Annotated in this window: 40 protein-coding genes and 1 tRNA gene; 17 read left to right on the top strand and 24 right to left on the bottom strand. The window is 53.5% G+C overall.

Features of this window, described 5'->3' with window-relative positions; genetic code table 11:
* The 3 genes from VFE46_12800 to VFE46_12790 all read right to left on the bottom strand — a co-directional run.
* The coding region (locus VFE46_12800; GenBank protein HZZ28873.1) for a hypothetical protein at positions 1–354 on the bottom strand (354 nt) is incomplete at its 3' end.
* The gene (locus tag VFE46_12795) at positions 351–764 is read right to left on the bottom strand and encodes a BlaI/MecI/CopY family transcriptional regulator (protein HZZ28872.1); all 414 of its coding nucleotides are present in this window, start codon (positions 762–764) and stop codon (positions 351–353) included. The genes VFE46_12795 and VFE46_12800, both read right to left, overlap by 4 nt.
* 343 nt (positions 765–1,107) lie before the next feature.
* Positions 1,108–4,134, bottom strand: coding sequence for an SUMF1/EgtB/PvdO family nonheme iron enzyme (locus VFE46_12790; GenBank protein HZZ28871.1), 3,027 nt, complete (start codon positions 4,132–4,134; stop codon positions 1,108–1,110).
* 229 nt (positions 4,135–4,363) lie between these two features.
* Between VFE46_12790 and VFE46_12785 the strand changes: the two genes are divergently transcribed.
* Complete coding sequence (locus tag VFE46_12785; protein ID HZZ28870.1) at positions 4,364–4,498, top strand: H-X9-DG-CTERM domain-containing protein; 135 nt, start codon at positions 4,364–4,366, stop codon at positions 4,496–4,498.
* 192 nt (positions 4,499–4,690) lie between these two features.
* Here VFE46_12785 and VFE46_12780 read toward each other — a convergent pair whose 3' ends face one another.
* Positions 4,691–5,065 carry a hypothetical protein gene (locus VFE46_12780; GenBank protein ID HZZ28869.1) on the bottom strand — a complete coding sequence of 125 codons (375 nt, stop codon included), beginning with the start codon at positions 5,063–5,065 and terminating at the stop codon, positions 4,691–4,693.
* A 1,199-nt stretch (positions 5,066–6,264) separates the two neighbouring features.
* Here VFE46_12780 and VFE46_12775 point away from each other — a divergent pair.
* The gene (locus VFE46_12775; protein ID HZZ28868.1) at positions 6,265–7,350 is read left to right on the top strand and encodes a DUF4145 domain-containing protein; all 1,086 of its coding nucleotides are present in this window, start codon (positions 6,265–6,267) and stop codon (positions 7,348–7,350) included.
* 67 nt (positions 7,351–7,417) lie between these two features.
* On the top strand, positions 7,418–8,149 hold the full coding sequence (locus tag VFE46_12770; GenBank protein ID HZZ28867.1) for a hypothetical protein: 732 nt from the start codon (positions 7,418–7,420) through the stop codon (positions 8,147–8,149).
* A 6-nt stretch (positions 8,150–8,155) separates the two neighbouring features.
* Here the strand turns inward: VFE46_12770 and VFE46_12765 are convergent, their stop codons facing one another.
* Together VFE46_12765 and VFE46_12760 are read right to left on the bottom strand one after the other, a co-directional pair.
* Entirely contained in the window at positions 8,156–8,980 is an 825-nt protein-coding gene (locus VFE46_12765) for a glycoside hydrolase family 2 TIM barrel-domain containing protein (GenBank protein HZZ28866.1), read from the bottom strand.
* A 132-nt stretch (positions 8,981–9,112) separates the two neighbouring features.
* On the bottom strand, positions 9,113–10,555 hold the full coding sequence (locus VFE46_12760) for an inorganic phosphate transporter (GenBank protein ID HZZ28865.1): 1,443 nt from the start codon (positions 10,553–10,555) through the stop codon (positions 9,113–9,115).
* Between the two features lie 389 nt (positions 10,556–10,944).
* On the opposite strand from VFE46_12760, the gene VFE46_12755 reads away from it, so the two are divergent.
* The gene (locus VFE46_12755) at positions 10,945–12,312 is read left to right on the top strand and encodes a dockerin type I domain-containing protein (protein ID HZZ28864.1); all 1,368 of its coding nucleotides are present in this window, start codon (positions 10,945–10,947) and stop codon (positions 12,310–12,312) included.
* 36 nt (positions 12,313–12,348) lie between these two features.
* Here the strand turns inward: VFE46_12755 and VFE46_12750 are convergent, their stop codons facing one another.
* On the bottom strand, positions 12,349–13,245 hold the full coding sequence (locus tag VFE46_12750) for a polyphosphate kinase 2 family protein (protein ID HZZ28863.1): 897 nt from the start codon (positions 13,243–13,245) through the stop codon (positions 12,349–12,351).
* A gap of 177 nt (positions 13,246–13,422) precedes the next feature.
* Here VFE46_12750 and VFE46_12745 point away from each other — a divergent pair, with 177 nt between their 5' ends.
* The 3 genes from VFE46_12745 to VFE46_12735 are packed head-to-tail and all read left to right on the top strand — an operon-like array spanning position 13,423 to position 17,536.
* A complete protein-coding gene (locus VFE46_12745; protein ID HZZ28862.1) occupies positions 13,423–15,060 on the top strand; it encodes a DUF1549 domain-containing protein in 1,638 nt (545 codons plus the stop codon).
* Positions 15,061–15,071: 11 nt separating this feature from the next.
* Entirely contained in the window at positions 15,072–16,004 is a 933-nt protein-coding gene (locus tag VFE46_12740; protein ID HZZ28861.1) for a hypothetical protein, read from the top strand.
* Between the two features lie 53 nt (positions 16,005–16,057).
* On the top strand, positions 16,058–17,536 hold the full coding sequence (locus tag VFE46_12735) for a DUF1501 domain-containing protein (GenBank protein HZZ28860.1): 1,479 nt from the start codon (positions 16,058–16,060) through the stop codon (positions 17,534–17,536).
* Between the two features lie 185 nt (positions 17,537–17,721).
* Here the strand turns inward: VFE46_12735 and mscL are convergent, their stop codons facing one another.
* Both mscL and VFE46_12725 read right to left on the bottom strand, forming a co-directional pair.
* Entirely contained in the window at positions 17,722–18,198 is a 477-nt protein-coding gene (gene mscL / locus VFE46_12730) for a large conductance mechanosensitive channel protein MscL (GenBank protein ID HZZ28859.1), read from the bottom strand.
* A gap of 175 nt (positions 18,199–18,373) precedes the next feature.
* Positions 18,374–19,501, bottom strand: a complete 1,128-nt coding sequence (locus VFE46_12725; protein ID HZZ28858.1) for a lactonase family protein — start codon at positions 19,499–19,501, stop codon at positions 18,374–18,376.
* Positions 19,502–19,802: 301 nt separating this feature from the next.
* On the opposite strand from VFE46_12725, the gene VFE46_12720 reads away from it, so the two are divergent.
* The 7 genes from VFE46_12720 (at position 19,803) to VFE46_12690 (ending at position 26,229) form a co-directional block, all read left to right on the top strand.
* The gene (locus VFE46_12720; protein HZZ28857.1) at positions 19,803–19,928 is read left to right on the top strand and encodes a hypothetical protein; all 126 of its coding nucleotides are present in this window, start codon (positions 19,803–19,805) and stop codon (positions 19,926–19,928) included.
* Between the two features lie 514 nt (positions 19,929–20,442).
* Positions 20,443–20,895: a hypothetical protein gene (locus tag VFE46_12715; protein HZZ28856.1), complete on the top strand. Its 453-nt coding sequence runs from the start codon at positions 20,443–20,445 to the stop codon at positions 20,893–20,895.
* A gap of 147 nt (positions 20,896–21,042) precedes the next feature.
* The gene (locus VFE46_12710; protein HZZ28855.1) at positions 21,043–22,035 is read left to right on the top strand and encodes a C-terminal binding protein; all 993 of its coding nucleotides are present in this window, start codon (positions 21,043–21,045) and stop codon (positions 22,033–22,035) included.
* Between the two features lie 922 nt (positions 22,036–22,957).
* Complete coding sequence (locus VFE46_12705; protein HZZ28854.1) at positions 22,958–24,031, top strand: hypothetical protein; 1,074 nt, start codon at positions 22,958–22,960, stop codon at positions 24,029–24,031.
* Between the two features lie 183 nt (positions 24,032–24,214).
* Positions 24,215–24,805, top strand: a complete 591-nt coding sequence (locus tag VFE46_12700; protein ID HZZ28853.1) for a hypothetical protein — start codon at positions 24,215–24,217, stop codon at positions 24,803–24,805.
* Between the two features lie 18 nt (positions 24,806–24,823).
* Positions 24,824–25,630: a hypothetical protein gene (locus VFE46_12695; GenBank protein HZZ28852.1), complete on the top strand. Its 807-nt coding sequence runs from the start codon at positions 24,824–24,826 to the stop codon at positions 25,628–25,630.
* A gap of 514 nt (positions 25,631–26,144) precedes the next feature.
* Positions 26,145–26,229: transfer RNA gene (locus tag VFE46_12690), tRNA-Leu, on the top strand.
* 1,373 nt (positions 26,230–27,602) lie between these two features.
* On the opposite strand, the gene VFE46_12685 is transcribed toward VFE46_12690, so the two are convergent.
* From VFE46_12685 to VFE46_12645, 9 genes are all read right to left on the bottom strand, one after another.
* On the bottom strand, positions 27,603–27,785 hold the full coding sequence (locus tag VFE46_12685) for a helix-turn-helix domain-containing protein (protein HZZ28851.1): 183 nt from the start codon (positions 27,783–27,785) through the stop codon (positions 27,603–27,605).
* A 231-nt stretch (positions 27,786–28,016) separates the two neighbouring features.
* A complete protein-coding gene (locus tag VFE46_12680; protein ID HZZ28850.1) occupies positions 28,017–28,445 on the bottom strand; it encodes a hypothetical protein in 429 nt (142 codons plus the stop codon).
* A 76-nt stretch (positions 28,446–28,521) separates the two neighbouring features.
* Positions 28,522–29,319, bottom strand: coding sequence for a hypothetical protein (locus tag VFE46_12675; GenBank protein ID HZZ28849.1), 798 nt, complete (start codon positions 29,317–29,319; stop codon positions 28,522–28,524).
* A complete protein-coding gene (locus VFE46_12670) occupies positions 29,291–29,737 on the bottom strand; it encodes a hypothetical protein (protein HZZ28848.1) in 447 nt (148 codons plus the stop codon). The genes VFE46_12675 and VFE46_12670 overlap by 29 nt, the downstream gene beginning before the upstream one ends.
* A gap of 83 nt (positions 29,738–29,820) precedes the next feature.
* On the bottom strand, positions 29,821–30,084 hold the full coding sequence (locus VFE46_12665) for a hypothetical protein (GenBank protein ID HZZ28847.1): 264 nt from the start codon (positions 30,082–30,084) through the stop codon (positions 29,821–29,823).
* A gap of 224 nt (positions 30,085–30,308) precedes the next feature.
* The gene (locus VFE46_12660; GenBank protein HZZ28846.1) at positions 30,309–30,803 is read right to left on the bottom strand and encodes a hypothetical protein; all 495 of its coding nucleotides are present in this window, start codon (positions 30,801–30,803) and stop codon (positions 30,309–30,311) included.
* Positions 30,804–31,556: 753 nt separating this feature from the next.
* The gene (locus tag VFE46_12655; protein ID HZZ28845.1) at positions 31,557–33,770 is read right to left on the bottom strand and encodes a phage/plasmid primase, P4 family; all 2,214 of its coding nucleotides are present in this window, start codon (positions 33,768–33,770) and stop codon (positions 31,557–31,559) included.
* A gap of 115 nt (positions 33,771–33,885) precedes the next feature.
* A complete protein-coding gene (locus VFE46_12650; protein HZZ28844.1) occupies positions 33,886–34,104 on the bottom strand; it encodes a hypothetical protein in 219 nt (72 codons plus the stop codon).
* 618 nt (positions 34,105–34,722) lie between these two features.
* Positions 34,723–35,151 carry a hypothetical protein gene (locus VFE46_12645; protein ID HZZ28843.1) on the bottom strand — a complete coding sequence of 143 codons (429 nt, stop codon included), beginning with the start codon at positions 35,149–35,151 and terminating at the stop codon, positions 34,723–34,725.
* Between the two features lie 155 nt (positions 35,152–35,306).
* Between VFE46_12645 and VFE46_12640 the strand changes: the two genes are divergently transcribed.
* Complete coding sequence (locus VFE46_12640; protein HZZ28842.1) at positions 35,307–35,903, top strand: recombinase family protein; 597 nt, start codon at positions 35,307–35,309, stop codon at positions 35,901–35,903.
* 132 nt (positions 35,904–36,035) lie between these two features.
* Here VFE46_12640 and VFE46_12635 read toward each other — a convergent pair whose 3' ends face one another.
* The 3 genes from VFE46_12635 to VFE46_12625 all read right to left on the bottom strand — a co-directional run bounded on the left by VFE46_12635 (position 36,036) and on the right by VFE46_12625 (position 36,922).
* The gene (locus tag VFE46_12635) at positions 36,036–36,182 is read right to left on the bottom strand and encodes a hypothetical protein (GenBank protein ID HZZ28841.1); all 147 of its coding nucleotides are present in this window, start codon (positions 36,180–36,182) and stop codon (positions 36,036–36,038) included.
* A gap of 228 nt (positions 36,183–36,410) precedes the next feature.
* Positions 36,411–36,656, bottom strand: coding sequence for a hypothetical protein (locus tag VFE46_12630; protein ID HZZ28840.1), 246 nt, complete (start codon positions 36,654–36,656; stop codon positions 36,411–36,413).
* Between the two features lie 17 nt (positions 36,657–36,673).
* Entirely contained in the window at positions 36,674–36,922 is a 249-nt protein-coding gene (locus tag VFE46_12625) for a hypothetical protein (GenBank protein ID HZZ28839.1), read from the bottom strand.
* A gap of 738 nt (positions 36,923–37,660) precedes the next feature.
* Here VFE46_12625 and VFE46_12620 point away from each other — a divergent pair.
* Positions 37,661–37,915 carry a hypothetical protein gene (locus VFE46_12620; GenBank protein HZZ28838.1) on the top strand — a complete coding sequence of 85 codons (255 nt, stop codon included), beginning with the start codon at positions 37,661–37,663 and terminating at the stop codon, positions 37,913–37,915.
* Here VFE46_12620 and VFE46_12615 read toward each other — a convergent pair.
* Together VFE46_12615 and VFE46_12610 are read right to left on the bottom strand one after the other, a co-directional pair.
* Entirely contained in the window at positions 37,900–38,433 is a 534-nt protein-coding gene (locus VFE46_12615) for a hypothetical protein (GenBank protein ID HZZ28837.1), read from the bottom strand. The two genes, VFE46_12620 and VFE46_12615, sit on opposite strands and share 16 nt — an antisense overlap.
* Positions 38,430–39,632 (bottom strand): ImmA/IrrE family metallo-endopeptidase, encoded by a 1,203-nt coding sequence (locus VFE46_12610; protein ID HZZ28836.1) that lies wholly within the window; start codon positions 39,630–39,632, stop codon positions 38,430–38,432. Before VFE46_12610 ends, VFE46_12615 begins: the two co-directional genes overlap by 4 nt.
* A gap of 66 nt (positions 39,633–39,698) precedes the next feature.
* On the opposite strand from VFE46_12610, the gene VFE46_12605 reads away from it, so the two are divergent.
* Positions 39,699–40,583, top strand: a complete 885-nt coding sequence (locus VFE46_12605; GenBank protein ID HZZ28835.1) for an IS1 family transposase — start codon at positions 39,699–39,701, stop codon at positions 40,581–40,583.
* Here VFE46_12605 and VFE46_12600 read toward each other — a convergent pair.
* Positions 40,562–41,242: a hypothetical protein gene (locus VFE46_12600; GenBank protein HZZ28834.1), complete on the bottom strand. Its 681-nt coding sequence runs from the start codon at positions 41,240–41,242 to the stop codon at positions 40,562–40,564. The genes VFE46_12605 and VFE46_12600 overlap by 22 nt on opposite strands.
* Positions 41,243–41,484 lie beyond the last annotated feature (242 nt).

Raw genomic sequence — 41,484 nt, 5'->3', positions numbered from 1 at the left:
AGCGCGACCAACGGTCGCGGCTTTATAAGAGGAAAGATCACCACCGGTCGCGGCTTGATGCTGCTGACCATTGACCCCTGACCCCTGACCACTTTCTACGATCGACCCCTGACCACTCTCTTGCCCCGCCGGCAGCAGCGGCAAACGGATGGGGCTGGTCCAAACGAACAGCAGCAGCAGCTTCACGTAAGCCAGCCGCCAAATCCAGGAGCGCAAGCGCGAAGATCGCTGTCGCAACAGCAGCGTCAGCAGCCAGGCAATGGCAATCACCAGTGCCGCTTGCCAACAAATTCGCCACATCCACGCGCCCCAGCCAGGGCCGGCTGCGTATAGCGATGCTAGCCACGCGCTCATGTCGATTTCTCCTGATTGCCGTTGGTTGCGGTCCACTGCACTTCGCGCAGCAATTGCTTCAGGCGTTGAACTTCGCTCGGCGTAAGCTCGTCGGGCTTTTCCACCAAGTACGCCACAAACGGCGACAGCGAGCCCCCCAGCGTCCGCTCCACGAACCGCTGCACCAGGCCGCGATCGAGCTCGGGCTTGCTCAAGCGGGCCGAGTAATGAAATTTTCCCTCCACCTTTTTTCGCGTGAGAAAGCCTTTGCGCAAGAGCCGGCCGACCATCGTGGCCACGGTGGTGCGGGCTTTGCCCGTATCGGCGGCGACTTGGCGGGCGACATCGCCCACCGTAACCGGCTGATGCTCTTGCACGATTTGCAGAATTTCCAATTCCGCCTGACCCAACTTGCCCGGCATCCGTGACATAATTTCTCTCCTACACGCTAATTGCAAATTACTAATTATCGCTAATCGCTAATTTCTCGCTTTTAACTGCTAGCTCCTAATCACTCGCCTCTGCTCTACCCTCTAATCCCTAATCCCTTTGCCTCACTGACTACCTTTGTAGACACAATGTAGCAAAGTCTACAATTGTCGTCAAGAAGTTTGTCGAAGATTTTTTCCTGACCGAGATTTAGCCCCGGGCTTTGCCCGTGGGCACAAGGACGGCCACGCCGTCCGGAATCCGGGAATGCCGAATGTCGCCGTTTAGCCGCCACCGCCCTAGCGGAGCGCACCACCCGTCCCTGCATTGCACACTTTGAAGCGCTTATTGCTCGCAAACGACGCGGAAGCCGATGTCGTAGGTGCAGCGCGACGGATCATGGTTGTCGCGGAACGCACAGCGGCAGTGAAACGCGTCGTTATTCCAAGTGCCACCCCGGAGGACGCGTTCGGAACCTTGCGGCCAACCCTGGGGGTCGTCGGCTTTGGAACTGGAATAATCTTCCGAATACCAATCGGAACACCATTGTTCGACATTGCCAAGCATGTCGTACAGGCCGAAGGCGTTGGGGCGAAAGCTGCCGACCGGAGCCGTGAAAACAAATCCATCGCGGCTGGCGATGGCAGAAAAGCCGGGAAACTTCTCTTTGGACGAGCTGTCGGCGACGTTTTCATATTTTGACAGCGTTTCCGGGTCATCGCCGAAGTAATAGTGGGTGGTGGTGCCGGCGCGCGCAGCATACTCCCATTCGGCCTCGGTCGGGAGGCGATATTTTCGGCCCTCTTTTTTGCTTAGCCACTGGCAAAAAGCGTGCGCGTCGTTCCAGCTAACATTTACGACGGGATGATTGTTGGTTTGTTCAAAACCTGTGTTCCAGGGAACAAAGCGCGTGGCGCGCAGCAGCGGTCCGGCTTTATCTTTGGGATCGTACCCCCAGCCCCCTTTGTCGTCTTTTTCGCATTCGCATTTGTAGGCGGAATCGGAATGTTTCATGCTGTGGTAGAAATCAAGGAATTGGCCGAGAGTGACTGCATACGTACCTAAGTAAAACGGCTTGGTAATTCGCACGCGATGTTGTGGCCGATCGTCGAGCATCCATTCTGGTTGCGCATACGGGAACGCCTGACGAAGTTGCTCCGTCGTCTCACCGGTCCCCATCATGAATTCGCCGGCGGGAATCAGCGTGAGCTTCAAGCCGATACTATTGGTGATTGTTGGGCCAGGTTGGATGGGAGTGGCTGGCGGCGAATTGCTTTCCGGCGATGTTGCGGAGCGCGACAATGCGATTTGCGAAGTGGTAGTTGCTGCTGGCTTCGAAGATGGCGCCAGTGCATTGTTCGAGGGCGATGCAGGTAGGGGGCGGGTCCGGGCTAAGACAAACATGCCGGCGACATCTTGGCCCTTAATCTCGACCGGTCTTTGTGAGGTCGTGTGTAAATCGCGCTGAGCAGCCAGTGAAACTGTGTCGCACAAGTAGTCGTACAATTCGCTGCTGAGGATAATATGATCGCCGTTCAGATCGGCGGCCCCCTCTAAACCCTTAGTCAAGTAATAAGTGAAAAGCCCGTGTTTTTGCGCGGGGAATTCCTTCGAAGTTTCGTTATACATGCAACTGGCGAGCGTTATGAGTCCTTCGCCGTGCAAGGCCGGTCCCGCGCCTTCAATGGATGGGGCAAAGGCCTGATTGTTGTTGCTACGTTCGCCCGATCCGGCATGGCAGCAATCGAGAATTAAAAGTTTTTGGGTGGCGTGGCAATCGCGCAATGCGTCGCGCAGTTCGTTAATGCGCACCGCAGTGAGCTTGGGATTATCGTGCGACCAATCCAGCGGCATGACATACCCGGAACCATCTTCACCGATCATTCCGTGGCCGGCGAAGAACAACAAAGCCGTGTCGCCGACCTTGCAATTGGCAAACCAATCCTTCATTTGGTCAGTGAGGTGGTTCCGCTCTGGCTGTAGTGGCCGATCCACGTCGTCGGTCATAAGCAGAATATGCTGCTCCGGATAACCGCAGTACTTGGTCAAATCGTCCTTGAGGAGCCTGGCGTCGGCCACGCTGTAATTGAGTCGGGGAACCGTTCGGTCATCGTATGCGTTGCAGCCGATGACGACGGCCCATTTTTGTCCTTCGTCGAATTGCTTCGGATCCTCGACAAGGGTGATTTGGCGCGTGCCACCAGTGGGGACGGGTTCGTCGAAGGCGAATGCTAGTCGCGAATCGGCGCCCTGTCGTGCATCCTGCGTGGGCGGGCGGCGACTGTCCATTGAGTTGTGAAATAGTCCGTAAATGAGCGCGATGACCAGTCCGATTGTGATTACCGCACCGATTGTGCGAAGTCTTATTCGCGGCGGCTCGATCCTTCTCAGGAAGCTTTTCCCACTATCCGGCGTGGCATGCACCCAACTGCGGACAATTTGTATCACCTGGGAATCGCTGAGCGCGGTGCCGTTTTTCGGCGCGGCAATGAGGGTGTTTCCAAACGCCGCGCCGTCGAACCAGCGACGATCACGCCTGGCAGCGGAAGCGTGCGCCGTTTCGGCCGCTTGCAATTGCTCATACAAGCCCAGAAGCGGTAGTTTGTGGACAGGGTCGGTGGAGAAGATCCATTTCCACGGCGTGGTTTCGTCGTAGACCGCCAAAAACAAATACGGCTTGCCTTGCAACGCCGGCTGTGGCTCGCGGCACCAATCGCAGAACAGCAAACTTTTCGGGTTGCGAAGGTACAGGCCGAGCGATTTCCGCGGCGCTCCGGGAAGCTGAACTGGCCACACTTGGCCACGCCTGACATCTTCGGCAAACACTTCGCGATCGTGCTTAAGAAAAGCACGTTCGCGAGCGAATTCAATATCAGTTGCGGGAAATGGGCTGTTGAATGGATCGACACCGGCCTGCGCGGCGGCGATGATGCGATCGGCAAGCATGCGCCAACGAGCTAAAAACGCGGCGCCAGCGGACGCAACCGAAAGGTCTGGCCCGGCCGATTGACGCAGGGCCATGAAGATACCTTTAAGCGAAGTTTCCAACGACACGTTGCCAGGCCTAAGTGCTTCACGATTAAGCGCTGCGTAGCTTGCGAAACCGGCGCAGCCGGCAGGTAGTTTCTCACCGGCGAGTTGTCGCTGTACGAACTCAGCGGCCAAGACGTCATCTAGTGTGGGATCGGCAGAGACGACGATCGCTACGATTGGTTCGGTTCCTTGAGGAAACGCCGACGGGCCTTCGCGGAAGGCAAGTTCGGCGAAAGCACGACGCGCGTTTGCCGCATCGGGCTGTGAGCAAATCAGTAATTCACCCAGGTTCGACCGGCCGATTTCCGGTGCAGATATATGTCGAAGAACCAGTTGCATCAGAAATCCCTACGCGTTGCAGGAATCAGTTGGTATCGACCGAACGGATAGGAATACTTGGAATCATTCCGCCGATGTAACTCCCCTTCAGTTTAGGTGGATCGCCGGAAGAGTGCAAACCAGGATCTTCTCCGTCGTCTTGGAATATGACTACGATCAGATATCTACCCAACAGCCGTACTTTTGAATTGAATGGGGTCGAGGATAATCCCCGAGGCCCAAGAATCCATTGACTTCATTACATCCTGGTGGAGTATTCGGGCTAATGTTAGATGGATCGGTGCATTTTATTTCCGAGACCATCGACTTCTTGACTTTACGATGCTTGGCGACTCGTGACGATGGGGAAGCGACTAGCCTCTAGCTGTCAGCATTGGATACGAGCGTTTCTCAGCGTCCAAACGCACTTTTTGCGACTTCGAGCATAGAGGTGATCTTAGGAAATCAATCTCGCAAAAAGTAAAGGAGTTTGTCATGAAAACTTTACCACTCCTAACTGTTTTCTCGGCGTTAATAGTTGTCATCGGAACATTTGCGGGGCATGGACGGCCCTCATTCACTTGCGGATTACCTTTAGTGCGCCGACGTGCGGGTAAATTGGAATTGCAGTATCGCCGTCGAAGCCAGCAAATACTTCATCGCTTACGGCCGAGATATCGTTGTCCGCCAACAGGTCAGTTATTGGCGAAGGGTCGACAAACGAATCCGCCGCGATCGTGCGACTTATGCTTCCCACTTCGGCATTGGGGACAAGTTCAATCCATTGCGCGGTACGAGCACCTGATGTTATTGTGGGGGAAAGTGCTGCTGCCTTTGAAGAGTCTGCAAACAATTCGTCGAGGCCTCGCGCGATAGACGGGGTTGAATTTTTGGTCGAATTTGAAGTGGTTTGATTCAATACAACCGCCATTCCGGCAGCGGCAGTGCTCACGACGAGCGTCAAATCCGTCCCATTGTACTAGGGCGTGACGGCCAAACCACTGGCGAGGCCGGTGGCATGAATCGTATCAAATTGTCGGTACGCGATGCATAGGTCATCACCGGGAAGCTGTCACCTGGGGCGGCGTATAACCGGGTGCAAACTGCACGTCCAATGTGCCGGCCAACGAGGCGGTAGCGGCGATCGCGACAAGGCCAAATTGGCTTATCACAGTGCCCCCAATATCAACATGAGTCGTGCCGGCGGAGCTTTGGGAAAACGCGTCGATGAATTGCACTGAACTTCCGGCCGCGGCGGAAACGATTCCCGCATTCGGCACGGCAAGATTGGCGATCTGTAAGATGGCACGATTGACTGCGGCGAGCGTTCCCTCATTTAGCAATTGACGCCGCGGTGAAACGAAACAGGCGAAACCCTCTTATTTCATCAGCGAAGAGGATCAGCCTAAAATAATTGACGATGTAAGAGCCATTTGATTTGAATTGCTGGAGCTTAGTAAAACGCTAATGCCATTGCCGGATGATCCAGATAAAATCGTTTAACAGCGATTATCATCGAGTGGTTCAATAGAGTTTGCGCCTCGGTGCCCTATTGGCGCTGGCTTTGCTGGAATTGGCTGGCGGCGGCTTGGGGGGGTGCTGACCTGACCATTGCGCTAGATTGGCTTCGGAATTGCGCTAATTTGGCTTACGGCTGCGCCAGTTTGGATGGAAATAGGGGATAGATTAGCGCAGGACCCAACAGCACGCTGGCGTCGAAGATCAGCGGAAAGCGTATTTAAGAATCTCGCTCTCTAGGAGTTCCAACTATGGCGATCACCAGTCTATCCGTGGACATCAGAACCGAGATCAAAGCACTCGACGATGATCTGCGGACGTTGGCGAAGAGTCGGCGCACGGCTTTTGCTGTGTTTGCTGGTTGGCTACAGAGTCGCATATTTTGTCTTCACAAGACTTCGAATATAATGGCCGTTTCTCTTGGTCATCCACGGTCTTGTTAAACGTAAAACGGTAGTTTTCCGGAAATGAACACTCCATTCAGCTGCCAAAACGCGGAAAGAAGTAGTCGAGTTTTTCTTCCTGAGCCGGTCGGGTGAGAGTACAACTGTGCTGTCACGTGATTGACCGCAAATGTCAGTTAATTCCAGGACGGGTAGCTTCGCATCCTTCCTTCATCGCACTTCATTTGCAATGTCAGCGTCTGAATCCAAACCATTAGTGAAAGCCGCTACCGAGCCAACTACTGATGCCGAAGCGCGCTTGAAGCGTTTATCGAAAGAGTTTGATGACATCAAAAAGTCCTTGGCGCAATTGAAGCAGATCTCGCGGCCGGATCCAGCGATGGCGCTGGTTCGCGCTCGAAAGATCCTGGAATATGTGGCCAGCGATTTGTTCCGCCGCCATATTCCAGAGCCACGCGGTACCCGGCCATTGGAAAATGTGATCGATCGATTGATGAAAGATGGCGTGATTGATCTGCACATCAAAGCCTACATGGATCAGGTTCGCGGATTGGGAAATGCCGCCGTTCATGGCGAAACTTCGCGGGAGTTTTCCGAGGCCGACGTGATCCGAGCGCTTGATGCATTGTTGGCAGTTTTAGATTGGTACTTCAAGAAGGAGCAAATCGGCGATTTGGCTCACCTCGACAGTGAGGTTAGCGCGAGCGAGTCGTCGATTATGCAGTATCGCACTCAGGTATACCATGCACGACAAGTTAGAGACAAAACCAGGCGCCGGCGCCATGTGGGCGGAATAATAAGCGTCACGGTGCTGGCCATTGTGCTATTTGCGCTGGATGCCTGGGCCGGTATCGGTCCACCTTGGCCCCCGGCGCTACAAGCTTTTATTCTTTCGTTATTAACCATGCTAGGCGGTTGGTTTGCTATTGATCGAGGCGTGCAGTCCGATTTAGTTCCGCGGCGAATCCCGCGATGGCTAATCATTTGCCTGACGGCTAGTTTGATTATGTATGCCATCATGATGGCTCTATTCACGATTCCCGCACCAAGTTGGCCAAATTTGGAATCGCGTGGATTGTGGCTTCAAGAGCCGATCGCCAAGCACTTAGACAATTCGCCGGGAGTTACGATCGAGGATCTTCTCGCTGGGGCTGAATATAACCCCAATGCGATTTGGGTCCCATGGACGGTTGGGTTGGTCCGTGGCATTCTGTTATTGTTATGGCTCTTGTTGGCGACAGGCTTCGCGGCACTGGTCGATTGTTTTTGGTGGCAGTTTCAGGAGAATCGATATGACTCATCTTTGCCGGCCTAGAAACTTGCCACGCAATCATGTCGGCGCACAAATGGTCCTCGTACTGGGCGGCTTGACCGCGCATTTTGTGTTGCTCAGCATCACTCCCTTGCAGGCTGCCGGTTCGGCCCCCTTCACGTTCGACCAACTGAAACAGCTTGCAGCTAAAAGCCTAAAGTCGGGCTGGGTTATTCCTGTGGGCGGAAAAAATCAGATCCAGCGCGACGTGCTAGAAGTATTGGACGCGGGCGCATTAGACATGATGGATTCCGATACACAAGATCTCTACGTCCATGCTTTTTACGATGAAGTCGCGATCGAGCTGCGCCGCCAAAAGCTTTTTAGTCGGCAGTCATCGCGGCAAACTTTGGAACCCTATTTATCGAAGATGGAAGACGTGGTTGCGCAAAAGCTGGCTGTCATTGAAAATCAAAAACTATCTGACAGTGCCCGCGCAGATCAACTCGATAAGCTCGATGGGCAAATGCAACACATTTATGAAGATGGACTGCGAGCAGTTGCCAAATCGCTGGGACTAAAAGACTTTGAGTTCATTTCCGAAGGGGCAGCCGCGCCACGCGATGTGAAGCTGCATGCCTCGCAGGGTGCCACCATCGAGATGGTACGTCTTACCACCGCCAAATTGCTGAAAGAGGCGGGCAAGCCGGAAAACGACTTTCCCTGGACCAGCTATCAACCAGATGATACCGCCTCGATGCTGGGCACGTATTACTGTCGTATCAAGTTAGGCGATAAGCAAGCTACAGTCACGAAAAAAGTCACCGAGAAAACAGATCGACTTGATTTTGCTGATCCGTAACGGATTCTAACCTTGCGTTCCACAGGGCAATTGCCCACAAATAATTGCGCGATGCAAACTGCGCATAGGATAGTTCCTCGAATTCGTTTTGCAGATCTTCCGGATACAGGTGCGTGCCGCTGGCGTTCGGTATAGGAAAGACAACGTTGTTCGTGTACTGGAAGGGACTGGCGCCGGCGCCGTATTCCGTAATTGCCAAGGGCAGCGTCGGATTGGCATTGTGCATGCTATCCAACTGCGACCCATCTGATGTGGGACACCACCGTACCAGCCATTGTAAAGGTGGGTACCCAACAAATCGGCCGCTTTGTCGATGGCGTTAGTGCTCGATCCATCATTGCTATCCACGGTCGTATATCGGGTGGGGTCCAAACTATGAACAAAGCTGCTCAGATTGGAAATCAAAGTGCCCTTGGCGCTGGAATTTCCAATTTCGTTGAACATGCTGTAGGCAATAATCGACGGATGGTTGAAATTCTGCTTAACGTTTTCCGTCAGTTGATCTTCGTAGTTTTCCACAAACGCGGAAGTTAAAGAGGTGGAGGTAATCGTCCCTTGCAGGTCGCCATCGACCTGCAAAATCAAACCCGCCTTGTCAGCATCGTTGTAAAACTCTTGGCTGTATTCGTAGTGGACCGTGCGTACAAACGTCGCCCAAAGTTCCATTACTAGGTCCACTTGCTGCTGAATATCCGCGGCGGTTTGCGCCCAACCTTCCGGCGCACTTAGTTGACCGGGCAAGCCACTGTCTTGATGCAGATTCACTCCCACGAGCGAGTAACGCTGACCGTTCAGTTCGAAAGCGGCTTGGTCCTGATTGGCCGAGTTCAATGCCGCCCAATCCTAACAATGCAAGCGACGCTGGTTCGGGCACAGGGATATAAGTTACACCGACATTGCTGTACGTTGCCGCACCGCCGCTGCTGGTGTTTTCCAGAAAGCCAATCACATTGAACGCGTGTTTCAACCATGTGGACCTGGAACGATGGCCGATAATGCAACGGCCAGTGCCGGACTGGCGCCGGGAATTAGATATCCACCTAGCGTAAATAGGCTGGCCGACAACAGAATTGCGGCTGGCAGAGTAAGCACCCAGGCAAGGCCAATTCGTTTCACGGTGGTCATTTGCACGCCGGAACGATTGGCGCACATAGTTCCAGCTACACCAGAAGAAAGTACGTGCGTCGTGCTAACTGGCATATGAAAGATGTCGGCCAAGCCAATGGTGGCTGCGGCGACAATTTCTGCAGTTGCTCCCTGAGCATAGGTCAGAGGCGCTTTGCCAATTTTTTCGGCGATGGTAACGACAATCCGTCGGTAGCCAATGGTTGTGCCAACACCTAGTGCCAACGCTACCCCAAGAATTACCCAAAAAGGCACATATTCAACAGTCTGCACAAGTTGCTTGAAAGGGACCCGTACAGCCTTATTTGCCTCGGGCGAAAGGGTCGATTTGCCAAGCCTTTGTTGAATGCGAAGAATCGCCTGGCGCACCATCCATCGATCCGCCGGCGGCACGTCCGCGAGAGCAACTTTACCGTCCAGTGCTGCGCAAATCATTTGTAAATCCGGCATCAATGAGGCGGCCGCGCTACCCGGTTCCTTTTCGAAAATATGTTCCATCGACATCGCGGCAGTTCGTAAATCGGCAGCTTGCTCCGCGCTGTGCATGTTCAGTGAACAATAGGCGGGCAAAAAACCAATCAGTGCTAGCAAAATCAATCCAATGCCCTTTTGCCCATCATTCGAACCATGCGCAAAGCTCACGCCGCCGCAGGTTCCTAGTAGCACATACCGAATCCAACGCGGCGGATGGTCGCCTTCGTCGGGCGAACGGTAGAGGCTCGGATCCCTGAACAGCCGCTTCATGAGAAGAAGCAAGCCGGCTGCGGCAACAAATCCGATAATCGGAGAAATGAGTAATGACATTCCCACTTCGGTCGCCTTACTCCAGTTCACGCCAGAAAGGTTGTGGCGGGTAATCAAACTGTTTGCCAGACCAACGCCTAAGATCGATCCAATCAGCGTGTGCGAGCTTGATACCGGCAAGCCATACCACCAGGTTCCCAAATTCCAGATCATGCCCGCCAACAATAACGAAAGCACCATCACGATTGAACGCACCGACGAGCTTTGAATCAACAAATCGACAGGGAGCAAATTGACAATGGCAAATGCAACCGCCGTTCCACCTAAAAGCACGCCGAGGAAATTACACACGCCTGAAAAAATCACCGCCGGCGTTGGCCGTAAAGTGCGGGTGTAGATGACCGTGGTGACGGCGTTGGCGGTATCATGGAAACCATTGATGAACTCGAATCCAAATGCAATCAACAGCGCAACCGCGAAGTATATTTGCTGTTGCAGCGAAAGCTGCGTGAAGACTTCCCAGAACGAAGAGCCCACAGCTCAAACTCCATGCATGGCGCGCACAACGACACGGCAGTGTTCAAATCAGGACGGTTAGCCGCTCGATCATAACGGCAAAAAATGATTTCGACCAGTATGCACTCTCTCGAAGCGATGACAGATTATTAAATCCCTCGCTCGCCAAGGGTTGCGCGCCGGAAAATCCTCCCAGCTTTGTGCAATCCGAAGCCCATTACACCCACAACAAAGCTGAGCAAACCCCCTAAAGTAAACAGCGACAGCACGTCGCTGGCGTGGTATGCTGAGTGGTTGTGAAGTACATCCGTTAAAGCACTCCACGCACCATGGTTGCAGCACTTCAAAAGAGTCGCGGTTGGCAGGGCTGTGGATCGTTTTTTAGGCCCTGACCATCTTTCTCCCGTTGTATGAAATCTCAGCACTTGGCAATTGCCCTGGCGGCATTTCTGGCTGTTGGTATGGCGGCAACTGGCCACGCCCAGACGCTGCGCATCGTGACATATAACCTGGATGCGGATACAGGCGGGGCGACAGGACATATGGGAGGAACCGATGCCGGACCCGGTTTGATCCCCGTGTTGGAGGCCATCGGCAATGAACATTTAAGCAACGGCAACGCTCAGCCAATCGATGTCCTGGCCCTGGAAGAACTTGATGTCAACGGTTCCCAGGTTCCGCTTACAGAGACATTTATTGTCAACCAATTAAACGCTTTCTACGGCGCCGGCACTTACGCAGTTGCAGATCCTTTAGTTGTCGACCCAACCACAGGAGGTACCGGCGGCGGCCCAAGCGGTTTGATTTACAACACAAAAACCATTGCCGATCTGGGCGCCCAAACTATCACCACTAATCTCGGCGGCAACGGCGAAGCGCGGGCGCCCATACGCTATCAGTTAAAGCCTATCGGCGGCGCGGCATATACCCAGTTCTACATTTATGTGAGCCACGCCAAATCGGGTACCACTGCGAGTGACGCCACGCGTCGGAAAGTCGAAGCGCAGGATGTGCGTGCCAACGCCGCGACTTTGGGGACGAACGCACACATTATTTATACCGGCGATTGGAACATTAACGATAGCACTGAGCAGACGTACCAAACGCTAGTAGCTAGCAGCCCTTCGCCCGGGCAGGCAATCGATACCGCCAATCCGACCAATGATTGGACAGATAGTTCCAGCGCACCTCAGTTTTGGCCCCTACATTCCGAATCCGCAACAAGTATCAAATTCCGTGACGATTTGCAGTTGGTAACGAACCCCACAATCACCCTACCGGGAACGCAATTAATTTCCAACACTTTAACGCCGTTTGGAAACAACGGCTCGGTCAACTACGGCGGCAATGTGTCTTCGGGCTCCAACACCGCCTTATCCGACCTGCCTAACCGGACAACCATTTTAGGCGATTTGACCACCGACACCGACCACCTGCCGGTCATGGCAGATTACACCATTGTGCCGCCGGGCGATTTGAATCGCGATCAACAGGTGAATGCCGCTGATCTTCCGGCCATGTTGTCGGCATTGGTAAACATGCCCACGTTTGAAGTTGCTAAAAACCTAACCGCCAGTCAATTGACGCTTATCGGCGACGTGAACGGCGACGGCAAATTCAACAACGCGGATGTTCAGGCACTGATCAATTTTTTGTTGGCGGGACAGGGGACGGAATCGGTGGTTCCAGAGCCCACATCGATTTTGCTATTTGCGCTGGCGCTGCCAGCGTTGGCATGGCTGCTGTATCGCAAGCAGTTTGCCAGCTTCCATAGTTAAACGGGCGGTATTATCGCAGTCCGTGCTATCGCGGCGTTATTCTTTCTCCTTCTCCAGTTGTTTTTTTGCCGCCTCGATGGCCTTCATTTTATCGGCGGTCACTTCCGGGTATTTCAGGCCCAGCGACTCGATGGTTTTCACTAAAATATTTGCCACGAGGGCTCGGCTGACCCATTTGTGATTCGACGGAATAACGTACCACGGCGCCCAATCGGTGCTGGTGGCTTCAATGCACTGTTCAAAGGCGTCCATGTATTCGTCCCAATGCTGGCGCTCCGAAATGTCGGAAGGGGAAATTTTCCAATGCTTGTCGGCTTCGTCGATGCGGTCCAAAAACCGTTTTCGTTGTTCTCCGTTGGAAATATTGAGGAAGAACTTGACAATTTTAGTGCCGTTGCGCGACAAGTGCTTTTCGAAGTTGTTAATATCCTCATACCGGGCATGCCAAAAGTCTTTGTCAATTTTCGCGTCTGGAATGCGCTGGGCGGCTAAAAATTGTGGATGTACTTTCACGACCAGCACTTCTTCGTAATAAGAGCGATTGAAGATGCCAATTTTGCCGCGCTCTGGCAACCGCACCGTGCAGCGCCACAAAAAGTTATGGTCCAGCTCTTCCGCCGAAGGTTGCTTAAAGCTGAAAATTTGGCAACCCTGCGGATTCACTCCCGACATCACGTGCTTGATGATGCCGTCCTTGCCGGCGGCATCCATCGCTTGCAACACCACCAAAATCGACCAGGTGTTGGAAGCGTATAACACGCCCTGGGCTTCGGCCATGGAAGTCACGTCTTCTGACAACACCTTGTTGGCAAATTCTTTGCGCTCGTCCTTCTCGATTTTAGGATCGCCCGCCCAGGAAGGATCGTGATCTTTCAACCGAAATTTTTTACCAGCCTTAATGTGGCAGTGTTCCAACAGGTCGGGAAGTTTCATGGGTTGGTCATGGGTTGGTGGTCTGTGGGAAGAGCGGGCCGTTCTCAGCCGGTGATTGTTTCATGTGACCGCATAACAAGCGTAGATTGGAACTCGCGGGTTGCAAACTGCCGACAAAGAATGCCATAATAGCACTTTAAGCGCGCCTGCAAACCCGGCCGTCTTGCTTTCGCCACCATGCGATTTCTGCTGCGGACCCTACCGTTTTGCTTTCTAACGCTGTCGACCGTTGGGGCCAGCGAGTTATTGGATTTGAAATCGCCGGAATTGCCGCCGGCAGTGGACGGGCGGCAACATCCCATCGATCGGTTCGTCGACGCCTATTTTGCCAAACACCAGCTCGCTTTTCCACCAGCGGTGGACGATGCCACGTTTGCTCGCCGGGTGTATCTCGACTTGGTCGGGCTGCTCCCCACTTCTCAACAGTTGGACGAGTTTGTTGCCGATCACTCGCTCGACAAGCGCGAAAAGTTGATCGACGCGTTGCTTTCCAACAATGTGGCCTATGCCGATCATTGGCTCACGTTTTGGAACGATTTATTGCGCAACGATTATAGCGGCACCGGCTACATCGATGGCGGCCGGAAACAAATTACGGAATGGTTGTATGCGTCGCTTTTGCAAAACAAACCGTACGATGAATTTGTGCGCGAGCTGATTGCCCCATCCCCCGCAGCGCAAGGTTTTATCAACGGCATTAAGTGGCGTGGCAACGTGAACGCTGCGCAATCGCCGGAGCTGCAATTTTCACAAAACGTGGGGCAAGTGTTTTTGGGCGTGAATTTGAAATGCGCCTCCTGCCATGATAGTTTCATCGACGATTGGAAGCTGACCGATTCCTGGGGCATGGCGTCCGTCATTGCCGACGCCCCCTTGGAAATGTACCGCTGCGATGTACCCACCGGAAAAACGGCGTCGCCGGCATTCATCTTTCCCGAGTTGGGCAGCATTGATGCCAGTGTGCCGCGCAAGGAGCGGCTGGAGCAATTGGCCGCGCTGATTACCGATTCGCGCAATGGCCGTTTGCCTCGCACGCTGGTCAACCGCTTGTGGCAGCGATTGCTGGGGCGCGGCATCGTGCACCCGGTCGACGCCATGGATGGCACTCCCTGGAGCGCCGATTTGCTCGATTACTTGGCGTTTCAACTGACCGACAACGGTTATGATATGAAGAAAATTTTACGGCTCATCACGACGTCTAAAATTTATCAAGCTCGCTGCCTGGAACCCCTGGCGAATGCCCCGGCAGATGCGCCCGCTTTCCGTGGCCCGCTGGCCCGGCGGCTGACGGCCGAGCAGTTTATGGATGCCGTCTGGCGCATCACCAACACTATACCGCCGGCCCCGGTGAACGTTCCCGAGAAGAAAAAGCCGACGGCCAAAGATGACAAAGACCCGACCGCCGAAGTGGAAAAAAAGCCGACGTTAAAATTCCCCGATCGTGGCGAAGAGCCCGCCCGGGCGTCATTGTTAACGTGCGATTTGCTGATGCGTTCGTTGGGTCGGCCCAATCGCGATCAGGTGGTGACCACCCGCCCCGACGATCTCAGCACGCTGCAAGCGCTGGACCTGACCAACGGACCCGACATGACCAAGCTTATGGCGAAAGGGGCTCAGCAATGGCGGAAAGATCATCCCGATCAAACCATCGACGATACTATCCAATCGTTATATCAGACGGCACTTTGTCGCAAACCGACTGAGAAGGAAGCGGCTGCTGCCCAACAGATATTGGGCGACACAATCACCAACGACAGCCTGAGCGATTTCATGTGGTGCTTGTTCATGCTGCCGGAGTTTCAATTGATTAAATAGAGGTTTCTAGGGTGAGTTCAGCATTCAACCGGCGCAATTTTTTGGAAACCGCCGTGGTGGCGATGTCGGTCGTGTTGTTGCCGCTGGTCGTGGGCCCTGGGATTGGCCGTGGAGCGGAAGCGGAACCCGGAAGCAAAGGGCTCTATCGCTTAAGCGCCACAGGGGCGAAGCCCGAATTGGTCATCGCCATGTCGGACACCGAAACTTTCACCTCCCCGCAACAATCGCCCGACGGTAAGTGGATTGCCTACGACAGCTCGACAGGTTTTAACGAGGCCGGTCAGCCCTCTCCGGCGCTGGACCATATTTATGTGGTGCCTAACGAAGGTGGCACGCCCAAAGATTTGGGCCCGGGATTATTGCCGAGCTGGTCGTCCGACAACACGCAAATTTGCTTTACCGTGGCCCCAGGAACCGGCGACGATTTAAAGCCCGGCTTGTACGTGATGAATTCCGACGGCGGCGGCCGGCAGCGGATGTTCGGTGCGGATTCGGGGCGGTGGTCGCCCGATGGTGGTCGCATTGCCTACTTGGCCGACGGCCAAGTCCACGTGTATGACATTCTGGCCGGCAACTCCATTTGCCTGACCACGGAAGCGCGAAACATTACCGGCACGCCGGCCTGGTCGCCCGATGGGAAACAAATTGCCATTGTGTACTTCAGCAATTCCGATCACACGTTGGGAATTCTGGCAGCGGATCAAGAGCGACAAACGCCCCGAGCGCTGTGGGAAGGCCATGGAATGAGCCGCTCCCCGAACTGGGCCCCGAGCAATTCCATTATGCTGTTTGCTAGTCCCGACAAGGTTTACGACATTTACGCGGTGGAAAATTCTGAGGTGTCCAAACCCGTGCGCCCCTTTGAAGGCAAGCTGTCGTACCAGGTGAAAGATCCCACCTGGTTGTCCGACGGGAAAGGCGTGCTGTTTGTAAAGTGGAAATGAAGCGATCGCCCGAGTTGCAAAACCAGGCACTAAAATCGAATCGGTAAAATCCTATGAGTTCTCATTTCAATCGGCGCAATTTTTTGAAAATGGCCTCCGTGGCCACGCTTTCCGCTTTAGCGGCCGGCGAGCCGCGGCGGTGGTTGCGGGCCAGTGAAAGTACGAATCCGCACGGCGGCGATGCCGAGGCGGCGGAGAACCCCAAGTCCACCGCCGATACACTCATTTTGTTGTGGATGGCCGGCGGCATGGCAGCGCCGGAAACCTTCGATCCCAAGCGCTACGCGCCGTTTGAAGTCGGCTTGCCAGTCGAAAAAATCATGAGCACGTTTCCGGCCATCGATACCGCGGTCGACAACATCAAAATTTGCGAAGGGCTGGAAAACATCGCCCAAGTGATAGATCGGGCCACGCTCATCCGTTCGGCTGTGCTCCCCGATTTGGGCCACATTTTGCATTCGCGGCATCAGTTTCATTGGCACACCGGTTACGTGCCGCCGCAAACCGTGGCCGCACCGCACATTGGCGCGTGGATTGCCAAAGTGCTGGGTCCGAAAAATCCGGCCGTGCCGGCCTTCATCGACGTGGGCCAGCGGCTGGAAGGCATTGGCGAAAAGGAAGAACTGAAGGCCTTTCACACGGCGGGTTTTTTGGGGACCGAGTTTGGTCCCTTTGCGCTGCCGTTCCCCGATCAAGCAGCCGACTCCGTGCGACCGCCCAAAGGAATGACGCCGGAGCGATTTCAAGCCCGGTATGCCAAGTACCAGGAATTGGCCAAGCAAAGCCCGCTGGGCGAATTCGGCAGCGCGTATCAGCAGGAATCGATGTTGCGGTCGATGGAAAATGCCCATCGGCTGCTCAGCTCGCCCGATGCCAAAGCGTTTGATTTAACGCTGGAGCCGAAGGAGAGCTATGATAAATACAACACCGGCCGCTTTGGGCTGGGCTGCCTGTTGGCGCGGCGGCTGACCGAAGCCGGAGCGCGGTTCATTGAAGTGACCAGCGAATATGTCCCGTTTGTGAATTGGGATACTCACGAAAATGGCCACGCTACCACCGTGCGCATGAAGAAGGAAGTCGATCAACCGATTGCCCAATTGATTTTAGATTTGGAACAGCGCGGCCTGCTGGATCGTACGCTGGTGGTCCTGGCCAGCGAGTTCAGCCGCGACATGATGATTGAAGGTGTGCCCGGCAGCACGGCGCGCGATCAATCGCGGGCCAAAACCGACGTGCTGAAACTGCCGATTCATTACGGCCTGCACCGGCACTTCACCGGTTCTTCCAGCGTGGTATTGTGGGGGGGTGGCATGAAGCGTGGCTTTTTGTACGGCGATACCGCCGAAGACCGCCCCTGTTTTGTCACCGATAAATCGAAAGAGATTTCCGTCAGCGACCTGCACGCCACGATGCTCACGGCGCTGGGCATTTCTCCCCGAACGGCGTTTGAAATCGAAAAACGCCCCTTCTACGTCACCAAAGACGGCAATGGCAAAGCCGTGAAAGAGCTGTTTGGCAGCACGCCAGCTTAGGCAATTTTTCACCGCAGAGACGCGGAGATGCAGAGCAAGCAAATTGATAAGGAAGCCAGGAAACCAGGAAGTGCGTTCAATAAGCAGCTGCCGCTCTTTTCCTGAATTCCTAACTTCCTGTCTTCCTAATAAATCTGCTGTCTCTCTGCGTCCCCGCGTCTCTGCGGTTCAATTGGAATTGTGCTTCAGGTGCTGCGCTGCTTCAGCAAATCGCGAATTTCGGTGAGCAGTTGTTGATCTTTCGATAGCGGCGGCGAGGCGGTCGCGGCTTCTTGCTGCTTGGCGTGCATCAGCCAGCCCATCAGCTTTTTGAGGAATATGAATACCACGAAGGCCACGATCACGAAATTGAGCAGATCTGCCAAAAACTTGCCGTAGTAGACCGCCTTTTCGACCTGTTTTCCATCGACCGTCTGCGTCGACAAAATCCATTTCAGATTTTCGTAGCTGGTGGCGTTGGGAATCGCCAACGACACCAGCGGCATGACGATGTTGTCGACCAGCGATTTAACGATGGTTCCAAAGGCGGCGCCAATGATCACGCCGATCGCCAGATCGATCATGCTGCCTTTAAAGGCAAAAGCTTTGAATTCTTCCAGCAGTCCGCCAACTTTTTTGGCCGGTTCGAACGATTCGAGCTTGTTGACAAGCGGCATAATCATGAGCCCTTTGCGTAATGGATGGTCGAAAATTTGTGCCGCAATTGAACGCAAATATAAACGAAGGGTAATCTAACAAGACATTAGCGTCCCAAACATGAATTTTGGTGCAGGGCATTTCCGAATTCGCGTTGATTTGCGTTCATTCGCGGCCATATCTTCCGGCTTTTATCGGAGTTCACTTTGGCGGCGAATAAAACTTTACGCACACCGGATTGGCCACTTCCACCGAGTCGCCCGTCGCTTCCAGCTTACCGGTGGTCGGGTCGATATGGAACACGCAAATGTTCTTGCTGTTTTGATGCGCCGCCAACAGCCAGGTGCCGGTCGGATCAATGGCAAAATTGCGGGGCGTTTTGCCGCCGCTGGGCACTTCCCCCAGGGACGTCAGTTTCCCCGTGGCCGGGCCGATGGAATACATGGCAATGCTGTCGTGCCCGCGGTTGGAGCCGTACAGGAATTTGCCGTTGGGATGTACCTGCACCTCGGCTGTGGTGTTATTGGGCAGGGTCATGCCCTCGGGCAGCGTGGTAATGGTTTGCGTTTCCGTGAGCGTGCCTTGGGCGGCGTCCCAGTTGAAGGCCGTGATGGTGGAGCCCATTTCGTTTATCACGTAGGCGAATTTGCCGTTGGGATGAAACGTAAAATGCCGCGGTCCGCTGCCCGGCGCAACAGACACCGTTGGCGGATCGTTCGGCGTGAGTGTGCCATCGGAATGCAAGCGATAAATGAAAATTTTATCTAGCCCCAAATCGCACACGATGGCGAATTGATTTGTTGGATCCATGTTCGCTGAATGCGCGTGCGGTCCTTCTTGCCGCGACTTGTTTGGTCCGGAACCTGCGTGTTGATCGAACGCATTGGCCGGGCTTAATGTGCCGTCGGCGTTAATCGGCAGCACGGCCACGCTGCCGCTGTTGTAGTTGGTGGTGAGTGCAAACTTGCCGGCGTGATCGACCGACACGTGGCAGGGCCCCTGGCCGCCGGACGATTCTTGATTCAGTAGCGTTAGCTTTCCCGTCGCCGGATCAAGGGCGAACGCATTGACCGCGCCTCCTTTTTTGCCATCGCTGCCGGAAATCTCGCTCACCGAGTATAAAAACTTGCCCGAGGGGTGGAGTGCCACAAACGAAGGATTCACCGCTTCCCCGGCCAGTTCCGGCTTGGTCGGTTTGCCGGTCGCCAAATCGAGATCGAACTGATAAATCCCCTGGCTACCGTGGCCGGTGTAGGTGCCCACATACACTCGTGCGGTGCCGGTCGGTGTAGCAGCGGCGGCGGCCAGCGGATGGGTTTGCAGGGTCATGCTAATGATAGTGAAGAAGACAACGGCCGGCAGGGTGAAAAAAACCGTGAAGCAGTTTTGTGGATGGCGCATGAGGTGTCAAAGGCTCCTGAAGATCGGTGAGGGTAGATTTCCGCGAAACGTGTGCTGGAATAGAACGGACCCCATTTGAACCTCCCCGAGCGGTGAACTCAAGTTACTGGGATTTCAGCCGCGAAACCGGGCCAATTCCTGGCGTTTGGGTGAGGAATTGGGAGCGATCCCAGCGGTCTGTAACAAAGCTGTCCGTTCCACGCTGTAAGGGTAGAAAGGAGCGTGGACCATGCCAGACGGTACTCGACATCGCCGATTTTCAACGAACCCCGCCAAGCAACAATGGTATGCCAAGCATCGCTCCGTCCGGTTCTCTCGCCGGTTTGGCTTGGCCGACGCCGCCGCAACTCAGTAACGGTGCGCGGCAAAATTTTCTGCCCAATGTTGACGGCCAGATCCAACTTAAAGCAGCAATCATCACGGCGGCAGTCGCCAGACATGCAGACTGCAGAAAGCAGCAGGCAGACAGCACCGCCGGCAAATTGCAAAACAATTCCGGCGAGCACAGCGTAAAGCAATGCCACAGGGTGGTCTCGGCCAAAACCGCACCGCAGCGACTTCATTTCGATCGCGCGCTTGTGACTTGCTAGCGGCCAGTGCCAGCCGTCATTTTCGACATAATCGATTCGATTAACCTAAATCCCCAACTTGCTTGCACTACCGCTGACACGGACAAAAAAATTTCTTCAAGATTGGGCGCGGCATTCGATGTGCGTTGCTTGCCTTTCGGAGGTTCAAGTGACATACTTGCGTAAGCACTATGCAGTGCAATATCGCTCCTCTTTTCGTAATCCATTTCGTTTGCAGTTGGCACTGTCAACCGCTGCAAAACACATCTCAATCGACAAATCATGTTTAGGAGGTGTCCGATGAATCGAGTTTTATCTGCCTTGCTTGCGGTAACGGTTTTGGGTGTTGTAGGGGTCGCACAGGCGGATTGTGGCTGCGCCGGTCCGGCAGTGGCCGCGCCCGTGACCACTTATTACGCGCCCAGCGTGGTGCCCAGCACCACGGCTTCCGTGGTAACCGGCTCGCCCATGCCCACCACGGTAACTTCGTATTATCCGACAACCACCACGGCGTATTATGCCCCGACGACGGTTGCCGAACCGGTGACGACCACTGCGTACTACGCGCCCGCTCCGGTTACCACCTATTACGCTCCTACGCCAGTCACCACGTATTATGCTCCCACGCCGGTCACCACCTACTACGCTCCGGCGCCGGTAACTTCGTACTACGCGCCCACGTATTATGCTCCGGCTTATGCGGCCCCAGTGTATTATCGCGGGTTGTTTGGACGTGTGCGGGTGGCTTACTAGTTGATTGTGGCGGATCGTCCGCAAACGTAGCAAATTCAAGCGAGGCCCTGGCGAAATCCAGGGCCTCGTTTTATTTTGGTGAGTCTGAATTTTGATTGTTGCCGTCCTGGCCATTCCATTTCCCATCGTTCAAATACCGAGCCATCGATGTCGCGTTTCCTCGTCGCCATTACCGATTTCGTCACCGGTTCGTTGGAGCCCGAAGAAAAAATCCTGGGCGATATTGCCGATGTCGTGGCATTGAATGGTTTCCATGAAAACGAAATTGTCGACCGCCTGGAAAATGCACACGCCATGATGGTGTACCACAACTTGTCGATTACTCGGCCTACTCTCGAACGGCTGAAATGTTGCAAACTGATCGTTCGGTGCGGCGTGGGAATCGACAATGTCGATTACAAATTCGCCCGCACCCGGGGCATTCCCATGTGCAACGTGCCCGATTACGGCACCGAAGACGTGGCCGATAGCGCCATCGGCATGGCCCTGGCTCTCACGCGCGGCATTCATCGGCAAAATTCTCAGTTGCGGGCCGGCCTGGGCGAGTGGTTGTATACGCAGGCCGCGCCTTTGCAACGCCTGCGCGGAAAAGTGTTCGCCATTGTCGGCTTCGGCCGGATTGGCACGGCCGTGGCTTTGCGAGCCAAAGCGATGGGCATGGATGTCGTGTTCTACGATCCACTCTTGCCCGATGGCAACGATAAATCCATCGGCGTGCGGCGAGCGGAAACGCCGGAAGAACTCTTGCGGCAAGCATACATCGTGAGCTTGCATTGTCCGCTCACCGAGGAATCCCGGCATTTTATCAATGCCCAATCGCTGGCTTGGCTGCCAAAAGGTTCGTATTTGGTGAACACATCACGCGGAGCGGTGGTCGATACCTCGGCCATTTCCGCGGCCATCGCCAGCGGACAACTGGCCGGGGCGGCCCTCGATGTATTGCCCCAAGAACCGCCGGCGGAAAATGATCCGCTGATTCGGGCTTGGCGTGACCCGAACCATCCGGCCCATCACCGGCTGATCGTCAATCCGCATGCGGCCTTCTATACCGAACAAGGCTTCCGCGACATGCGCACCAAAGGGGCCGCCGCCATCCGCCGGGCGCTCACCGGCCAGCGCCTGCGGAATGTGGTGAACTGAGCGCGGGTTGGTTTTGGCAATTTTAACTAGGATTTTTATTCCTGGACAAAACTCTCCAATTGTGCGCGTCGGGCTGCGGCGTTTTGCTTGCAATTCTCCGAGCGATTCACACTGGCTGATTGGCAGAATTCGCTCCCTTTACGTCCGCCGGGGCGAATTGTCGGCGAATTAATGCCAACATGATGTGACGGCTGGCATTGAGCGGCGATAGCCTAAGGGTCTGATATTCCTGGGCCGCTATTCTCGCCAACCGACTTTGCCCTGGCCCAGTTTTTGACCAGAGACACTCTTTGGCCAGACACCGCTGCGCGCAGCAATCTCGGCCGCCGCTGCAGCGTCATGAAAGTTTTTCAAATTGCCAAAGACCAATCGCGGAGCCCATGCACTCCGAGCCGGCAATATAATGTACATGCGTTCAGAATGCAACAACCGAATTGGGCCACTCTAGCAGGCAGCAGCAGGCGGCCGGCAGCCGGCGAAAGCAAACGTGTGCAGGCTGCCCGGTCTGATTCACAGGTGAGATTTTGGCGCTGATTGCCGAGGCATTTCGAGCTTCTCCTTGGAATTCGGCGCGCCTAAGATCAATGCATGTCAGATCAAATTCCCCAACCGCTATGGACGCGATTGCCCAAATGCTGTCCAGGGCATCTGTGATCGACAAACTAAAGATGCAATAATCATCGTAAATGGTCGAGTGGCGAAATGGCAGACGCAAAGGACTTAAAATCGAAAAACGCGACTTGCGTTTGATACGGGTTTTCTCGGGCAAATTCTTAGCGCCGCTGGCTTTACGTCACAGTCAAGAATGTGACCAAATACAAGTAAATACAAGCTGATTGGTGTAGTACACCCGGCTCATTTTTCGGATTTTGTATCTTTTTGGTTACGCTGGACACTCTGTGAAAGAAGTTGTCTCCACGATATGAACGCAATCCCCGGCTTCGAAGCGCAAGCGATTTTATCGACTGAAAATAGTGATCCCGCGTTAGAGGGCGGGCGTTTCCGTTGGTCAGTACACATCCCATTGCCATTTTTTTGGCCGCAAAAGGAACCCCTTCACGAAATGCCAATGATTGGGGCTGAGCAGTTCGAACTAGAAATCCATAATCACTTTGACCAATTGCATATGTTAAACGAATGGACGGGTGGCCTTCACCCAGTGCTTGCGGGCTTAGTTGGTAAGACCCAAACTTCGGCTCCTCCTAAAGGTTCCAATCGGCCACAGAAAGGCGAGGCCGTTTTTACACAGCAAAAAGAATTTTCTAAGCAGGGTGATGCAACCGCAGACGCCTACGAAAAAACTAAAGGATGCTTCGAAGCACTGAGTGACCTGATACTTCGTTGGCAGAAAAATGCGCCTTACGAAATCGGCTGGATAGCACGGCCGGTTTCACTATGGGAGGTCGATCAGGTTTATCACAACGTATTGTTTTGGAATGAGCAGAATAAACGTTGGGAGACAGTGTCATCCTCTCCGATTCTTAACATAAGCCAGCACTCTTTGATTCCCCAGGCGTATTCAGATTTACCAAAGGTAGGAAGCCCATCGCTGGAAGATATTGCTAATGAAGTGCTTGCTGAAGCATGCGTAGCTCTTTTCCGCAGTAATTATAGATTTGTTTTGATCTCGTCTTATATTGCTGTCGAGAATCTTGCTAAAACGTTATACAAGCAAAGAAAGAAAGGAAAAACGAAAGCTGAGCCAGAAGAAGATGAAGGCGAGCTATCGTTTATGTTGCGGTGTAGACTCAAGGAGACTTGGGGATACAGTTTGAAAGAAGAAGCAGATGATCTTTACACTCGATTCAGAGCGTCCGAAAAAATTCGCCACCGTGTTGTCCACGAAGGTTATAAACCCACAAAGCAAGAGGCGCAAAAAGCCTACGAGGCTGCATGTGAGGTTATTCAGTGGCTTTGCCAATTGACCGGATTGCCAGTGAAGCCGACATCACCCACGGCTGAGAATGTTCCCGGCGTGCTCAAGAAAAACCCGTGACGCATTTGCCCGCGTTGCGGCCATCGCTGATTTGTGGCGATACGCTCCACCAAGCTATTATCTTCGGATAAATCTGGCCCTACAGGGTGCGCAGACCTCCTATCTTTACTACCGTTGGGCGGGTATCTTCATTGGTTAGCCAGCCAGCAATTCAATCTTACCCAGCTAGACTAGGCAACCAACATGACCACTGGATCAAAAACACCCGACGAATTCGATGCCGTGCGCATTGTTTTTGATGCGCTCAAGGCTTTTAAAAAAGAAGATCAGCAACGATTGATACGTTGGGTTCAAGAAAAGTTAGGGCTGGAGACTACTGGGATTCCACAGCATGATTCATTTAGAGGAACGCCGCCCGCTACATTAGCTCACCCCGCCACGCAGCATCACGATCATCATCAAGTTGATATTAGATCGTTCATCGCGGCGAAGATTCCCAAGAGTGATAATCAATTTGCAGCAGCCATTGCTTACTATTACAAGTTTGAGGCACCCGTTGATCAAAGAAAAGAAGCAATCACGGCAGAGGATTTACTTACCGCTTGTCGTCTCGTGGCTCGCAAACGTCCCAGTAGACCATTGCAAGTTTTGATTAACGCACATCATCAAGGGATACTCGACAAAGGGGAAAGAGGTCAGTATCGGTTAAACTCGGTTGGCGAAAATTTAGTTGCGATGGTTTTGCCCAGTAAAGAAAGTAACGGAACAGAACGAACAAGGCGGCCGGCTAAAAAGAAAAAGGCGGCCAAGAAAGCAAAACGATCAGGCAAATAGCTGGTGGAGTTCCCGGCAATGCCTGACATGCTAACAGCCATTGATGCAGCTATTGAGGAAGCTACCAAGGCACTCACACAACTTGGAAAGAAATCGACCCCGCAGATAGGCACTACAGAAGAACATGCCTATCTCAAGGCGTTTTACTTATCCTGGCTAGTTACGCATCGGGCTGCAATTGCGCCGTGCTGTGAAAGTGGCGATATACTTCCTATCGACGAAGTATATCAAGCCTTGCTCGAAGCAAACGAAGGCCGTCCATCTCGTGCGAACACTCGAAAAGAAATCAAAGCCGCGAAGAAAACACTTGTCTCATTACGATCAAAGTTAGTGCTGTTCGATCCGAATACTACCAAGCTGGATGACCAGCCGCCTCAGTTTTCAAAGTTAGCACCCGACCAGGAATTGCAGCAGATTCTTGTGCGTCGATGGAACGAAACCAGATTGTGTACGAAGGGCGGAGCAAATTTTGCAGCGGCAGTGATGATGGGTGGCTTGCTTGAAGCGCTCTTACTTGCACGAGTGAATTTAGAATCCAATAAATCACCGATCTTCACTGCTAAAGCAGCGCCGAAAGATAAAACTACCGGTGATCCACTAAAGCTAAAAGACTGGGCGCTCAAAGACTATATAGACGTGGCGCACGAATTGAAATGGATCACAAAATCCGCGAAAGATGTTGGAGAAGTATTGCGAGATTTTCGCAATTACATCCATCCGCATAAAGAACATGCCCACAAGATAAATCTAACTCACGATGACGGCTTAATACTTTGGGGCGTGACAAAAAGTATATCAGTTCAAGTTGTCGCTAGTGTGCCTTAGATGCCTTCCGTAACTCCAATTCTAGATGGCTGGCAATCTTCTCAGCGGTCTCAATACTGATTGACCTTCGGTCATGCATAAAGGCGTTTAGATTCGCCTGATTGATCTCGCACGCCACTGCAATCGAATTCTGGCTTAGGCCGCTCTTTTCGATGGCTTCTTTCAAGGCGGCAATCAGTGGCTTCGGCTGCTTCATGCTGCAATTATGCAGCACGGTTAGCCAATGTCAAATAGACATAACGTCTGTAGGACATCCTTGACGTCTAGCCAGCGATTCAATGCTTCCTGAGGCTTGTCGAGCGGCCTAAAGTAGTGCGTTTTGCCTCGAACCTTTTTGCACCATTGGCCACTGCCTTTGTGGATGGTTAGCGGAAAATCAGGGCGCGGCTTTTTAATCTGCGTCGGCATGTTAAAATCTAGCTCTCTTGAAGGCGGTCGGAGTGTAGTCGCTGGTGTAGTAGGCTACTTCCCCTACTTCAAGAGTAGTACAAAAACGCTGAAAAACCAGCGTTTTGGCCGAGTGGCGGAATGGCAGACGCAAAGGACTTAAAATCCTTCGAGGGGTTACCCTCGTGCGGGTTCGATCCCCGCCTCGGCCACTATGATTTTTGATGACGGGCGATGACGAGTGATGACGAAAGTGTTTAGCGCCTGAGAGTTGCGCATCGTGTTGTGTTGTTTGAATGTCGGTTTCGTCATGCTCGTTGCCGTATGTCGAAATGGCAGCCGGAGACACGAATTGACCCTGATTGCCAACATCGTGGGGCCAGTTTTGGGGCCAGTTTTTTACAGTGCCCAAAGCCGCCGCCATATCGGTAATTTCCGAGTGAGTGTAGTTCTTCATCGTCACCGCAATCGTTTTATGGCGGGCCAGTTTTTGGGCAGTCTTAGGATGAACACCTGCGCGTGCTAACGATGTAATGAACTGGCCCCGTTGTGCGTGAAAGTCAAACCTACGCCCGGACTTATCTTTCGCGCACAGATACGTTGAGGCTTCACGTTTAGCTCTTTCAGCGTCGCTTGGCGATTCTTTGATCCATTTTGCACGGGCACAGGCTAGATCGGCGTAGAGCATATCAGCAGCCCGCGTATACCACTTGCCGGGCCACAGCGGCCCCGTCGCCGGCATCCACTCGCGTAACAGAGTCACTAGCTCCGTGCGTAGCGGAACAATATCTTCCTCTCTGTGTTTCGATTTGGTGGCATGGACGGTCAGAGTAGGCGGCTCGGCGTCAAGCTGAAAGTTACCGTCACGGGTTAAGCTGTGTAGTTCCTCAGCACGTAAACCAGTGTTTGCGGCCACAAGATAGAGAATCGCCCGGTCCGGGCCTGAAAGATACCGGAATGGCTTACCAGCCCGTGCGGCGTCAATCAGTCTGTCGAATTCGTCCGTCGCTAGTGCGCGGCGTTGAACACGAATATCAGTATTCGCGTTCAACTCCTCTAAATGCAAAACCGGATTCTTTGCAGCCCGGTCGTTTTTCACCGCCCAGCGACAGAATTGCTTAACTGCTTTTGAATAGTAGTTTGACGTTTTGATCCCGAATCGCTTTTTCGTTTTACGCTGTTCGGCAAGCCAATTCTCAATCGCTGCTACATTTACGTCGCCGAATACCTTGAAGGCGCATCCCGCGAACAGCACTGTGATGCGATTGGCTTTATGGTCGATATATTTCTGGGGACGGTTCTTTGCAGCCAAACTCTTTTTGAATTCGGCTATGTGTTCAAGCAACGGCGTGTCACGATGTCGCGCAAAAAGGTCTGGCCCTTCGGCGGCTTTAGCTTCCAGTTTGGCGGCTAGTGCGCGCGTTTTCTCTGCGCTGCGGAAGCCTTTAACGCGTTGGCGATTGCCGTCGCCGTCAGTGTACTTGATGTAGTAGACTTTGGTTTTCTTCTTAACGCGCTCGCCGTTATCAGTTGCCCAGTAGGACCGCTTAAAGATGGTAGACATTAGATTTCTCCTAGCTCCATTCTAATTGCGGCCGGCGCTGCGATACCACTCTTCAAACTCATCGCGATCCCAAAATACTTTGCGCCCGATGCGCCGCGCTTCGGGAATTTCGCCCTTACCCTCAAAGCGCCAGACCGTGCGGGAATGGCAATTTAATCGTTCGGCGACCTCTTTAACTGTTAGCGGCGAGGCATCGGCTGTCATTTTCTTGTTCCTGAAAGTGTGAAAGTAAAATCGTTAATTTCTGGCGAAGCTCACCACGCCCGATCAGCGACGGCCCGGAAAGAGCCATCGCCGCGCGGGCGGGATTTGTGAATTGCGAATGACGCGGCTTCGCGTCGAATCGGGCGGCTTGCTGCGATAACCAAACGTGTAAGGTGGCCCACTCGTCGCCAGCATCGGCGATTTCGTCAAGGCATTGGCCAAAAGGATTTATCATGCTCGCCTCTTTCGTTCCGGCTCGTGCTGTGGCAAGCAGGAATCCAAGCCCGCCACGATTGGATCAACAATAAGCGACTCATAATCTTTGATGCCCGCGTCCTGTAACGTCCGGCAAATAAGTTCTGTTAAATTGTTCGTGAACTTTTCCAACTGCCGACGATGTATCAACTCACGATTTTTGAGTTGGTGGTCGAGATGAGCGGCCGAGATAGTGGCTATGCACTTCAATAAATCGCGGCATAGTGGGGCTGCCCTTTGGCGCTCAGCCGGCGTCTGCGCACTGTCAACTACATCGCGAAGTAATAACTTGGCGGTTGCTAGCTCGGTGTCTAGGTCTCCGATGGAATCGCTTTGCGCAAGTGCGCGCACATCGGCGTCAAATGCTTCTTGTTTATAGCGGAATGATTCCGCAGGGGTGTTCATATTGAATTCCTGTCTATTAAGAAAGCCGGCGGCCGAAACGATTGAGGAAACGGCCGCCGGCGCGTCGGAAAAGGAACTAACCGACGATGGGTGTTTCCGGTGCGCGATATTGCGGATGGCGTGGATCGCTCAAGAGAATTTTTTCATACTTCGGCGATTGCGGCTGTTCCGGTGCCGGCGGCGCAGGAGGATCGAAATGGCGCGATTCGATGTCGCGCCGTTTGGCTTTAAGCGCTTCTATACTTGCCGTGACTTCGGCTGTAGCGGCGTCAATCTTCTGTTGCTTCACCTGTCGCCATTGCTTATCCATCTCTCGGTAATCGTCCAGCGATTCGTGACGGGCGACGTGTAATCGAGTTTCGGCCAGTTCGATTTCTTCGACAGTCGCAATGGGATCGTATTTCAACGATTGAAGTTCGTGCGCCGCATGCGCGATGGCACGTTGGCGCTGAGGATCGGCATTGAACGCGGCTTTGTCGGCGTCCGTTTGTTTCTTGGCTTCCCATTCGGCTGCCTTTCGCCGATACATCTCTTCTTTGGTTTCTCTGCGATTGGGATTTCCAAGCCCCATATCCAAAGCGCGGCGATACGGATTTTCAGTGCTGGAATCAAAACGCGGCTGCGGGTCCGGTTGCGACTGCGCCACGACTTCGGATAATGTCCGATTTTCAGGATGATCTATGCCGTGGATCAACTCTTGCGGCGAAAGCGCCCGCCCTGCGTGTTGCTCTATCGCGGCCACAGCCTTTTGGCTGTAATCCATCATCTTGTCGAAAGCGACTTTCTTGCTTTCCGCATTGGTCGGGATGAATGGGAATTCTGCCCGGTCAAAACTGACGTAGCGATCAAACTTTGTGTGATATGGTGTTTTCATTGATTACACTTTCGCCCTGCAAAGAAATGTGCTCAATCCCGGCAGGTGCGGGACGGAGAGAATCGAGATATGCGACCGCTTGGGCGCGCGCGCTATCAAAGAGCGCGACAATCTCCAGTGAAACCGGAAACGTTTTGTCCATTGCTTTCAGCGCCAGGTGACCGTCAACGAGAGTGGGCCACACGCCGCGTGGCAAACGCTTCCAACGCGAGCGGGCGAGCAAGATCGCACAACGCCGCGAAGCTTCGTCGTCAGGACGGTAAAAATGGCTCCATCCGCTGCCGCCGCGAGTAAAGCGCCGGTCGCCTAGCTGATATTCGCAGACGCCGTTGCCTATCGCGGCAATGCGTTTGATCGGCTGTGGCTCGTTCTCGGTCGCGGCGGTTTTGGCGGCTTGCCGTTCGGGGCCGGACTTCATTGTCCACCACGACTTGCATAAATGGGTAGCGGCGCGCGACTGCGCGCCGCCACCCGGTGCGGCGGAAGCCGAGACACCGCACATTAGTAAGCCCCAAAACGATCAGCGAATTGGTGCAAGAACGGTTTCAGAAATTCGCGGACATAGGGCGTGTCTTTTACGCCCGCTAGCCGCACTTCCAAGATTTCACGCACAGCGTTGGTATACGTGTCTGAGCGGCTGTCTGCTGACGACAAGGCCGTCAAGATGCAGAACGCGGCGGACTCCTTAAAACCCTCGCCGCCTGTCGAGCTACCGTTTAAGCCGATCGCTTGTAGTAGGCGGTTGTAGCAATCATTTTGTGCCATTGTTATTGGCTCCTAAGGTGAGAAATGCCCGGCGACAATCGCAGAGCGTTAGTTTCGGTAGAACAAATCCGGGCGATTTCGTTTTAGATTCGCGAACAATTCGTCCACGTCACGGCCGGCGCGCAGCGCGTGCTGGACGGAGTGGTAGCAAATTTCCGCGTCGCGTGCGCCGAACTCTCGGCAGATTTCAACGATTTCCCGTGTGCTGATTTGAATTTCAGGTGTCATGCGTGCTCCGAATATGTTTTGCCCCAACGCTCAACGCTCGTTTCAAGCGGGGCAATGCCGAGTCTACGGCAGTAGGCGTCGCAGCCATCTTTCCGGCTGATGATGCGCTGCCGCCATTCGTTCAGCGCCGTGGCCGGTCCGCCAAGAGATAAACCAAATTTTGTCGGCTCCTCCGTTTCAGCACGGCCAGCGACGAATGATGCGGGCGTCAATAGATTGTCTGATTCGTAGTCGGCGTCGATGCCATCCACGTAGTCGGGCGTGCCGGCAACATTTACGTATGCGATGCGATGAATAAAATCGCAAGCGCCGGGTTTTCGGACTGCGGCGAACGCCACGGCGATCCGATACAAACCGGCAGAGTTTACGCCGGGTTTACCGTCGCGCGTCGAAACAATGCCCATGCGCCAAAACGGCAACAAGTGCGCATCGGCAAAAATCTGCACAATGCTCGTTTCGTTTTCGTATATGCTCTGAGGATAAATAAGCATATTCGCCTCTTTAATTTGCGGAAATATCGCGGCTTTCGTCGGCCACAGATTCGCGCCCAGGCATTGATTGCTGCCCTCTTCGGACAGCGACTTGTGCGACAGCGCGACAATCTTCCCGCCGCGATAGAGTAGGGATCAACGATTCGGTCAAACGGAGAAATGGTAAAATCGTCGGACCTTAACAGATACCAAATTCGTATGATCGTCGATTCGCCGGCGCTGTATGCCAGCACGATTGAACCGACCGGCCCCAGCTTGTGCGGGTTGAATCGCAGTGGCTTGCGAATGGTTGCTTCGCGAACAAATGGAAGGTGTAGCGCGAATTTGCGTAGCCAAACGATTTCGATTTCGTCATTCGGAATCATGCGTGCTCCCAAAACGTGGCCATCGCCGCGTAGAATTGTTGGAATCGCGGTGCGATTGGCTTCGGCTCTGGCAAGCGCGTGCGGGGTGGCGGCAAACGAAGCGCGGCGATTGACTCTCTTAATTTCGCGATGGCGGCTCTGCGAGCGGCCGGATTGGCGTGTAAGAGTCGCAGCGCCTGCACACACACTGCAATCGCCTCATCGTCACTTGCCCAAACATCGTCGGACATTTTGATTCCTTGTACTAAAAATGCAGCGAGTCGCCGGGAGTCGTTGGTCGCTAAAATAACCAGCGACCCGCTGCAAGCAAGAGGTTTAGAATGCGACGGCGGAGCCGAGGGCAGGACCGCCGTCGCAAAGACGCAATCGCAACATTGCGCTGGGTGGTCTATGCGGAGAGCGAGAAACCGCGCCAAAACCATTGGCCTTTGGTTTCTTTGTCGCTCGATTTCTCTTTGATGAATCCGCGACCGGTCAGCAATTTCGTGAGCTTGCTGCTAGTAATGTTGTCGCCGCTGAATTCCCGGTATGATTCCGCCACGGCCGATACGTTGGCTGTCGCGTTGGGCATCATTTCGCAGCAAGCGTCAATGAATGCAGTCAGCGAATCTTCGCTCTTTCGATAATTTTCTGTGGCTTCGTTCACTTCCGGCGGCACGCCGAGACCATCGCGCTGCCATGCCAAGCAGCCAGCGACAAGCCACGCTAAAATGCCCGGATATTCTATTTTGAGTTTTTCCGCGAGTTGCGAATCGGCTTCCAACTCTGCCGGGCCGGTCTCGCCTTTACTGCGAGACCAATACTTTTGATTAAAGGGAACTAATCGCAACCGTCGCCAAATTGCATGGCCGCCGCGTACGGTCGGCTTGTAGTTGCTCGCCAAGATTATTTTGTGGCTGGGGTCGAAATCCCAAAAGTCCTCATTCATCCGCCGTGCTGTTAGACGGTCGCCGCCAGTTAAATCTTTGAGTCGAGCTTCGGACAGCTCCGCGCCATCATCGACTTCGTTGGCGACAACCAGGCGCTTGCCAAAAAGCTTTGCTAGTTCGGTCGGATGCGAATCGTGTTTCTTTGCCGTCAGCAATTTTTCCGGTGCCTTGCAGCCATATTCCGCCAGCAACGCGAGTAGTAGCGTTAGCAATGTAGATTTGCCGTTACTGCCCGCCCCATGAAAAATCATCAGCGCTTGTTCCGAAACGTCGCCGGTAAGAATGTAACCTAACAACCGTTGTATGAATTTGATGAGATTCTTGCTGCCGCCAAATACCCCTTCAAGAAAGGCGACGAACAGCGGACACTGCTCGCTGGCGTTGTAATCCACGGCCACAATCTTCGTTAGTAAATCTTCGCGCCGATGCCGCTGTAGCTTGCCGGTTTTGAGATTGAGCGTTCCATTGTTGCAATTCAACATGTAGGCATCTGTGTCGAATTGGCACGGTAGGATCGTCATGCCGGGTTCACTCTTGGCAAGCGCGATCATGTTCCGAATTCCATTGGCACTGTTGCTTGCCTTAACGAACGCAATAACTTGCTTTTTCAACTGGTCGCTGGCGTCCGGGTCTGCCGTGATCTTTCCGGCTTCTCGCCACAACTCTCGTGAAAATTGTTTGGCGTCTGCTTCGATGCCACAGGATTGATCTTCTCCCCAATTCTTACCGGTCCAGCGGTACCATGTTCTGGTTGGATTGCACCACCGAGAATTAGCGCCGTAGCGCCGCACAAATCGCTGCGCGTTGGCGGCATCGGTTCGGCCTTCCGCTTGCCAGAGGTCAGGGCCATTAAAGACTGACCCGCGATCTTCTGTTTTTTCTGCGTCGCGTAATCGGCGACGAATTTCGTCGTCGGACCACGCTTTTGGGAATGGCTGTTCTGAGTGCATGATGCGAATCGCGTGGATTGCATCATCGTCGCTTAAATTGTGCTCTACTGCTCGGCAACAATAGGTCAGCAATCGGCGGCTGCCATCGTTGGCGTCCACCATTTTGATTTTCCGCATGGCTGCCAGCGCGTCGTATAGATTGCCCGGCGGCTGCGTTGCCGTTGGCATTGCCGCTGGCTTAGGCGGATTGATGAGGGTCAACAGCCAATTCGGCATCTCCGCCAGATTGTCCGGCGGAACGATCCACTGATAAGTATTGCCATTGGCATGCCGCGATGGCGCGGCGACGATGTAGCCGTTATCGGCGCGAATATCGATTCCAGGTCGGACGCCGGAGCGATTGCCAATCTTGCCGCCGGGGTGTTTGAACACGAAATGAAAGCCGGCCCCGGTCTGCTGTTTAGCTGTCGGCGGCAACGGGCCGTGTTCTTGCTCCAGCGCCGCCAGTGATTCGTTGCCGGCATGGCGCTCGTCCTCATCGACAACCACGATGCCGGATTCAGCGCCCGTCACAATACCGATATTGGCGTTTGGCCATCGGGTCCACCATTTGCGGATTATGGCGGGATCGTTGCTGGCATCCTTTAAACCGTTCGGCGTGCGTGGATGCTTGCCAATGGATTTGCAATCGGGATTGCCGCAAGAGCAACCGCCGTTGACCGGTTCGTTGAGTGGAATGACATACAAGCCACTGGAAGCGTAATCGAGTGCGTGATTGAGCATTGAAAGTACCAAGGTACCAGCCGGTACCAGCGATTATGGGTTTGTACTCTATTGATTTCTTCTACACGGAGAGACCAGGAATCCTTGGTACCGCTTGGTACCTTGGTACCGCTGGCTATTGGATAAGATGGCTGCCGGCGAAACGCGGCTGCGATTCCGGCAACAGTGCCAGTCCGCAAATTGCCCATCGCTGACTGCGGTCGAACTCAACTTTGAACTCGCGGCTTAGTTCGTTAATGAACTTCGTGCGGCCCCATTGCCGCTGTTGGGCTGCGTCCAGTTGAGCGCGGAAAGCGTCCAGCACTGTTTTTACGCTGGTTGAAACTGTAGGCACTGTGCGCTGGCAGCGCTCAAGGATGAATCTACTTAGATCGACGTGCATTACTTCAAACTCCTATAACTTGGCTGCGGAACTTCGCCGCAGATTGGCTAGTCACTATTACTAATGGGCGAAAACTACCGTTTTGACTTTAGAACGCGTTGAGAATTCTCTAATCTTTCTCCTTGCTATTACTAATGGGCGAAAAACGGCAAATTGATCCAAAAACGCGTTCAAATTTCAAAGATTTCTTTCCACGCTTACTAATACTAATAGGCGGAAACTACTCTTTTGCGTGATCTAGCGTGCGAATCGGAGTGGACTGACAGTCCCTAATTCAGCCTCTGCTCTTCGGCTCCTACCATTACTAATTGGCGAAAAGCGGCAAAATTATCCATTAACGGTGGCAATCGGCTCCGGCTGTCATTGCATTGGTTTCACTGTCATTGCGTTTGCTCTCCGCGTCGCGCGCTCTCTGATCTGCATATCTTTACTAATTGGTGAAATGAGAGAAATTGACTTGTAAACGCGTTGTGACAGCGATCAACGCGTAGGGAATCTGTCAGAATTCGCAAATCTCACTTCTGCGCGCACTGTGCCTCGCGCGGTTGAACGCCCGTTCACTAACACCGGTTATGCGGTTTCGCCGTCAAAATCGTCATGCCAAGTACAACCGTCACAATCGGCAAAACCGTCAATCAGTCGCAAGTGCAACCATCGCCTAGATTTGCAGGCTGATTTTGCCGCCAAACGGATCGACGGGAACCGCTGCACGCCGCCGGCGCACTGCCGATAGACTGGTCGGGGCGGCTGTTTGCCCGTACCACTCGGCACGCGCTGACGCAGCCATTCCGGCTGGCCATCATTCCAACGGCCGATCATCTTCAAACGCTCACTCGCTAGCCGGCGGGCCGCATTGCCGCTTATCAGACACGCAGCGGCTAACCAGCTTAGAGACTCGCCCGGCTCCAGCGCAGGCAACTCATCGCCGATGCGCAGCGGTATCACGCGCACGGGCAAGCCGTCCGCGTTGACGATTTCGCACACTTGCCAACTTTCCACGCCCATATTGTAAAACTTGAACCCTCACTGTGAATCGTGGCTGTTGGCCACGCAAATAAGCGACTTACGACAACGCCGAATTGTCTACTTCCGTCTATAAATCAAGTTTGACAATCGGCGGATTGTGGACCATGCTTGAAGTAGGAGCAATCACCATGAAACGTCACGTTGCAATTTATGTACGTGTTAGCAGTAGACGCCAGGACCATCGCTCGCAGCTACCCGATTTAGAGCGTTGGGCCACTGCCCAAACGCTGCCAGTCGTTTGGTATCGTGACAAGTTCACTGGTAAAACGATGGATAGGCCAGGATGGCAACGCTTGCAATCGGCTATTGAACTTGGCGAAGTGGCCGCGATTGTTGTATGGCGTTTGGATCGGCTCGGACGTACCGCACGCGGACTAACAGCATTATTCCACGATTTACAACACCGTTCAATCAACTTGGTTTCGTTGCGTGAAGGAATCGACCTCAGTACGCCGGCTGGCAGAATGTTGGCCAATATGCTTGCAAGTGTAGCGCAGTTTGAGACCGAATGCCGTGCGGAACGTGTACTTGCTGGTCAAGCGGCAGCACGCGCGAACGGCAAGACTTGGGGCGGCCGTGAAGTCGGCACGCAAACGAAAGCCGTTGCCGACAAGAGCACAGCGATTCGCAAACTGCACAGAGCGGGCGAATCAATCAGCAGCATTTCGCGAACGTGCCAAGTGAGTCGGCCAACAGTCTATGCTGTGCTACGTGGCGCGTGGTGAGAGTAATGGGTGCTGGGTCAAATTCGCTCGCCGAAACGAGACCCCTGATTGGCACGGAAAGCGCTGCCCTTTCCACGCGATACGAATTTCTGATCGGATACCGGAACGCGTTCAATCACTCCGCAGACGTTTCTAGCGTGCAAAGAAGCTCGCAACAGCGGCGAACACGCACACAGCAAGAATGACAACCGCGATCCATTTGCCAATACCATCGTACGCGCCATCCGGCTCACTGGTCACGTTCGCAGAAATCAGTGTCACTAGCTCATCATCGTCCATACTTTAATTCTACCATATTGGCGGAGTGGCAAAAAATCAGTAACATCAGAGTCGGGCAACTTAAAAATGGAGAAAATGGAAATGCCAACACAACCACAACCGAAGCCACAACCAAAACCGGCTCCGCCACAACGGCCTATTAAGCCATCCATGCCATCACGATGAAAGCGTGCTAGCATTGGTCCCGATGCCACAACGGCCCCGTAGCGAGCGGGGCCGTTTTCGTTTCTATGCCGATCTTGGCTGATTGGCTTTTAGCGCCGCTCGATGCTCGTCGGTGGCTGGCATGATGTAAGTGATTTGCTTCGCCAACAGCGATTTGCCGCCGAGGGTTGAATAGTAGCGCCCGTCAACTAGCTGAATGTAGACGTTGCCAGCATTCGACACGGGCATAATCTCTAGTACGTCACTCGCCGGCGCGGATTCGTGCGGCATGATGGCCACAAAATCGCCGGGTTTAAGATGAGAAAACATGCGGTCGCCGAAAGTAGTCAAAGTGTCGCCTCTGCTACAACGATATTCTTCTCTCGCAATGCCGTCCGGTGTTCTTCCGTGGCTGGCACGATGTACGACACCTTGCTAGTGTTCAGCGCCTTGCCGCCAGTCGAAGCGAACATGCGACCGTCAATCAGTTGCACGTAAACGTTTCCGGCAAGCAGAACGGAAGCGATTTCCAAAACGTCCGCCGCTGGCGACGACTCACTTGGCATAATGGCAACGAAGCTACCCCGTTCGATCATGTGTCACCCTTTGTTGTTAATGCTCCCGACCTACTATTTTTTCATCGGGAATTCGGCATTGCAATAGGGGGATCAAGCTGTAACGGTTCCGTTGCTTTTTCCAGGGTGATTTCGGTCAAAGCCTAGCTCGCCCGACTGAAATGCACCGCTCTTAAAAGCGCCGCATTGTCATTGCCGTTGTTGTTCAGGTACAGCCCAACGCTATCCAGCGCGTGACCGAATCCGGCAGTCCGCCCTTCACTGGCAACTAGAATCCAGTTGCTGCCATCAACACCCAGGTAGAAATTGACATTCGTATTGTCGTCCTAAACTTTCATCCACAAAACTGACGCGAAGTAGCCTAACTCACCGGACGCAACACCGGTAATCAATGGCGATGGCATCTCGGCAGTGGGTCAGTTTGAAATTGGCTCGCTGCTTGGTTCATTTGGTGGTTTTCCCGCTCGCCCATAGCGGATGCGAGGCCAAATGAATGTCAGAAAGATGCTCCACTGAAGCGACAGAATGGCCGCTGCACTAATTCCGGCAAAGATGTATAGCCCCCAACGCCCATTGCTAAATCCAACACAAGCGACACATAGGCCCATTAGGACATAGAACAGATAGGGAAGTCTGCTAGGGCGCGTGATCCCAACCTTGGACAGCAGATAAAACAAGGATTCAAAAAACATGGCGGCATTATAGCAGAGAGCGATGGATCAGCCTTGCAAGACTGTAGAGCGGGCGTATACTTCCGGTATGCCTAAACGCTCAAGCAAGCCGCAGAAAGACACCCAGCAGCTAGCGCGGTCCGTTCTGGACAAGATCGTGCCGGATGCTGAGCCGGCGACTAAACGCAAACCAGAGCCAGAAAAAAACCCGGCGGCAGTGGCGCTAGGGAAGCTTGGCGGATTAAAAGGCGGAAAAGCAAGGGCGGCAAGCCTATCCGCCACGAGGCGGAAGGCGATTGCTAAAAAAGCCGCTGCAAAACGATGGGGTCATTCTTCCGGCTGACCATCTTGTTCTGGCGGTGTGTCTGGATAATCGGTCGGCATGAAGTGTTCCTCAATGTCAGCCGTCAAATTCCACTCGATCTCAATTGGATCGCCCGGATTGTAGTGCTTGTTAAAATATCTGCGGTCCCGCTCGGTCTGCAAAGAATCTTGGACTGTGCCGTTTCTTCTCGAAGTGAGCGACACCCTGAACTTTCCAGGCGTCATGTTTTCCATCTTCGGCCAGAGCGTCAATTGTTCGGCTCCGGCTTCGATTTTAATGGCGTGCCGACGCCGAACAGGTTCGCCATTTTCATCCTCTACATAATCCTGCCGGCAAGCAGTCGCTAAAATTCTGGCCGCAACGCGGACAGGATCGACCTTCGGCTGTCCCATCTGGCCAGATTCAATGGCCAATTTTGCAACCTTGTAGAGATTTGGCTCTAAATCTCCGGTCGATTTGGAATAGTCATCAACGATTGCCAGTAAATCCCGCGTGCGCTTCGACATGCCACGCGGCTTCTTCGGATGGGAAATCATGCAAGACTCCGTGGATCAATTGTGTTTCCCCAGCCGTCCGTGATTGCAGTAGGGAGAATGTAGTTTTTCACCTTGGCGAGCATTTCACGGTTGGCATGATAGCCAATCTCGCCACGATGCTGTAATTGACCGACGACAATCGCCGGATGAATCTTAATCCTGTTTGCAAACTGAACAATCTTTATTTTGGAATATAGCGGACCCACTCGCTTGATGAACGAGTTGATTTCTGCTGGCGGAATAAGCATTGCCGCAGCGCCGGCATCAGCTTTGCGCTCCATTGCAGGTTTAACTGACTGTAGCGATTCAATGTCGTCCGCTGCTGTCTCTGCCGACAGTTCGCTATCCAAAGGTGCTTCGTCATGATTTTCGACGTGCGTAAGTTCATGGCCAAGTGTAAACCAAAAAGAATCAAACCGATCCAGCCTACAGGAGAGACCGATCGCTGGCGAATCGTCAATCCAGAGAGCTACTCCATCAACTTTTGTCCCAGTTAAAGGTTCGACGATGACAAAGCGAATTCCAAATGATGCCAAGATGGCTGGCACTTTGTGAGTTTCCTGTGGAAAGGCTGCTACTTTGCGAAGCGCGCGCTTGCATTCCTCAATCCGTTCGGAGTTGTATTGCGGCACAGCCTGCGCAGATGCAAGCTGACGGACGCGGTAGCACCACGCTCGCTGACTTGGGGTAAGTGGTTCGTCGCCGGTTGATCTTCGGGTAACAGCACCAATCGATGGATCATTATCTAAGGAAGTCACTCCAAAAAAACTGCATAGCTCTTTTTCTAGTTTTTCCGTCTCGTCAGTCGAGCTAATCCACCCCCTGCGCATCATTTCTTTTATCGGTGCGAGATTAAACAATCGCGCACGCCGCCTTACCTCATCATCCGCCGCCGGTTCGGCAAGAGAAAGACGATATGTTGCTTCACGTTGCGTCCAAATATCCGCCCCATTACCGAATGCCTCCCCAAGCGCGATCGCCATTTCCGGCAGGATCGCATGCTTGCCGAGCAATATCCGATTAACCGTTGGAAGCGGCTTTTTGAGGATGATGGCCAGATCGGTTTGAGTCCAATCACGCGCCGCCAATTCTTCACTAATAAAGTCGCCGGGGGATTTCGCCATTGCATGCTCCGAAAATCCGAAAGGGGCTTTCCTTGCCACAATAACCAGCATACCATCTATCGGTTTTTGATGCAATAGGACTATATGATAAAGTCATAAAATGTTCTTGACAAACCTTGACCGCTCAAGCATAATGATGGCATGAAACAACTCACCAAAGAACAGCGTTGTGCCGTGATTCGCTGCCTAGTCGATGGTTGCTCGATTCGGGCAACTGTGCGGATTACCGGCATTTCCAAGAACACGATCCAAAAGCTAACCCGCGAACTGGGTGAAGCCTGCTTGGAATTCCAACACCAAGCGTTTCGCAACCTGCATTGCAAACGAGTTGAGTGCGACGAAATCTGGAACTTCTGTTACTGCAAAGACAAGAACGTGCCGGATGAAATGAAGGGCGAGCCGGGCGTCGGCAGTATGTGGACTTGGACGGCACTTTGTGCCGACACGAAATTGCTTTTCGCGTGGCAGCTTGGCTCCCGCGATTCGGCCAATGCTTACATGTTTATGTCCACCGTTGTGGAACGGTTGGCAAACCGCGTGCAGTTGACCACGGACGGCAATCGCGTCTACTTGGATGCGGTCGAAAACTATTTCGGCAGCAAGATTGACTATGCCATGCTCATTAAAGTCTACGGCAAGCCAGACGAGAAACCGGACACTAGGTATTCGCCAGCGAAGTGCTTAGGCGCGAAGAAACATGCCGTTATGGGCAATCCTGATCCGGACTTCGTTTCGACGAGTTACGCGGAACGTCAGAATCTGAATATCAGAATGAACAATCGGAGATTCACGCGATTAGTAAACGCTTTTTCCAAAAAGGCCGACATGCTGGCCTACAGCATCGCCATCATGTTCATGTACCATAACTTCGTGCGGATTCACCAAACGCTCCGCAGCACGCCAGCGATGAAAGCGGGCGTTTCAGACCATAAGTGGTCAATTGAGGAAATGGTCGATTTGCTGCCTTTGATTGTCGCGAAAAAACGCGGCAAATACCGTCCGCGTCAAAAACAGATTTCAAACTGACCCACTACCGGCATCTCGCTATACTTGACTACCTTCCAGAACTGGTAGCCGTTTACATTATTGTTCATCCCGACTTCCAGCCCATAGTGCTCGCCGCTAGATGCTTTGTACAGCGTCATGCCGCCGGATGAAATGCCGCTGGTCGATGGAATGAGTAGTTGAATGGCAGCGATGTACGAATACGGCGCACTGGGCGATATAATTACAGCGACTGAGTGATCCAGGCCACTCGTCGCTGGCTTTGTAAACACTAAGCCGCCAGCACTATCTGAAAGCGACGAAGCCACAGAGCTATCGACAACGGTAAAATCGCTGGCGCTCAAACCGTTCAGTGTGTTCAGCGCTGGCATGGCTCCCCACAGCGGCACGTTATCCGCGCCAGTTTGTTGCAAAGCGCCGCTGGTCAATACGTGCGTTACGTCATCGCCGCCGGTGTGCGAAGCGGCGGTAGTCGATTCCTGACCGCGCATTACCGTTACGGTATTCGATGATCGGACTGTGGCGAGCATGATTTCAGTGCCGACGAGTAGGCGGAAATTGCCGGTAGACGGAAAGCTGGAGCCATCGCTCAGCGATAGCGATGTAGTGGACGTGTTGGCGGAAGATGCCAACGTTGTCGATGCGTTGTTGGCGAATTGTTCGCGATTCGGAGCAGACATAAAATCCCTTGTGTTGTGGCCAGAATGGCCGAGAAAACAGCAATTTTGCCGTTTGTTTTGTTGATGTATAATGGCAGGCTGCCACATTGACGCTGATACGCGTGTTCTTACAATTACATATGTGGCGGTATTAGAATTAAAAGACGACTGGAGTCAGAATCATGGCCGATGAACATAAAGACATCGTTAGGAAGATTGATCGTGGCGAGAGCATGGAAAAGTCTGCTGGATCGCATCAGTTG

The organism is Pirellulales bacterium (genome assembly GCA_035656635.1).
GTDB lineage: Bacteria > Planctomycetota > Planctomycetia > Pirellulales > JADZDJ01 > DATJYL01.
This window is presented reverse-complemented; position numbering and strand designations above follow the sequence as displayed.

What these genes read in the sequence shown, in the direction of transcription:
- VFE46_12795 (HZZ28872.1), bottom strand. Translation starts at nt 764, where the DNA reads ATGTCACGGATGCCGGGCAAGTTGGGTCAGGCGGAATTGGAAATTCTG.
- VFE46_12790 (HZZ28871.1), bottom strand. Translation starts at nt 4,134, where the DNA reads ATGCAACTGGTTCTTCGACATATATCTGCACCGGAAATCGGCCGGTCG.
- VFE46_12775 (HZZ28868.1), top strand. Translation starts at nt 6,265, where the DNA reads ATGTCAGCGTCTGAATCCAAACCATTAGTGAAAGCCGCTACCGAGCCA.
- VFE46_12755 (HZZ28864.1), top strand. Translation starts at nt 10,945, where the DNA reads ATGAAATCTCAGCACTTGGCAATTGCCCTGGCGGCATTTCTGGCTGTT.
- VFE46_12750 (HZZ28863.1), bottom strand. Translation starts at nt 13,245, where the DNA reads ATGAAACTTCCCGACCTGTTGGAACACTGCCACATTAAGGCTGGTAAA.
- VFE46_12745 (HZZ28862.1), top strand. Translation starts at nt 13,423, where the DNA reads ATGCGATTTCTGCTGCGGACCCTACCGTTTTGCTTTCTAACGCTGTCG.
- VFE46_12735 (HZZ28860.1), top strand. Translation starts at nt 16,058, where the DNA reads ATGAGTTCTCATTTCAATCGGCGCAATTTTTTGAAAATGGCCTCCGTG.
- mscL (HZZ28859.1), bottom strand. Translation starts at nt 18,198, where the DNA reads ATGATTATGCCGCTTGTCAACAAGCTCGAATCGTTCGAACCGGCCAAA.
- VFE46_12725 (HZZ28858.1), bottom strand. Translation starts at nt 19,501, where the DNA reads ATGACCCTGCAAACCCATCCGCTGGCCGCCGCCGCTGCTACACCGACC.
- VFE46_12720 (HZZ28857.1), top strand. Translation starts at nt 19,803, where the DNA reads ATGCCAGACGGTACTCGACATCGCCGATTTTCAACGAACCCCGCCAAG.
- VFE46_12715 (HZZ28856.1), top strand. Translation starts at nt 20,443, where the DNA reads ATGAATCGAGTTTTATCTGCCTTGCTTGCGGTAACGGTTTTGGGTGTT.
- VFE46_12710 (HZZ28855.1), top strand. Translation starts at nt 21,043, where the DNA reads ATGTCGCGTTTCCTCGTCGCCATTACCGATTTCGTCACCGGTTCGTTG.
- VFE46_12705 (HZZ28854.1), top strand. Translation starts at nt 22,958, where the DNA reads ATGAACGCAATCCCCGGCTTCGAAGCGCAAGCGATTTTATCGACTGAA.
- VFE46_12700 (HZZ28853.1), top strand. Translation starts at nt 24,215, where the DNA reads ATGACCACTGGATCAAAAACACCCGACGAATTCGATGCCGTGCGCATT.
- VFE46_12695 (HZZ28852.1), top strand. Translation starts at nt 24,824, where the DNA reads ATGCCTGACATGCTAACAGCCATTGATGCAGCTATTGAGGAAGCTACC.
- VFE46_12685 (HZZ28851.1), bottom strand. Translation starts at nt 27,785, where the DNA reads ATGACAGCCGATGCCTCGCCGCTAACAGTTAAAGAGGTCGCCGAACGA.
- VFE46_12680 (HZZ28850.1), bottom strand. Translation starts at nt 28,445, where the DNA reads ATGAACACCCCTGCGGAATCATTCCGCTATAAACAAGAAGCATTTGAC.
- VFE46_12675 (HZZ28849.1), bottom strand. Translation starts at nt 29,319, where the DNA reads ATGAAAACACCATATCACACAAAGTTTGATCGCTACGTCAGTTTTGAC.
- VFE46_12670 (HZZ28848.1), bottom strand. Translation starts at nt 29,737, where the DNA reads ATGAAGTCCGGCCCCGAACGGCAAGCCGCCAAAACCGCCGCGACCGAG.
- VFE46_12665 (HZZ28847.1), bottom strand. Translation starts at nt 30,084, where the DNA reads ATGGCACAAAATGATTGCTACAACCGCCTACTACAAGCGATCGGCTTA.
- VFE46_12660 (HZZ28846.1), bottom strand. Translation starts at nt 30,803, where the DNA reads ATGCTTATTTATCCTCAGAGCATATACGAAAACGAAACGAGCATTGTG.
- VFE46_12655 (HZZ28845.1), bottom strand. Translation starts at nt 33,770, where the DNA reads ATGCTCAATCACGCACTCGATTACGCTTCCAGTGGCTTGTATGTCATT.
- VFE46_12640 (HZZ28842.1), top strand. Translation starts at nt 35,307, where the DNA reads ATGAAACGTCACGTTGCAATTTATGTACGTGTTAGCAGTAGACGCCAG.
- VFE46_12635 (HZZ28841.1), bottom strand. Translation starts at nt 36,182, where the DNA reads ATGGACGATGATGAGCTAGTGACACTGATTTCTGCGAACGTGACCAGT.
- VFE46_12630 (HZZ28840.1), bottom strand. Translation starts at nt 36,656, where the DNA reads ATGTTTTCTCATCTTAAACCCGGCGATTTTGTGGCCATCATGCCGCAC.
- VFE46_12625 (HZZ28839.1), bottom strand. Translation starts at nt 36,922, where the DNA reads ATGATCGAACGGGGTAGCTTCGTTGCCATTATGCCAAGTGAGTCGTCG.
- VFE46_12620 (HZZ28838.1), top strand. Translation starts at nt 37,661, where the DNA reads ATGCCTAAACGCTCAAGCAAGCCGCAGAAAGACACCCAGCAGCTAGCG.
- VFE46_12615 (HZZ28837.1), bottom strand. Translation starts at nt 38,433, where the DNA reads ATGATTTCCCATCCGAAGAAGCCGCGTGGCATGTCGAAGCGCACGCGG.
- VFE46_12605 (HZZ28835.1), top strand. Translation starts at nt 39,699, where the DNA reads ATGAAACAACTCACCAAAGAACAGCGTTGTGCCGTGATTCGCTGCCTA.
- VFE46_12600 (HZZ28834.1), bottom strand. Translation starts at nt 41,242, where the DNA reads ATGTCTGCTCCGAATCGCGAACAATTCGCCAACAACGCATCGACAACG.